The sequence below is a fragment of the Streptomyces sp. NPDC031554 genome (genome assembly GCF_055580685.1).
The window spans coordinates 164,987-219,851 of sequence record NZ_JBVIKX010000013.1 but is presented as its reverse complement, the minus strand read 5'-3'; the positions used below and the strand labels follow the sequence as shown (position 1 = coordinate 219,851).

Below are 54,865 nucleotides of genomic sequence, written 5' to 3'. Positions count from 1 at the left end.
TAGGTTTTCCTTATCGATCGCTAAGCAGCCGGAGGGAAGTGTCGCGGACTCGCGGCCGTACGATGTCGCCGATCGCCGCCCGTCCCGAGGAGAGCCGTTGAACACCGAGCCGAGCCAGGACACCACTCCCCCGGCGGCACACTGGCGCTCCTACGGGCCCCTCGACCTGCACCCGATCCTGGTGCACGCCATGGAGGCCTTCAACGAACACGGCTACCACGGCACTTCGGTCCGCGACATCGCCGGCCGGGTCGGCGTCACGGTGCCCGCGCTGTACTACCACTACGAGAACAAGCAGGCCCTGCTGGCCACGTTGCTGGAGACGTCCATCAAGGACGTCCTGGACCGCTGCCGGGCCGCGGCCGGGGAGGCGGGCGACGATCCGCTGGCGCGGTTCTGCGGCATGGTCGAGTCGATCGTGCTCTCCATGGCCCACCGTCGGCAACTGGCCTTCCTGGACACGGAGATCCGCAGCCTGGAGCCCCAGAACCGGGCACGCTACGTCGCCCTGCGCGACTATCTCGAGCACATGCTGCTGGACACGGTCGAGGCGGGCCGCGCCCAGGGGGTCTTCACCACGCCGATCCCGGCCGACGCGGTGCGTTCGGTGCTCGTCATGTGCCAGGGGGTCGCCAACTGGTTCCGCGCGGACGGCCCGCTCACCGCGGAGGAGGTCGCCGAACGCCATGTGCTGCTGAGCCTCGGCACCGTGGGCCACCCCGGCACGGTCACCGGCGGCTCCCCGCTCCCGTTCCCGCGGCTCGTCCCTTCCCGGACTCCGGGGGCCGGCAGCGGCCGGCAGCGGTCCGGGCCGCCGTCCCCGGCGCGACCCGGCCCCGGAACATCCTGACGTCTGACTTCCACGGTGCCACCACCGACGAGAGGACACCCCATGGACGTGCTCGAGGCCCGCACCCGGTTCCAGGAGCTCCGGGAGCGGGACGGCCTGGTCGACCCCGCCGAACTCGACGAGATCTGGACGGCGTTGGCCACCGTCCGCCCCGAGGAGATGCTCGGCGAGTGGAAGGGCGGCGAGTTCGCGACCGGGCACCCGCTCAACGGCATGCTGGCGAAGGCCGGCTGGTACGGCAAGACGTTCACCTCCGTGCACGACGTCAAGCCGCTGATGTGCCGGGACGAGAAGGGCGAGCTGTACTCCCACCGCGAGCTCGGCAAGGGCGAGGCCAGCCTGTGGACCGTGGAGTTCCGCGGCGAGACGACGGCCACCATGATCTACGACGGCCAGCCGGTCCTCGACCACTTCAAACGGGTGGACGGCACCACGCTCATGGGGATCATGAACGCCAAGGGGGTTCCCCCTCAGGGTCCCTTCTACTACTTCTTCCTCGAGCGTGTCCCCGGGCGCGTCCCCGAGGGCGCGTGAGGCGCGTCCGGGCCGCGGTCACCGAGGCGCCCGGCGCCCCGTTCACCCTGCGGGACGCGGACCTCGAGGACCCCCGGCCGCACGAGGTCCTGGTGAGGATGACCGCGGTCGGCGTCTGCCACACCGACCTGGCGATGCGGGACTCCTGGCCCCGGCGGCTCACCCCGATGGTCTTCGGCCACGAGGGCGCCGGCCGGGTCGAGGCGGTGGGCGCGGAGGTGACCGGCCTCGCGCCGGGGGACGCCGTCTGCCTCACCTTCGCCAGTTGCGGCACCTGCGAGCAGTGCGCGGCGGGCCACCCGGCGTACTGCCACACCGCGCCGGCCCGGAACCTCTCCGGCGGGCGCGACGACGGCACCACCGCGCTCTTCCTGGACGGCGCACCGCTGCACGCCGGCTTCTTCGGCCAGTCCAGTTTCGCCACGCACGCCGTGGTCCACGAACGGGGCGTGGTCAAGGTGCCCTCCGGACTTCCCGCCACGGTCGTCGCGCCGTTGGGCTGCAGCGGCCAGACGGGCGCGGGCACCGTCCTCAACCGGCTGCGCCCGGAGCCGGGTTCCTCGCTGGTCGTGCTGGGCGCGGGCGGGGTCGGCCTGAGCGCGCTGATGGCCGCGGTGGCCGCGGGCTGCGACCCGGTGGTGGCCGTCGACCCGGTCGCCTCCCGCCGCGCCCTGGCCGGCGAACTCGGCGCCAGGGCGACCCTGGCTCCGGGGGACGGTCTGGTGGCGGCGCTGCGCGACCTCACCGGCGGCGGCGCGCACCACGTCGTCGAGACCACCGGCCGTCCGGAGATGGCCCGCCGGGCCGTCGGCGCGCTGCGCCCGCGCGGCGCACTGGCCCTCCTCGGTCTCGGCGGCGAGGTGAGCTTCGACGTGATGGGCCTGCTCGCCAAGGGCGTCCGCGTGCACGGGGTGATCGAGGGGGACTCCGACCCCGGCCGCTTCCTCCCCGAACTGATCGATCTGCACGGCCGGGGTCTCTTCCCGGTCGACCGGCTGGTCACCGCGTTCCCGTTCGAGGACATCGGCGCGGCCGTGGCCGCCATGGCGGACGGCACCGTGGTCAAGCCGGTCCTCACCTTCGGGGGACCGTCCGGGGGATGACCACCGGGAAGCGATCCCGCGGTCGCCCGCCTCCCGGGCGGTCCGCGCGGAGGGGGGACGATCCGAGCGGACGGTTCGCACCGGGAGGGCGGTCCGCACCGAGGAGGGCCGCGACGGGAGAGCGGTCCGCACCGAGGAGGGCCGCGACAAGAGAGCGGGGCCTGCTGACGGCGTGTGATTGACTGAACCGCATGGCTCCCGCCTCCCCGTCCGCCCGTTCGGCCGCGACCGCCGGTCCGGCCTCGGGCACGCGGCCCCGCAACCGCAAGCAGCTCATCCTCGAAGCGGCCGGGCGGGTCTTCAGCGAGCGCGGCTACCACAAGGCCTCCATGGAGGAGGTCGCCGCCGGCGTGGGCATCACCGCGGCCGCCCTGTACCGGCACTTCCCGAACAAGTACGCGCTGTTCGCCGCGTGCGCCCACCTCATGGTGGACGGGCTGGTCGCCGCGCTCGACGAGGTGCCGTCCGGGGCGCCCCTGGCGGAGGTGCTGACCGCCGTCACCCGGGTCACCGTCGCCCATCGCGCGTCGGGCGGGGTGTACCGCTGGGAGGCCCGGTACCTCGACCACGAGGACCGCCGGCGTCTCGGGGTGACGTTCGGCCGCCTCGTCGGGCGGGTCGACGAGGCGGTGCAGCGCGAACGCCCCCTGCCCGACGACCGCCTGCGGGCCATGGCGGCCCTCGGTGCGATCGGGTCCATCACGATGCACCACACCTCCCTCGCCCCGCGCCGGGCCGAGGCCCTGCTCCTGGCGTCCGCGCTGCGCGTGGCCGCGACGGATCCGGCGGCGGGCCGAGGGGACGCGCGCCCCGTCGAACTGCCCGCCCGGCCGGTGCCGCGCACACGACGCGCGGAGATCCTCGCGGCCTCCGTCCCGCTGTTCGCCCGGGACGGGTTCGCCAACGTCACGAACGGACAGATCGCGGAGGCGGTGGGACTGACCCCGTCCGCGCTCTACCGCCATTACCCCGGCAAGGTCGACATCCTGGCGGCGGCGTGCCTCCAGGCGGCGGGGCTGCTGGCGCAGGGCGTGGAGCGGAGTCTGCACGAGGTGGCCGGCCCGCACGACGCCGTGGTCGCGCTGGCGGCGACGTACGTGGCCTACTGCTTCGAGCACACCGAGCTGAACAGCGTCGCCGAGGCCGAGCTGGCCGGTCTGCCGGCCGACCTGCGGCGGCCCCTGGTCGTCGCGCAGCGGGAACACATCGCCGTATGGGAGCAGCAGTTGCGGCTGGCCCGTCCCCAGTTGCACCCGCGCCAGGCCCGGGTGCTGGTGCACGCCGGGTTCGGCGTGGTGGTCGAGGCGGGACGCCGGCTGCGGTGGCGGGACGGCCCCGGCCACCGTGACGCCGTCACCGCTCTGGTCGTGAGCGCTCTGGGCCTGTGAACGGCCTGGTTCCGCGACGGTCTTCGGGGTCCGGCGGCGGCGGGGCGCGCCTCGTCGTGCGGTGCCTCGTCGTGCGAGACGCCCTGGTGCCCGCCCCGGCCCTTCCGCCGCGGGGCGGGCACGCCGGGGCCGGATCGCCGGCTCAGCCCGCCCGGTTCCCGGTGGGTATCGTGATGGGGGTGGTGGTCCCGGAGGAGCCCTTGTTGAGGAACAGCATGGCCAGGGCGCGCACGAACTGGTCGAACATGTAGAAGGTGCCCGGCATGACGGGCGACAGCCCCTCGCGGAACAGGATGAACGCCGGCCAGGCGGTGCGGACCAGGGCCGCCGACGCGTAGTCGCGTTTCAGCCCCAGCCAGTCGCCGACCTCGTCGCTGAGGACGTAGCGCACGAACTCGTTCAGGAACCCGCGCGTGACGCCGAGGTCGATCTGCGCGGTCAGGCCGAGCAGTTCCTCGGCCAGCTCGATGCCCTCGGTCGACGGCGTCAGGATCGGGGTGAGCACCCGCGCCGACTGGGCCTCGGCGGCCGCCCAGGTGCGGGGGATGTGCTCGTACGGCACACCCAGCAGGTGGACGGCCACCTGCCACGAGTGCAGGAACGCCTCCTGGTCCGCGGCCGGGTACGGGATCCTCCAGTCGAGCAGCTTCCGGTGCACGTAGGTGCCCAGGCTGTGGAAGGTGACCAGGATGTCGGCGGCGCTGATCGGGACGGTCTCGTCGGCGACCGCCCGCCAGTGCGGCGACTGCGGCAGCAGGTGGCGCACGGCGGCGTGCACCACGCGCGTCTTGTTGGCGGTGACGACGAACTGTCCGGTCGGGGTGAAGGCTCCCCGCTGGGACAGGTCGTAGCCGAACGTGAACGTCTTGGCCGCGCGGTCCTGCATGTCGGCGCCGCCCGCGGACCAGTAGACGCTCTTGGCCTCGCGCGGGATCACGGTGCTCATGATGCCGCTGCCGAGGCCGTACAGCATGAAGAGGTAGGTGTCCCGGCGCCGGTTGAAGTCGGCGGCGCGGGCCAGTTTGGCGGGGTCGGCCCAGGACGGAAGCCGGTTGACCTGCCCCAGGTACGTGCTGAACGCGGCCGGCAGGCCGCTGGGCAGCGGGTCGTTGTTGTTCACCCACGACGCCCATGCCGTGTTGATCGCCGGCACGTGTCCGTTCTGGAGCATCGAGGCCATCAGGGGGTCCGCCGCGTCGTCCCAGATCCACTCCGGACCGGTCCCCGCGGCGGCTCCGCTCGCCGAGCCCGTCGACGCCCACGCCCGGCCGGGGCCCGCCACGCCCACGAGGCCGAGTGCGACACCGAGCGACAGAGCCCTTCGCCTGCTGAGGTTCTCCATTGACTTACCTGCTTCCCTGATGGGCCAGATGGTTCCAGATGCCTTCGCAGACTTGCCAGTTGCGCGACCAATGCGTGCTCAGCGTTGTCGCACAGATGTGATTTTTGATTAACATAGCGAGGTGCGTTGCCGTCGGCAATGGTGGCGACCGAGGACCCGTCGCCGATATCGGCGGAACCGCGCGGAGCTCGCGGAACCGGCGGGTCCGCGCGATGCGGCGCCCCGTCGCCCGCCTCGCCCCGCTCCCACCGCTCGCGAAGAGGGCGTCGCGCCCGCCTCCGCCGCCTCGGCCCGCCTCCCCGGCCGGGGATCGGCGGCATGGGGCACCGGAGGACACACGCCGAGGACATCCGGACTTCCGGCATACCCCCTAGGGGTATAGAGTCGATCCTGTCGGGAGGGGCGGACCGAGCCCTTCCGGAAGCGACCCGCGCATCGACAGCCGAGGAAGAAGCCATGACCGACCCGAAGAACTCCGGCTCCTGCTGCTCCACCGACGGCTCGTGCCGCTCCGGTGCCGCGGACGGCGCCGTCACCACCGTCTACCAGGTGTCCGGCATGACCTGCGGGCACTGCGAGGGCGCGGTCTCGCGGGAGATCTCCGCGCTCGACGGCGTCACCGCGGTCACGGCGGTCGCCGGGACCGGCGAGGTCACCGTCACCTCCGCCGCCCCGCTCGACGAGGACGCCGTCCGCGCCGCCGTCGACGAGGCCGGTTACGAGCTCGCCGGCACGGCGTGAGCCCGCCCGGGGCCCGACGGCCCCGGAACACGCGCACCCCTCCCCGCCGGGGCGTGCCGCTCCGCTGATACGGACGCCGCACGTCCCGGCCCTCCCCAGGAGTACCCCATGACCAGCACGGCTCCCGAGAAGACGCTTCCCGGCCGGGCCCCCGCGCCCGTCTCCGAGGTCGAGCTCTCCATCGGCGGCATGACCTGCGCCTCCTGCGCGACCCGCATCGAGAAGAAGCTCAACCGGATGGACGGCGTCACGGCGACCGTCAACTACGCCACGGAGAAGGCGAGGATCTCGTACCCGGACGGGATCGAGGTCGCCGACCTCGTCACCACGGTCGAGAAGACCGGCTACACGGCCGCGGCCCCGCCCCCGCCCGCTCCCCCGGGCGGCGAGGACGCGGCCGAAGGCGCCGCGCCCGCCGCGGACCACGAACTGCTCGCCCTGCGGCAGCGTCTGTTCGTGTCGCTGGCCCTCTCGGTGCCCGTGGTCCTGATGGCGATGGTCCCGGCCCTGCAGTTCGAGAGCTGGCAGTGGCTGTCGCTGACCCTGGCCGCTCCGGTCGTGGCCTGGGGCGCGTTCCCCTTCCACCGGGCCGCCTGGACCAACGCCCGGCACGGCGCGGCGACCATGGACACCCTGGTGTCGATCGGCACGCTCGCCGCCCTCGGCTGGTCGCTGTGGGCCCTGTTCCTCGGCACCGCCGGCATGCCGGGCATGCGGCACGGCTTCGAGTTCACCGTCTCGCGTTCCGACGGGTCGTCCTCCATCTACCTGGAGGCCGCGGCCGGCGTGACGACGTTCATCCTGGCCGGGCGCTATCTGGAGGCGAGGTCCAAGCGCAAGGCCGGCGCGGCGCTGCGGGCGCTGCTGGAACTGGGCGCGAAGGACGTCTCCGTGCTGCGGGACGGCACCGAGGTGCGCGTCCCCGTCGACCGGCTGGCGGTGGGCGACCGCTTCGTGGTGCGTCCGGGCGAGAAGATCGCGACCGACGGGACGGTCGTCGAGGGGATCTCCGCGGTCGACGTCTCCATGCTGACCGGCGAATCCGTACCGGTGGACGTGGGCGTCGGCGCCGGCGTGACCGGGGCGACGGTGAACGCCGGCGGCCGGCTCGTCGTCGAGGCGACCCGGGTCGGCGCGGACACCCGGCTCGCCCGGATGGCGCGGCTCGTCGAGGACGCCCAGAACGGCAAGGCCGAGGTGCAGCGCCTCGCCGACCGGATCTCCGGCGTCTTCGTCCCCGCCGTCCTGCTGGTCGCGGCGGCCACCCTCGGCGCCTGGCTCGGGTTCACCGCGGACCCGACGGCCGCCTTCACCGCCGCCGTGGCCGTCCTGATCATCGCCTGCCCCTGCGCCCTCGGTCTCGCGACGCCGACCGCCCTCATGGTCGGCACCGGCCGCGGTGCCCAGCTCGGCATCCTGATCAAGGGCCCCGAGGTCCTGGAGTCCACCCGCCGGGTCGACACGGTCGTCCTCGACAAGACCGGCACCGTCACCACCGGCCGGATGCGGCTCCACGAGGTGTTCACCGCGCCGGGCGTGGCCGAGGACGAACTGCTGCGTCTCGCGGGCGCGCTGGAACACGCCTCCGAGCACCCGGTCGCCCGCGCGGTCGCCGCCGGCGCCGAGGACCGGGCGGGAAGCCTGCCGCCGCCCGAGGACTTCCGCAACGTCGCCGGTCTCGGCGTCCAGGGCGTCGTCGACGGACACGCCGTGCTCGTCGGCCGCGAGAAGCTCCTCGAGGAGTGGGCGATCGAGCTGCCCCGCGAACTGGCCGAGGCCAAGGCCGCCGCGGAGGCCGAGGGACGCACCGCGGTGGCCGTGGCCTGGGACGGCGAGGCGCGCGGTGTCCTGACCGTCGCGGACGCGGTCAAGGAGACCAGCGCCGCCGCGGTGGCCGAGCTGCGCCGGCTGGGACTGACGCCGATCCTGCTGACCGGGGACAACCGGCGTGTCGCCGAGTCGGTCGCCCGGGCCGTCGGCATCGACGAAGTGATCGCCGAGGTGCTCCCGCAGGACAAGGTCGACGTCGTCGAGCGGCTCCAGGCGCAGGGCCGTACGGTCGCCATGGTCGGCGACGGCGTCAACGACGCGGCCGCCCTCGCCACCGCCGACCTCGGTCTGGCGATGGGCACGGGCACGGACGCGGCGATCGAGGCGGGCGACCTGACCCTCGTACGGGGCGACCTGCGGGTGGCGGCGGACGCGATCCGCCTCTCCCGCAAGACCCTGTCCACCATCAAGGGCAACCTGTTCTGGGCCTTCGGGTACAACGTCGCGGCGCTGCCGCTCGCGGCCTTCGGGATGCTCAACCCGATGATCGCGGGTGCCGCGATGGCCTTCTCGTCGGTCTTCGTCGTCACCAACAGCCTGCGGCTGCGTTCCTTCCGGTAGCCGCCGACGCCGTGCCCGTCACCGCCGCCCGGCCGCCGTCCGTCACAGGACGGCGGCCGGGCGGCGGCAGCTGTGGTGGTGGGCGGCGACCGGGCGGCGGGCGGAGAAAGCCTCCGGAGTTCTTTTGCCGTATACCCCCTAGGGGTATAAAGTCGTGAAGGTGGTACTCAGGAAGACGGACCGCACTCGACGGGAACGGGGATGACGGCCATGGACCACACCGCTCACCACACTCCGACCGGGCACCACCACGCGCCGCACGGCGACCACCACGGCCGGGCGGGCCACGGGACGCCCGCGGGCCCGGGGGCGTCCTGGGGCACGGCCGTCAGGGCGACCCTGCACTGCCTCACCGGCTGCGCCGTCGGCGAGATCCTCGGCATGGTCGTCGGCACCGCCCTGATGTGGGGCAACGCGGCCACCATGGTGCTGGCGATCGCGCTGGCGTTCCTCTTCGGCTACTCGTTCACCCTGTTCGCCGTCGTCCGGGCCGGTCTCGGTCTCGGGAGCGCGGTCAAGGTGGCACTCGCCGCCGACACCGTGTCCATCGCCGTGATGGAACTCGTCGACAACGGCATCATCGCCCTCGTCCCCGGCGCGATGGACGCCCACCTCTCCGAGGGGCTGTTCTGGTCGTCCCTGCTCGGCGGCTTCGCGATCGCCTTCCTGATCACCACTCCGGTCAACAAGTGGATGATCGGCCGCGGCAAGGGGCACGCCGTCGTCCACGCCCACCACTGACGGGCGGAGCGGGACCCGGCCGTCCGGGGCGACGGAACGGTCCCGCTGCCGCGTCCGGGTGGTTCCGGCGGCGTACCGCAACCGGGAGCCGGGGCGCGGGAGTCACTCCTGGCAGCCTCCGCCACCCCGCACGACAGGAAACCGTCCACGGCCCGCCTCACCGCGACGCACAGCCGGCCCTCCCGGGCGGGCGAGGACTTCCTCCTCGCGCCGTCGGCCCCCGCCCGCCGTCCCGAACAGCCACTCGGCCCCCGGGACGTGCTCCTTCTGGAACTCCACGCGGCGCTCACCACCGCCGGGATCGCCCCGATGCCCGGCGACCGTGAGGCCATCGAGCAGACCGGCGCGCTCCCGCACGGCGTGCAGTCGACGCTGTACCGCCGGCCCGCCCACGCCCTGGCGTGAGCGCCCCGCGGCTCCGAGGCCGGCGGCCCTTCCCCGGGTACGACGTGTACGACGCGGGGAAGGAACGCCGGCCTCAGTCCGCGACCGGCGCGGCGGGCCGCTCACCGCCGCGCGCGTACGCGTGGGCCGACTGGCGGGGCAGGAGCGGTTTGCGGATCAGGATGAGCGCCGCGTCGTCGTGCAGGTGGCCGCCCACGTGGGCGAGCAGGTCGTCGTGGAGCGCGGTGAGGGTGCGGGCCGGCTCGTCGGTCAGCGTCCGCGCCAGCCCGTCGTGGAGGGGATAGAACGCGCGGTCGCGGTCGCGGGCCTCGGTGACACCGTCGGTGTAGAGCAGCAGCTGGTCGCCGTCGGTGAACGGCAGGACGTGCAGGTCGGGCGTCTCGTCCGTGAGGGCGCGCAGGCCGAGCGGCGGGGCCGACCGCGGCGGATCCACCGGGACCACGCCGCCGGACGCGCGGACCAGCAGCGGGGGCGCGTGTCCGCAGTTCACCACCTCCAGCTGCCCGGGACGCGGATGTCCGGCGACCACCGCGGTCACGAAGTCGTCGGAGCCGAGGTTGCGCGCCAGACTGCGCTCGATCCGGTCCACGACCGCGAGGAGGTCCGGTTCGTCGTGCGCGGCCTCCCGGAAGACACCGAGCACCAGCGCGGCCGTGCCCACGGCCGGCAGCCCCTTGCCCCGCACGTCGCCCACGATCAGGCGGACGCCGTACGGGGTGGGGACCAGGGCGTAGAGATCGCCGCCGATCCGGGCCTCGGCCGCGGCGGCGCTGTAGCGGACGGCGACCTGGAACGGGCCGACCGTGGGCGGCACCGGCACGAGCAGCGCGTGCTGGGCGGTCTCCGCGACCGAGCGCACGGCGGCGAGGACCCGTTCCCGGCGTCCGCGCAGCACGCTCGCCAGGCCGCTCGCCAGGGTCACGGCGGTCAGGGTGGAGAGCACGGCGGCCAGGTCGTGCCCCGGTACGCCGTACCGCAGGCCGTGGACGGCGCCGAACACCGCGGCGAGCAGGCCGACGCACAGGACACCGCGCGGGCCGTTGGTGGTGGCGGCCAGCGCGGGTCCGGCCGCCAGCAGCGGCAGCCAGACCACCCCGGCTCCGCCGGCGAGGTCCACGGCCAGGACGACGACGGCCACGAGCAGTACCGGCAGCACGACCGTCGCCACGGCCGCCCACGCGGCGGCCCGCCGGACCGCCGGCCCTTGGGGGACGCGTACGTGGGGAGTGAAGGACCGCACGGTCCGGTGGCCGTCACGACGGTCTCGGGCCTGGCTCATGAATGTCCGCAGTCCTCGTCTGTGCAGGGGGATCCGTGGTGCGGGGGGATCCGTGGTGCGGGGAGATCCGTGGCGCAGGAGGGATCGCCCCCGAAACGCCTGTTTCCTCCAGGAATACGGGTTCGAGGCGCGCGTCACAAGGAGAGGGTTTTCAGATAGTGAGCGACAGGCCCCTGGTCACCCGGCCCGCCGCCGGGATGAGCCGCTCCCTGATCTCCCGCAGCCGGGGCAGCCGGTCCGCCGGCAGGGACACCCCGAGCGAGCCGAGGGTGTCCCCGCTGTAGACGGGGACGGCGACACAGACCGTGCCGAGGATGTACTCCTCCAGGTCGGTGACGGCCGGCGCCATCGGCGCGGCGTCCAGGCGGCGCAGCAGCTCGGGCGGACTGGTGATCGTCCGCGGGGTGAGGTCGCGGAGGTGGTGGCGGGAGAGGTACTCGTGGCGGGCCTCGTCGTCGAGCTCGCGCAGGACGGACTTGCCGAGCGCGGTGGCGTGTCCGGCGTCCTCGAAGCCCACCCAGAGGTCGACGCGGGGCGTACGGGGGCCGTCGACGATCTCGGCGACCCGGATCTCGCCGTCCTCGTAGAAGGTGAGGTAGGCGGCGCTTGCCAGCTCGTCCCGCAGCGCGGCGAGGACGGGGCGGACCCGGTTGAGCAGCGCCTGCCCGCGGCCCGCCGAGTGCAGCGCCTGGAGCCTGTCGCCCAGGACGAAGCCGCCGTCCCCCAGCTTGCGCACGTATCCGTCGTGGACCAGCGTCCGCAGCAGGTGGTAGGCGGTCGCCAGGGGCAGGCCGGTCTCGCGGGCGAGCTGCTTCGCCGGGGCGCCGTTCTCGTGCGCGCCGACCGCCTCCAGCAGGCGGAAGGCCCGCTGGACGGACGTGATCAGCGTCGGCCCGCCCTGCGCACCCATGCGTCCAGCGTGCGCCCGGGGGCGAGGCGCGGGCAAGGCGGAGGGAGACCACGCCGTTCTCGGGGCACCCGGCCCGCACGGGCGACGCGAACGGTGTGAACGGCGCGGACGGCACCGGCGGAACGGGCCGCACGCGCGACGCGGACGTCGTGAGGAGGAACGTCGTGAAGAGCACGAAGGGCAGGAGCGGCATGAACCACCGGAACGGCACGAACAGCACCAAAAGCACCAACAGTGCGGACGGACCGGAGCGCACGGACGGAGCGGGCTCGCGGCGGGTCTCCCCGTCCGAGGAGCGCGACACCGTGGAGCGGCTGGTCCCGGCCTGGCTGGCGGAGACCGAGCGGCACGATCCGGCGGCGGCCCGCCGGGCCCGGACGGAGTGGGAACAGGGCTCCCTGTCGGCCCCCGCGGCCGAGGACCTCGCCACCTGGGTGACCGCCAGGGTCACCGACACCGCCTTCAACGAGGACGAGGGCCCGCGCGTCGACGGGCCGGCCCGCATCACCCCGGCCGACAAGGAGGCCGTGCACCGCTGGCTCGCGGCGCGTGGGCACGGCGTCTGAGGTCCGGCCCGGCGGGCGCCCGTGTCGGCGGGGTCACGCCGGGTACCCGGAGGTCTCGACGTCACGGCCGCGCGGCCCGGCCCGCCGGGCGGCGGACCGTCCACGGAAGGGGGCAGCGATGACGCAGCACGCCGACGACGACGCTCTGGACCAGCCCACGGGCGTCGCGGAACTGCGGCTGGCGACGGGAGAACCGGATCCCGCCCCACCCGACGACGTGCCCGCGCAGGAGCTGCCGCTCGACCGCAACCAGGCGATCCTCCAGGCCGCCAAACAGGTCGGTTCCCTCCTGAAGCGCAAGGGCCACCCGTTCGCCCTGGCGGGCAGCGTCGCCGTGTACGCCCACGGCGGCACCCAGAACCTCCAGCACGACGTCGACTTCGCCATCCGCCCCGAGGACGCGGAGGCCGTCGCCGAGACGCTGCGGGAGGCGGGGCTGACGGTGTACGAGCCGCCGGAGGACTGGCTGCTGAAGGCCGGCTGCCTCGGCCAGCAGGTCGACCTCATCTTCGAACTGGCCCACCGGCCGGTGAGCACGGAGCTGCTGGAGCGGGCCGAGCGGCTCTCCGTCGACTCGGTCCTCATGCCGGTGCTGTCGCCGACCGACCTGGTGCACAGCCGGGTGGCCGCCTTCTCCGAGCACCACTGCGACTTCGGCGCGGTCCTGCCGATCGCCCGTCTGCTCCGGGAGAAGGTCGACTGGGACCGGGTGCGTCGGGCCTGCGGCGACGATCCGATGCCCGACGCGTTCTTCTACTTCCTGGAACGGCTGGACGTCATCGCCCCGACGCCGAAGGAGGAACGGTGATGAGGCCTTTCGCCGAACCCACGGACGGCGGTGCCGGCAGCGCCGTCCCGCCCGCGGGAGACGCCGCCGGCACCGGCGACGCCGGGAACATCGAGTACCGCGTCGCCCATCTGCACGACCGGCTCGCCGCCGAGGAGCTCGCCGAACTGGGCGTGCGCGCCGAGGTGCGGGCCGGGTCGGTGGTGGTGACCGGCACGGTGCCCTCCGTGCAGTGCCGCGAGACGCTGCTGCGGACCGTCCACGAGGAACTGGCCGGACTCGCCGTGCACACCGACGTCGTGGTGGCCGGGACCGCCTCGCCCGACCGTGCGGAGGAGTTGCCGTGATCCGCGTCGCCGCCGTCGGGGACATCCACATGGGTCCCGAAAGCCAGGGCCTGCTGCGGCCCGCCTTCGACACCCTGGACCAGTGCGCCGACCTGCTGCTCCTGGCGGGCGACCTGACCCGGCACGGCACACCCGAGGAGGCACGGGTGGTGGCCCGGGAGGTGCGTGACCTGCCGGTGCCGGTGGTGGCCGTGCTCGGCAACCACGACCATCACGACGAGCGGCCCGAGGAGGTCACCGGGATCCTCCGGGAGGCGGGCGTGACGGTCCTGGAGGGCGAGGGGGCCGTCGTGGAGTGCGCCGGGGCGCGCGTCGGCGTCGCCGGCACCAAGGGCTTCGGCGGCGGGTTCGTGGGCCGCAGCGCCGGAGAGTTCGGCGAGCCGCTGATGAAGGAGTTCGTCCGCTACACCCGGCGCAGCGCGGACGCGCTGCACGGCGCGCTGGAGGATCTCGGCCGGGACGGCTGCGACGTCCGGATCGCGCTCACCCACTTCTCCCCCGTCGCCGACACCCTCGCCGGTGAGCCGCCGGAGATCTACCCGTTCCTCGGCAGCTACCTGCTGGCCGAGGCGATCGACACGGCCGGCGCCGACCTCTCCGTCCACGGCCACGCCCATCTGGGCACCGAGCACGGGATGACGGCGGGCGGGGTGCGCGTGCGGAACGTGGCCCAGCCGGTGATCCGGCGGGCGTTCAACGTGTACCGGCTGCACGCCGCCTGACCGGCCCCGCACCGGCCCCGCGCTCCTCGGCCCGTCCGCGCCCCGGCCGGACTCCGCCTCCCGGGAGGCCGCGCGGACCCGGCCCCGGTCACGGGTCCGCGCGGCCGCGCCCGGCGGGGCGCGGACCCCGGTGCCGGCGCGTGGCACCGCCCGATGCCGGCGCGTGGCACCGCCCGATGCCGGCGCGTGGCACCGCCCGGTGTCAGCTCGTGGCGCGGACCGCCGCGCGGATCAGGTCCGCGACCTCCTTCGGCCGGGAGACGGCGACGGCGTGCGAGGCGCCGTCGAGTTCGACGACCGTCGCGCCCGCCCGCTCGGCGCCGAAGCGCTCGACCTCGGGGTTGATGGCGTTGTCCGCGCCGGCGATCAGCGCCCAGGAGGGCTTGGTCCGCCAGGCGGCCGCGGCGGCGGTCTCCTCGAACGCGGCGGCGGCCAGCGGGCGCTGGGCGGCGGCGAGGACCGCGGTGACCTCGGCCGGCACGTCGGCGGCGAACACGGCCGGGAAGGCGTCCTCGGCGATCGTGACCTCGACGGCGGGCTCGCCGCCCGGCACCGGGTACGTCCACTGCCGGAGGCTGCCGGTCAGCGGGGACAGCGGGAAGCGGCCCTGCAGCTCGCCGAGGCTCTCGCCCTCCTGGGGGACGTAGGCGGCGACGTACACGAGGCCGACGACGTTCTCCGTGACGCCGGCGACGGTGATGAGGGCGCCGCCGTAGGAGTGGCCGACGAGGATCACGGGTCCGTCGATCTGGGCGGCGACGGAGGCGACGTACGCCGCGTCGGACGCCAGGCCGCGCAGCGGGTTCGGCGGGGCGATCACGGGGATGCCGTCGTGCTGGAGTTCGGCGACGACGCCGGACCAGCCGGCCGCGTCCGCGAACGCGCCGTGGACGAGGAGGACGGTGGGGGCGGTGCTCATGTCGGGTGTCTCCTCGGGTCAGGCGGTGTGCAGGGCGGTGCGCAGGACGGTGACGGCCTGGGTGATGGCGGCCTCGGCCGCCCGGGTCCCCCGCAGCGCGTTGAGCATCACGAAGTCGTGGACGATGCCCTGGTAGCGGACGGCGGTGACGGGGACGCCGGCCCGGCGCAGCTTGTCGGCGTAGGCCTCGCCCTCGTCGCGCAGGACGTCCGCCTCACCGGTGACGACCAGGGCCGGGGGCAGGCCGGTGAGCTGGTCGACGGTGGCGCGCAGCGGGGATGCGGTGATCTCGGCCCGCTGTGCGGGGTCGGTGGTGTACTGGTCCCAGAACCACTGCATGCCGTCGCGGCGCAGGAAGTAGCCCTCCGCGAACTGGTGGTAGGAGCCGGTGTCGAAGCTCGCGTCGGTCACCGGGTAGAAGAGGACCTGCTGCACCAGGGGGACGTCGCCGCGCTCCTTGGCCATGAGGGTGAGGGCGGCGGTCATGTTGCCGCCGACGGAGTCACCGGCGACGGCGACGCGGGTGGCGTCCAGGCCCTTGGTGGCGCCTTCGGCGACGATCCAGCGGGCGACCGTGTAGTTCTGCTCGATGGCGACGGGGTAGCGGACCTCGGGCGAGAGGTCGTACTCGGGGAAGACGACGGCCGCCCCCGCGCCGACGGCGAGTTCGCGCACCAGGCGGTCGTGGGTGTGGGCGTTGCCGAACACCCAGCCCGCGCCGTGGATGTAGAGGATGACGGGGAGGGTGCCCCGGCTGCCGGCGGGCTTGACGAGGCGGGCGCGGACGCTGCCCGTGGGGCCGCCGGGGACGGTGATCCACTCCTCGTCCACGGCGGGCTTGTCGATCTCGCCGGACTGCACCTCGTCGACGGCCTTGCGTCCCTCCGCCGGCGCCAGGTCGAACAGGTACGGCGGGTTCGCGGTCGCCTCCACGAACGCCTGGGCGGCGGGTTCCAGCACCGGCGCGGCCGGCTCGACGACGTCGGACATGAGTTCTCTCCTGCTGTTGACGGTGTGCGTGTGACCTGCCCGTTCACGCTAGGGGCGGTCCGGGGACGGGAGTTGCCCGCAGGTGCAACGGCACTGTGCTCAGAGCGCACAGCGCCCGCCGCCCGGCGGGCCGCGCCTCAGCCCCGGCCCGCGCGGTCCCGCCACTCGCGGGGGGACATGCCGTAGGCGGTGCGGAAGACGCGGCTGAAGTGGGTGGCGCTGGTGAAGCCCCAGCGGCCCGCCACGGCGGCGATGGTGCGGCTTCCGCGGCCGTGGCGCGCCAGGTCGCGGCGGCACTCCTCCAGGCGGCGGCGCAGGATCCAGCGGCCGACCGTGGTGCCCTCGTCCTGGAACAGCTTGTGCAGGTAGCGCACCGAGATGTGGTGGGCGCGGGCGAGGGTCTCCGGGGACAGTTCCGGTTCCGTCAGGTGCAGTTCGACGTACTCCATGATGCGGGCCGTCATGGGCGGTGCCTGGGAGCCAGGTCCCTGGGTGAGGGTGCCGAGCTGTTCGGCGGCGAGGGTCGCCAGGAGGTTCACGGCGTTCCCGGCGAGCATCTCGCCCACCGGCGGCCGGGCCTCGGCCGCGGTGCGGGCCAGGTCGGACAGGAGCGGGGAGAGCAGCGCGCCGAGCCGGGAGGTGCGGGCGACCGGGGAGCGCGTGATCCGTCCCGCGTCGGCGGGGGTGAGTCCCAGCAGGTCGGTCGGGACGAGGAAGACGGTGGCGCGGAACCGTTCGGGGAAGTCCAGGGCGGGCGGCCGGTGTGCGTCGTAGAAGCAGATGTCGCCGGGGGCGAGGCGCACGCCCACCGGGTCGGGGGCGGGCAGGGGGGTGGCGCCCCGGAGGCCCACGAAGAGGTACTCGCCGGCGTCCCCGGCGTACGGCCGGTGCTCCGGCCGGGGTCCCCGGCCGCCCGGCAGCCGGCCGGGGCCGGTCTCGGCGGTCGTGATCTCGACGCCCAGGGGCGTCCGGCAGACGGGTGTGGCGATCGTGCTGGTGGTGGACATCTTCCGGCGTTGCCTCCTGAGTGGGCGACTGTCTGACGCGTCGTTCGGACGGTAGGCCGGGAGATGTGCAAAAAGAGTGACAACGCAGTGACGGCGGTGTGCGCCCGGCGCATCCGCGGTGTCCACCGCGGATGCCTCGTCCACCGCGGATGCCTCGTCCACCGTGCCCGCCTCATCCACCGTGCCCGCCTCGTCCACCGTGCCCGCCGTGCCCGCCGGCCCGGCTTGTGCGACGCGCCCGGCCGGTCGGGCGCGTCGCACAAGCCGGCCCGTCAGGCGCCTTCGGCGCCTTCGGCGCGCTCGGTGGCGAAGGCGCGCAGCAGGTCGTGCAGGGTGTGGCGGCCGGGGGCGTGTTCGGTGATCAGGTGGGCCTCGGCGAGTTCACCGAGGAGCCGGCGGGTGCCGCGCACCGGCAGTCCGGTGAGCGGCGCCGCCGAGGCCGGGGTGATGTCGGTGCCGGGATGGCGGGGCAGGAGCCGGAACAGCCGGGCGGCCTCCAGGGTCAGCAGCCGGTAGGAGCCCAGGAAGGCGGCCCGGACGTCGGCCGTCCCCCCGGGGCCGGTGAAGGCCTCCAGGGTGCCGTGCGTCGCCCGCAGACGGGCGGCGAGGTCCGCGAGGGACGTCCGGCGGCCCCCCGCCCGTTCGGCGACGGCGGCCAGCGCCAGGGGCAGCCGGCTGCTCCGGGCGACGATCTCGTCGGCGGCTCGGTGCTCGGCTGCCGTCCGGGGCTCACCGGTCAGCCCGGCCAGCATCGCGCGGGCGTCCTCCGCCGGGGGCGGCTCCAGGCGCAGCGGGCGGGCGCCCGCGGCGACGAGGCCGGGCAGGGCGTGGCGGCTGGTGACCAGCGCCAGGCTGCCGGGTGCGGCGGGCAGCAGCGGACGCAGTTGTTCCGTGCCGGCCGCGTCGTCGAGGACCACGAGGACGCGGCGGCCGGCCAGCAGGGTCCGGTACAGGCCGGTCAGGGCGGCCGGCCCGGCCGGCCCGGCCGGCATCCGGGCCGCCGGGACGCCGAGGGCCGCGAGCACCGTCCGCAGCGCCTCCTCGGGCGGCGTCGCGGCTCCCTCCGGGTCGCCGCCGCGCAGCGCGACGTGGAGGTGGCCGTCGGGGAAGCGGCCGGCGACCCGGTGGGCCCAGTGCGCGGCGAGGGCGGTCTTGCCGACCCCGGCCATGCCCGCGACGAGTACGGCCGCCGGGGCCCCGACGGTCCCCCGGGCCGCGTCCCACGCCGCCGTCAGCCACTCCAGTTCGGCCGCGCGGCCCGTGAAGCGGGCGGGGCCGGGAGGGAGCGGGGTCCGCCCCGCGGACGCCGTCCGGTCCGGTACGACGGGGGCGGTGTCCGACGCGCCGTCGGCGTCCCGCGGGTCCGGTCCCCTCCGTGCGCCCGGGCCCACCGGTGCCACCGGGGTCTGCCCCACGACCGGGCCCACCCCTACGACCGGTGCCTCCCGGCCGAGGCGCACGCGCGGCCCCGCCGTCAGCCGGCCCACGTCCTGGCGCAGCACGCGCGCGTGGGCCGCCGCCAGCTCGGCACCGGGGGTGGTGCCGAGCTCCGTCGCCAGCCGGCGGCGGACCTCCTCGTACGCCGTGAGGGCCTCCGCCTGGAGGCCGCAGGCGGCCAGGGACACCACCAGCCGGGCGTGCAGCGGTTCGTCGAGCGGATCGAGCGCGGTGGCCCGGCGCAGGGCGGGCAGGACCTGCGCGGTCCGGCCGCAGAGCAGGGCGGCGTCGGCCGCCAGCCGGGCCGTCTCGAGGAGTTCGCGGCCGAGGGCGGTGAACTGGACGTGCTCGCGCGCGGCGGCGGGGATGCCCATCGCCACCGGTCCGCGCCACTCCCCCAGGGCCTCGGCGAGGCGCAGGGCCGCCGTCTCGGCCCGGCCGGTGGCGGCCGCCCGCTTGCCCTGCCGGGTGAGTTCGCGGAAGCGCAGCAGGTCGACCTCTTCGGGGGCGGCCTCCAGCAGGTAGCCGCCGGGGCGGCGCAGCAGGCGCCGGCCGGGGGCGCGGGGCGGCAGTTCCGGCTCCAGCAGGCGCCGTAACGCGCCGACGTAACGGCGCACCACGTTCGGGGCGCTGGCGGGCGGTCGTCCCGGCCACAGCAGGGCGAGCAGCTCGCCGGTGGGCACCGGGCGGCCCGCGCAGGCCAGGAGCAGCGCGAGCAGGGCGCGCTGCTGGGGGAATCCGAGGTCGAGTTCCGCGTCCTGGCGCCACACCCGCACCGGTCCCAGCACCTCGAACCGCGTCACGGCCGGGTCAGCAGGCACCGGCCCGTCCGTCCCCCGGGGTCAGCCGGGCCCGGACCCCCTCGGCGTCGGGGTGGTCCAGGCCCCTCAGGAGCGCGAGGGCCTCGGTCCAGGCGGCGCGGGCGCCCTCCTCGTCGCCCATGGCGCGGTGGGTGTCGCCGGCCCGGACGAGGATGTCGGCCTCGGCGTAGGGCGCGCCGAGGTCCCCGAGGAGGGCGAGGGCGTTGCGGTAGGCGAGGAGGGCCTGCGGGTGGCGGCCGAGGTGCTGGTGGGCGTATCCGATGCTGTCCCAGGTGGCCGCCTGGCCGTAGCGGTCGCCGAGGTCCTGGAGGGTGGTCAGGGCCTCGGAGCAGTGCGTGAGCGCCTGCCGGTGCTCCCCCAGCAGCGCGTGGTACCAGCCGACCGAGTTGAGGGCGCTGGCCTGCGCGGCCCGGTCGCCGACGGTCCGGAACAGGGCGAGGGCGAGCTGGTTGTGGCGCAGGGCGCCGGGCAGGTCACCGCGCTGCTCGCTCTCCCAGCCGAGGCTGCGGTGGGTGTTGGCACGGCCGGTGTCGTCGCCCAGGGCGGTGAAGAGTGCGAGGGCCTCCTCGAGGCGGGACCGGCACCGGTCGTACAGGCCGAGCCGGCCCTCGATGCGGGCCAGGCCGCGCAGCCCGCGGGCCTCCATGGCGGGTTCGGCGAGCCGGCGGGCGGCGTTGAGGGCGGTGCGCTGGACGGCGAGCGCGTCGTGCCAGTGGCCCCGGCGGTCGAAGAACGGTTCCAGGGCCCAGGCCAGATGGCAGGCGATACGTTCCTGCCCGGTGGTGGCGGCGTGGTCGACGACGGCGAGGAGCACCGCGTGTTCGGCGGTGAGCCAGGCCAGGGCCCGGTCGTCGTCGGCGAGCGGTTCGGGGTGGACGCCCTCGGGCGCGGGCGGTGGGGGCGGCGGGTCGGCGTTGGGGGCGAGCAACCGGTCGGCGGCGTGGGCGGTGTGCAGGTAGTGGTGGTGCAGCCGGTGCAGGGCCGCCCGCCGTTCGGCGTGGGTGTGCCGCTCCTCGACGAGTTCGCCGGCGTGGGCGCGCAGCAGGTCGTGGAAGGCGTACCGGCCCGGGCTGTGCTCGGTGACGAGGTGCAGGCCGGTCAGTTCGGCCAGCAGCGGCCGGGTGCGGCGGGGCGGCAGTCCGGCCAGGGCGGCGGCGGCCGGCAGGGTGAGGTCGGGGCCGGGGTGCAGGGCGAGCAGCCGGAACAGCCGGGCCGCCGCGTCGGAGATCCGGCGGGAGGACCAGGAGAAGACGGTGCCGACGTCCACGGAGGCGTCGGAGCGGGCGAACGCGTCGAGGCTGCCGTGGGCCTCGCGCAGTTCGGCGGCCACGGCCGACAGCGGGAAGTGCGGGTGCGCGGCGGCGCGCGCGGCGACGCAGGCGAGGGCCAGGGGCAGTCCCGCGCACAGGTCGGTGATCTCGTCGGCGGCGCGCGGTTCGGCCTCGACCCGTTCGGTGCCCAGGCGGCGGACGAGGAGGGCGCGTGCCTGCCCGGTGTCGAAGGGACGCAGCGTCAGGGAGCGGGCGCCGTGCGTGGCGACCAGTCCGGAGAGGGCGTCGCGGCTGGTGACGAGCGTGAGGCAGCCGGGCGAGCCGGGCAGCAGGGGCCGTACGTGGTCGCTGTCGCGGGCGTTGTCCAGGACGATGAGCATCCGGCGTCCGGCCAGCGCGCTGCGATAGAGGGCGGCCTGCGCGTCCACGCCGTGCGGTGTCCGGTCGGGCGGTACGCCGAGGGCGTCCAGGAAGCCGCGCACGGCCTCGCCGGCCTCCATGACCGCGCCGGAGGGGTCGTAGCCGCGCAGGTTGACGTAGAGCCGGCCGTCGGGGAAGCGGTGGGCGACGCGGTGCGCCCCGTGCACGGCGAGGGTGGTCTTGCCGACGCCGGCCATGCCGCCGATCACCACGGTGCCGGGCGCGGCCGCGTCGCCGGACGCGAGGGCGAGGATCTCGTCGAGTTCGCCGCCGCGGCCGGTGAACATCGGGATGTCGTGCGGGAGCTGGGCGGGGACCGGGAGGGCGGAGGGGCCGGCGAGGGCCCTCGCGGGGGCCGGGGCGGGAGGTTCGCCCGGCTTCGCGGGGGGAGCGCCGTCCGCGTCCGGCGGCGCGCCGGCCGGTCCGGGCGCCGCCGTCCCGCCCGCGCCGGGTCCCGGCCGCAGCACGGTCTCGCGGGCCCGGCGCAGTTCCGCGCCGGGATCGATCCCCAGCTCGTCGGCGAGCCGGGTGCGTACGGCGTCGTACACGGCGAGGGCCTCGGACCGGCGGCCCGCCGCCGCCAGGGTGAGGATCAGCGCGGCCCGCACGGGTTCGTCCAGGGGATGCGCGGCGGCGGCCCGGTGCAGGTGGGGCAGGACGGCCGCGGGACGTCCAGCGCGCAGGGCGGCGTCGGCCGCCTCGCGCACGGCGGCCAGGCGTTCGCGGTCCACCGCGTCGAAGGCCGGATGGGCGCGGGCCGCGGCGGGCAGACCGGCGGCGACCGGCCCCCGCCACAGGGCGAGCGCCTCGGTGAGCGCACCGAGCGCCCGCTCGGGCGACTCCCGCGCCGTCCGCTCCGCGGCCCGGCGCAGGGCGCGGAAGCGGGCCAGGTCCAGTGAGTCGGCGTCGGTCAGGAGCCGGTAGCCGCCGGCGTCCCGCACCAGCCAGCGGCCCTCCGCGCGGGCGGCGAGGCCGGGCTCCAGCAGGCGCCGCAGCGACCCCACGTGCCGGCGCACCACGTTGACCGCGCTGCGGGGCGGGGCGGTCCCCCACAACGTGTCGACGATCTCGTCCATGCCGACCGGCTGGCCCGCTCCGACCAGCAGCAGGGCCAGGAAGGCCCGCTCCTGCCGCCCGCCCAGCTCCAGCTCCCTCTCGCCCCGCCGCACGCGCACGGGCCCCAGGACGGCGAACCGCACGGGTTCCAGCGGCACGTCTTCCCCCTCCGGTGTCACTTCCCGGAGGCCGACCCTACGTCACCGCGGGGGTTACCGAGAGTTCGTCCGGGAGCCGGGAAACCGCAGGTCGCGGGGGTCGCGCCGGATCCGCGCTCACGTCGACCGCGCGCGGACCAGGGCGTCCGTCAGCGCCCGGTGGATCTCGTCGGGGAGCCAGCGGCAGTGGGCGCCCTGCACCACGTACTCGGCCACCTCGCGCAGCTTGGTGTTGGTGTGCTGGGAGACCTCCCGCAGCACCTCCCAGCCCTGCTCGGGGCGCAGCCGTCCCATGGCGACGACCACGCCGATCGCCTGGTCGACCACGGCGTGGGAGGCGACGGCCTGCCGCAGCTGGGCCACCTCCTCCCGCAGGGCGGCGACGCGCGCCTCGACTTCCTCCTCCGCAGCCATGCCGCATTCCACGTGTGTTTCCCCTCCTCCTCAGGAGCCCGCGAAGGCACGGGCGGCCGGCACGGCGTCACCGCGCCGCCCTGTCAAGCCTGCACAGCGCGGGCCGGTCCGGCAGCACCGAGGACGAACAACCGCGCCGGTGCCGGTCCGGAAAACGAATGCGTACCGGGATGCGGGGAAAGCGTGCCGACGGGGCGGACGCCGCCCGGCGCACCGCGTGCGGGGCAGCTCGAACCGTCGGACGAGGGATTCATGGACACGCTGTTCTTCGACAGTGACGATCTCGGCCTGACCGAGGACTTCCTCAGCCAGGCCTACGCCAGGATGCGCATCGGCAGCGGCGGGCCGGAGTCCGGCCGGGCACGGATCAGCCGTGCCGCGATGCCCTCGGTGACCGTCGACGAGCTCGACCTCGGCTTCGAGATGAGCTACTCCGTCACCCCGCTGGGCCGGATCTGTCTGTGTCTCGTGCACGAGGGCACCATCCGGGACCACGCCTTCGACGGGGTGGAGGACGCCTTCGGGCCGGGCGACGTGGTGTCCTTCGCCCCGCCGGAACTGCCGTACTCGGGGCGGATCTGCGCGGCCCGCTACAACATCACCATGCTGGACACCGATCTGCTCTCCCAGGTGGCCGCCACCGCCCCGGGCCGCAGACCGGGGCCGGTCCGGCTGACCGGGCACCGGCCGCACTCCCCGGCCGCGGCCCGGCGGCTGCGGCAGACGGTCGGCTACGTCCGCGACCACGTGCTGGCCGCGCCCGACGTCGCCGACCAGCCGCTGGTCGCCGCCACCGCCGCCCAGCACCTCGCGGCGGGCGTCCTGGCCGCGTTCCCCAACACGGCGCTCACCGAGCCGACCGCGACCGACCGCAACGACGCCCGGCCGACGACGCTGCGCCGCGCGCTGGCCTACATCGACGACCACGCCGCCGAGCCGGTCACGGTCGCCGACATCGCGGCGGCCGCGCACGTCACCGTGCGGGCCCTCCAGTACGTCTTCCGGCGGCACCTCGACACCACGCCGCTGGCGCACCTGCGGCGGGTCCGGCTCGCCCACGCGCACGACGAACTGCGGGCCGCGAACCCGCTCGACGGCACCACGGTCACCGACGTGGCGGCCCGCTGGGGCTTCTTCCATCCCGGCCGCTTCGCCACCCTGTACCGCTCCGAGTACGGCTTCCCGCCGCACCGCACGCTCGCCGGCTGAGGTCCGCCCGGCGGCCGGGGCGGCGGCGCTCCCGCGGGAGCACCGCACCCGGGTGTCCCTCACGGGGTGGTCCACGACGGTGCCGCACGGACGACCGGGCGGGGAACGCGCTGGGTCAGCGCGGCGGTGGTCAGACCGATCAGGGCGCCGACGGCCACGTCGGAGGGGTAGTGGGCGCCGGTGTGGACGCGTTCGACGGCCACCGCCGCCGCGGGCACCGCGCACAGGGCGCCGGCCGACGGCCAGACCCCGGCGACGGCGGCCGTGAAGCCCACGGCGGCCGCCGTGTGCCCGGAGGGGAACGAGGAGGAGTCGGGCCGGTCGTGGACCCCCTCGTGCGGGATCCACTCCTTCGGCGGCCGGCGCCGGTACCGGAGCTGCTTGAGCACGCCGTTGGCCACCAGCTGCGCCGCGGTCATGCCGGCCACGCCCGCCGCGGCGGCCCGGCGGCCCCGCCCGCCCCCGGCGGCGGCCATCACGAAGGCGGCGCCCCACCAGAGCCTGGTGTGCCGCGCCGCCTCCTCCACCGCCGAAAGCGCCTGCCGCGCGACGGGCGACCGCCACGACGCCACCCTCCGCGTCAGCCTGCGGTCGCCGTCCCTCAGATCCTGTCGAACATCCATGAGCTGCGGCTTCCCGTACCGGGCGGCCCGTAACGGGAGGGCGTGGGGTGCCCGTCGCCGTACGTGGCGCTACTCCATGCGGCGCTGGTCCTCCTCGCTCCAGGCCCGGGTGTCCCGGGGCGGCACGTACGGTTCCTCGTCCTCGGGCAGTCCACCGGCGACCGCCCGCTGGCGGGCCAGTTCCGCGTCGAACTCGAGGCCGAGCAGGATGGCGATGTTGCTGATCCACAGCCACACCAGGAACACGATGACGCCGGCGAGGGTGCCGTAGGTCTTGTTGTACGAGCCGAAGTTGGCCACGTAGAAGGCGAAGCCCGCCGAGGCGACGAGCCAGATCAGCAGGGCCAGCACGCTGCCCGGCGTGATCCACCGGAAACCGCGGCCCTTGACGTTGGGGGCCGCCCAGTACAGCAGTGCGATCATCATGGTGACCAGGACGACCAGGACCGGCCACTTGGCGATCGACCACACGGTCAGCGCGGTGTCGCCGACACCCAGCGCGTCGCCGGCCCGGCGCGCGATGCCCCCGGTGAACACCACGATCAGGGAGCTGATCACGGCCAGTACCAGCAGCACCACCGTCACGCCGACCCGGACCGGCAGCACCTTCCACACCGGCCGGCCCTCCGGGATGTCGTACACGGCGTTCGCGCTGCGGATGAAGGCGGCGACGTAGCCGGAGGCCGACCACACCGCCAGCACGATGCCGACGAGCGCCATGACGGAACCCACCCCGCCCCGTCCCTGGAGCTGGGTGACCGCGTCGCTGATGATGTCCCGGACCGATCCCGGGGCGAGTTTCCGGAGGTTCTCCAGCACCTGGTCGGTCGCCGACTTGCCCGCGACCCCCAGCAGCGACACCAGCACCAGCAGGGCGGGGAACAGCGCCAGCACCCCGTAGTAGGTCAGGGCGGCGGCCCGGTCGGTGAGCTCGTCGTCCTTGAACTCCTTCACCGTGCCCTTCAGCACCGCCGACCAGGACCGCTTGGGCAGCCCGCTCGGATCGTCCGGTGCCCGGCGCTCCACCTGCTCGTCCGGTCCCGGGCGCGCCGCCCGCTCGTCGGGTCGGGTTCTCGATGTCCGTGCCATGAGGAACGGAGTAACCCGCGCGGGCCGGTCCATGCCCTCCGCCGAGATCCCCGCCACAGCCCGGACAGGTTCGCGGCGGCTCGGGGTAACCGTGCTCATGTGTGTGTTGTGTGCAGGTCCCGGGTGGGACCGTTCCCCGTGCACCGGTTCCGGGCGGCGCCGGAGCGGCCGCGGCCCGCCGGTCAGGCCGTACGGCTGCCGGAGTCCGGGACCCCTTCGTGCGCCCGGGCGGCCGCCGCGTCGCAGAACGCCTCGAGCCCCTCCAGCAGCGCGCCCCGCTTCCCCGCGGGCATCCCCGCCAGCACCGCGCGCAGTTCCCGCTCCCGGCGCTCCCGGAGGTCGGCCAGGAAGGTCCGCCCCCGTGCGCTGAGGCGCAGCCGCAGCTCACGCCGGTCGGAAGGGCTCACCACCCGCTCCACCAGCCCGGCGGCCTGGAGCCGGTCGCACAGGCGGCTCGTGGACGGCGGGGTGGAGGCCAGCGAGTCGGCGAGGGTGCGCAGGTTGATGCCCTCCTGGTGCTCCAGGACGAACAGCACGCGGAGCTGGGACGCGGACGCGGGCGCCGTGGAGGCCCGTCCCCACAGCACTTCCAGCAGCTCCGCGGCCGTCGCGGTCACCCGTGCGACCTGGTCGGGTTCCGGGCGGTGGCGGAAGGCAGTCACGGTCACACTCTCGCAGACACCGGGACGGCCGCCGGCGTACTGGCGGCTCCCCCGCCCCTCGGAACCCCTCGAACCCGCCGCGCCGCTCCGGCGCGCGGGACGCCTCCGGCCGGCGGACCGGCCACAGAGCGAAGGATCGGTGTTACTCCCGTCGTGGTACCCCCCGTCACGAACAGATTCGTCACCGCCGAACGCGCCCTGCGCACGGCGGCACCCCAGGAACTGGTCGAGGCCGTCCGCGGTGCGCTGGTCGAGCAGTACGCGGCGCTCCGCGTCGAGCTGCTCATGGCCGACTACGGCCTGACCGTGCTGCAGCCGGTGGCCGGCCCCCGGGACCGGGAGCCCCTGCCGGTGCACGCCGGCGCCGCGGGCCGCGCGTTCGGCGCGCAGGAGCCGTGCGTCGAGCCGGCCGGGAGCGGGCGGGTGCGGGCGCACCTGCCGGTCTCGGTGCGCGGCGACCGGCTCGGGGTGCTGTCGGTGACGCTGCCCGAGGACGGCGGGGCGCCGGACGTGCTGGGCGAGCTGGCGGAGGTCGCGCAGGTGCTCGGGCACGAGGTGGTCGTGGCCGAGCGGGCCACCGACCTGTACCTGCGGGCCCGGCGCAGGGAACGGCTCACCCTGGCCGCGGAGATGCAGTGGCAGCTCCTCCCGGCCCGCTCCGGCACCGGCCCCGGATACGCGCTCGGCGCCCAGGTGGAGCCCGCCTACGCCGTCCACGGCGACCACTTCGACTGGTCCGCGACGGACGACCGCCTCACCCTGTACGTCAACAACGGCACGGGGGAGGGCACGGAGGCGTCGCTGCTGACGAACCTGGCGGTCAGCGCGCTGCGCAACGCGCGGCGGGCCGGTCTGCCGATCGCCGATCAGGCGGCGCTGGCCGACCAGGCGGTGCACGCCCACCACCGGGGCCGCCGCCACCTGTCGGTGCTGATGCTGGAGGTCGAACTCGCCACGGGACGGGCCCAGGTGGTGGACGCCGGCTCGCCGCGGCTGCTGCGGCTGCGGGCGGGCACCGTCGAACGCGTGCACCTGGAAGCCCAGTTGCCGCTGGGCATGTTCGAGGAGACCGACTACGTGGCACAGCCGCTCCAGGTGGAGCCCGGTGACCGGCTGGTGTTCGTCAGCGACGGCGTCCACGCGGTCGCCCCGTCCGGCGGAAGGACGTACGGGGACACCGCCCTGGCCCGCGCGATCGCCGCCACCCGGCTGCTGCCGGCGGCCGAGGTCCCGTGCGCCGTGCTGCGTGAACTGACGGGGCGCCGCGGCGGGTCCGCGGCGCAGGACGACGCGCTCGTGGTGTGCCTGGACTGGCACGGCCGCTGACCCCGCGGGCCCCGGTCCCGCGCGGCCCCCGGCCGGCCGGTGTGGCGAAACCGACACGGCCGCCGACCGGGGTCCCCACAGCCCCGGCGAGGCCGGTGTGCGCCGGGACGACACCCCGCGTCCGCCGTCCGTGCGCCCCCGTTCCCGCTTGTCACCGCCCCTGTCCTCGCACTACTGTCACCACGCCTTGGTGAACGGGAAATCCGGTGTGATGCCGGTGCGGCCCTCGCCACTGTGATCGGGAAGTCCGGCTCCGGCCCTCACGGGCAGCCACTGGGTCCTCATGGACCCGGGAAGGCGGAGCACGGGCGGTGGTACCCGTCAGCCAGGAGACCGGCCAAGGCGCGTCAACCATCCACGAGGTGCTGGAGAGGGTCTGCTGAGCCATGCACATAGCCGAGGGTTTTCTGCCTCCGGCGCACGCGGTCGCCTGGAGCGTCGCGTCGGCGCCGTTCGTCGTCCACGGAGCCCGGTCGCTCACCCGTGAAGTCAGGGAACATCCCGAGAGCACCCTGCTGCTCGGCGCCTCCGGCGCCTTCACGTTCGTCCTGTCCGCTCTCAAACTCCCTTCGGTGACCGGGAGTTGTTCACATCCCACCGGTACCGGGCTGGGCGCCGTGCTGTTCCGGCCGCCGATCATGGCCGTGCTGGGCACGATCACCCTGCTCTTCCAGGCCCTGCTGCTCGCACACGGCGGCCTGACCACGCTCGGCGCCAACGTGTTCTCCATGGCGATCGTCGGGCCGTGGGCCGGATACGGCGTGTACCGCCTGCTGCGGCACCGCCGCGTGCCGCTGATGGTCGCGGTGTTCGCCGGCGCGTTCGTCGCCGACCTGTCCACCTACTGCGTGACCAGTGTGCAGCTGGCGCTGGCGTTCCCCGACCCGAGCAGCGGGTTCCTCGGCGCGCTCGGCAAGTTCGGGTCCATCTTCGCCGTCACGCAGATCCCGCTGGCGGTGAGCGAGGGGCTCCTGACCGTCCTGGTGATGCGGCTGCTCGTGCAGTCCAGCAAGGGCGAACTGGCCCGGCTGGGCGTGCTGCCGGCCGGGGACCGCACGTCGGACACGACCGGGGCGGTGACCCGGTGAAGCGGAACACGAGGATCAACCTCCTGCTGCTGCTCGCCGTGCTCGCGCTCGCGGTGCTGCCGCTGGCCCTGGGCCTCGGCGACCACAAGGAGCAGCCGTTCGCCGGGGCCGACGGCGAGGCGGAGACGGCGATCACCGAGCTGCGGCCGGACTACGAGCCGTGGTTCTCGCCCCTGTACGAGCCGCCGTCCGGGGAGATCGAGTCGGCGCTGTTCGCCCTCCAGGCGGCCCTGGGCGCGGGCGTCCTCGCCTACTACTTCGGGGTGCGCCGCGGCCGCCGCCAGGGCGAACTGCGGACGCTGGCAAGGCTGGAGCGGGAGCAGGACGGGGCCGACGTCCCGGACGGCACCGACGCCCGGAGCGGTGGCGACGCCCTGAGCGGCACCGAACCGCGGGACGGCGCCGACGCCCGGGCCGGTGCCGAAGCGCGCAGCGGGGCCGCGGGGCCCGACGGCGTGGGCGCGCCCGATCCGGGGAAGTCCTCGCGGGGACGGGTCTGACCGGGCGTGCTGCCGATCGACGCGGCGGCGCACAGCAGCCGCTGGCGCCACCGCCATCCCGTGGACAAGGCCGTGCTGGGGCTCGGCCTCACCCTGCTCGCGGTCTCCCTGCCGCCCTGGCCCGGCGCGGCCCTGGTCCTGCTGACGGCGCTCGCCCTGCTGCTGGGGCCGGCGGGGGTGCCGCCCCGCCGGCTGTGGCGCGCCTACCGGGTCCCGCTGGGCTTCTGCGCGTCGGGCGCGCTCACCCTGCTCGTGCAGGTGGGCGGGCCCGACGGGTTCGTGACGCCGGCCGACGGCGGCCCGGTGCGGGCCGGGGAGCTGATGCTGCGCACCTCGGCCGCCTCGCTCGGCGTGCTGCTGTTCGCGTTCACCACGCCCATGTCGGACCTGCTGCCCCGCCTGGTGAGGGCCGGCGTGCCCGCGCCGGTCGTCGACGTCGCCCTGGTGACGTACCGCATGAGTTTCCTGCTGCTGGACTCGATGCGCCGGATCCGGGAGGCGCAGGCGGCCCGGCTCGGGCACACCGGCCGGGCCGCCGAGTGGCGTTCGCTCGCCGGGCTCGGCGCCACCGCCTTCGTGCGGGCCTTCGACCGGGCGGCGCGGCTACAGGCCGGGCTCGCCGGACGCGGTTACGACGGCACCCTGCGGGTCCTGGTGCCCGAGGCCCGCGTCTCGGCGCGCTTCACGGCGGCCGCGGCCGCCCTCCTGGTGGCTCTGGCCGTCATCGCCCTCGTCCTGGAAAGGCCCCTGTCATGAGCGAGCTGGTCGCCCTGCGGGGTGTCTCCTTCGGGTACGAGGACGGCCCGGCCGTGCTCGAGGACCTCGACTTCACGGTGCGCGAGGGGCGCGCCCTCGCCCTGCTCGGCCGCAACGGCAGCGGGAAGACGACCCTGATGCGGCTGCTCAGCGGCGGACTGCGCCCGCGGACCGGCACGCTGACGGTCGAGGGACGGCCGGTCGGGTACGACCGCAAGGGGCTGACCCGGCTGCGGACGACCGTGCAGCTGGTGGTGCAGGACCCCGACGACCAGCTGTTCGCCGCGTCCGTCGCCCAGGACGTGTCGTTCGGGCCGCTGAACCTGGGGCTGCCCGACGCCGAGGCGCGGGCCCGGGTGGACGAGGCGCTCGCCGCGCTGGACATCACCGCCCTGGCCGACCGCCCCACCCACCTGCTGTCCTACGGGCAGCGCAAGCGGACCGCGATCGCGGGCGCCGTCGCGATGCGGCCGCGCGTGCTGATCCTCGACGAGCCGACCGCCGGGCTCGACCCGGACGGCCAGGAACGGCTGCTCGCCACCCTGGACGGGCTGCGCGCGTCCGGTACGACGGTGGTGATGGCCACCCACGACGTCGATCTCGCCCTGCGCTGGGCCGACGACGCGGCCCTGCTCACCCCGTCCGGCGCGCACACCGGTCCGGCGGCCACCGCGCTGGCCCGCACGGACCTGCTCCGTGCGGCGGGGCTGCGCCTGCCCTGGGGCGTCGCGGTCGCCCCGCTGCTCGCCGGACAGGGCCTGTTGTCCGACGGGGGGACCGGACCGCGCAGCCCGGAGGAACTGGCGGCGCTGCTGGCCGGGGGCTGAGCCCGCGCCGGTCCCGGCGCCCGGCCCGGCGGTGCCGGGCGCCGGGACCGGCGCGGGGCGCGGGCGGCGCGGGGCGCGGGCGGCGCGGGGCGCGGGCGGCGCGGGTGCGGGAAGCTGCACCGGCCGGCGCGCGAGGTGTCTCAGCCCTCGATGCCGGTGGCGCCGTGCGCCGCGCCGACCGGCTTGGACTCCGGCCCGGCGAGCGGTGCGCGGCCGCCCCGCCCCGGCGGCCGGTCCGCGGGGAGGGCCCGGCGGTGCGGCCCCGTCACGGACGTGTTCCCTCCCCCGGACGGGCCGCGGCCCGCGTCGGCGAGGCGGTGGGCGGATGCCGGGGAGCCGCCGGCACCCGCTGCGCCGGGCCCTGTTCGACCAGTTCACCGGCCTCCAGCACGGCGACGCGGTGGGCGAGGCGCGCGGTGTGCGGGTCGTGCGTGATGAGGACCAGGGCGAGGCCGTCGCCGTCGCGCACGAGGCCGTCCAGGAGGTCGAGGATGCCGCGCCGGGTCACCGGGTCGAGGCCGGAGGTGACCTCGTCGCAGACGAGGACCCGGGGCCGGGCGAGCAGGGCGCGGGCGAGGGCGGCCCGCTGGAGTTCGCCGCCGGAGAGGGCGCCGGGCGGGCGGTGGACGAGGTCCTCCGGCAGGCCCAGGCGGGCCAGCGTCGCCGTCGCCTCGCCGACGGCGGTGCGTTCGTCGGTGCCGCGCAGCCGGACCGCCGTGCGGGCGACCTGCGCGAGGACGGGCCGGAACTCGTCGAACGCGGCGCGGGCGTCCTGGAACACGTACTGCACGGCGGCGAGCTGGTCCCGGTCGCGGCGTCGCAGGCTGTGCGCGAGCCGCGTCCCGTCGAGCAGGATCTCTCCGGTGTGGTCGCGGTGCAGCCCGGCCAGGCAGCGGGCGAGCGTGGTCTTGCCGCTGCCCGACCGGCCGACGACGGCCAGGCACTCACCGGCGCCCAGCGCGAGCCGTGGGACGCGCAGCACCGTGGCGGTGCCGTGGACGGCGGTCAGGCCGCGGACCGTCAGGACGGGCCGGGCGGCCTCGACGGGGGTGTCCCGCGGCGGCCGCGCCCGGTTCCCGTCGAGGAGGCGGCGGGTCCACTCGTGCCGGGGCGCGCGCCACAGCCGTTCGGCCGGGCCGGACTCGACGACCCGGCCCGCCCGCATCACCAGGACCTCGCCGGCGAGGGCGCGCACCACGTCCAGGTCGTGACTGAGCAGCACCACCGCGATGCCCCGGGCCGTGACCGACGCCAACTGCGCGACGATCCGTTCCTTGGTCGACGCGTCCTGGCCGGTGGTGGGTTCGTCGGCGACGACGACGCGGGCGCCGAGCAGGAGGGCCTGGGCGAGCACGACCCGTTGCTGCTGGCCGCCGGAGAGCTGGTGCGGGTGACGCCGCACCAGCGTCCCGCCGTCCGGGAGCTGGGCGTCCTCCAGAGCGCCCAGCACCAGCTCGTGCGCTGCCGCGCGGCGTTCGGCGCGCGGCAGGTGGCGGACCCGGGAGCGGGCGATGTCGTGCAGGAGGGCGCCGACGCGACGGGCCGGGTTGAGGACGGCCGCGGGGTGCTGGGGGACGTACCCGACGGGTCCGTCGGTGGGGCGGAGCACCTCGCCGGTGACGCGGGCGCCGGGCGGGTACTCCCCCAGCAGCGCGAGGCCGGTCGTGGTCTTGCCGCTGCCGGAGGCGCCGACCAGCGCGGTCACCCGGCCGGGCGGCACCCGCAGGTTCACGCCGTCGACGAGGGTCCGTCCGTCGATCTCGACGCGCAGACCGCGGATCTCCGCCGCGGCGGGGGTGTCGTGGCTCACGGGCGTCGTCCCTTTCGTCGCGGGGTCTTCTCCAGGGCGGCGTCGAAGAGCAGGTTGGTGCCCGTCGTCAGCGCCACGATCAGCAGGGCGGGCACCACGACCGCCCAGGGCTGCACGAACAGCCCGGTGCGGTTGCGGTCGACCATCACCGCCCAGTCGGCGGCGTCCGGGGCGACGCCCACACCGAGGAAGGCGGCCGTGGACACCAGGTACAGCACACCGGTCAGCCGGATCCCGGCGTCGGCGACGAGGGTGCGCAGGGTGGCCCGGCCGACGTAGCCGACGGCGACGCGCCACCGGGTCTCGCCCTGCATGCGCAGCGCCTCGACCGCCGGCCGGGCGGCGGCCCCGGCCGCCGCCGCCCGCACGATCCGGGCGGCGTCGGGCACGTTCACCAGCGCGACGAGCAGCGCGAGCCCGGCCGCGCCCGGCGGGAACACGGACGCCACGAGCAGGATCAGCAGCAGGGACGGCACGGCGAGCAGCACGTCCAGCGGCCGCATCAGCAGTTCCTCCAGGCGCCGCGCGTGGGTGAGCGCGGCGGTCAGGCCGACGGGCAGGGCGACCAGGTAGGCCAGGACGGTCGCGGCGAGCGCGCTGAGGACGACCGTACGGCCGCCGTGCAGGACCTGCCGCCACACGTCGCGGCCGACGAAGTCGGTGCCGAGCGGGTGGCCGTCGCCCAGGGCGAAGGACACGGAGCGGGGGCCCGGTTCGCCGGCGAGGGCGGGGCCCAGGAGGGCGAGGCCGAGCGGGACGGCGACGACGGCGCCCCCCACGATGAAGCGGGTGAAGCGGGCGAAGCGGGTGCGGGTCACGCCGCCGCCTCCCCGCGGGGCGTCAGCAGGTGGGCCACCAGGTCCGCGCCCAGGTTGATCAGGACGGTCAGCACGCCGAAGACCACGGCCAGGCCCTGGACCACCGGTACGTCCCGTTCGGCGACGGCGTCGAGCAGGACCGTGCCGAGGCCGGGGACGACGAACAGCGCCTCGACGACGACGACCCCGCACAGCAGCCAGTCGGCGGTACGGGCCAGTTGCTGCACGGCCGGGGCGAGGGCGTTGGGCAGCGCGTGGCCGTAGCGGACCCGGACGCCGGGGACGCCGCAGCGGCGGGCGTGGGCGGCGTAGGGCGAGGCGAGGGCGTCGACCATGCCGGCGCGGACCAGGCGGGACAGGGAGCAGACCGGCCGGGCGAGCAGGACGAGCACCGGCAGGACCAGGGCGGCCGGGTGGGCGAGCAGGTCGGTGCCGTAGCCGACGGCGGTCGGCGGCAGCCAGGCCAGTTTCAGCGCGACGACCGTCACCAGCAGGATCCCGAGGGCGAACTCGGGGACCGCGTAGACGGCGAGCGTGACGGAGCTGACCAGGCGGTCCGCGAACCGGCCCTCGTACCGGGCCGCGAGCACGCCCAGGCCGAGGCCGAGCGGGACGAGCAGGGCCAGGGTGAGGCCGGCCAGCAGCAGGGTCGGACCGAAGCCGTCGGCGAGGTAGCCGGACACCGGGCGGCCGGAGGTCAGGGAGGTGCCGAGGTCGCCGTGCGGCAGGCCGGCCGCCCAGTCCGCGAGACGCGCGTACGCCGGCCGGTCGAGGTCCATGGCCTCGCGGATCACGGCGACGCGCGCGGGGTCGGGCTGGTCTCCGGCCAGGGCCACGGCCGCGTCGCCCGGCAGTGCCTCGGTGAGCGCGAAGACCAGCAGCACGACGGCCGCCGTCTGCGCGACGCCGAGGAGCAGCCGCCGGGCGACGAACGCGCGCGGGCCGCTCGCCCTCGGGTGCCCCGTCACGTCAGCCAGACCTTGTCGAAGCGTGCCCAGTCGAGCGTGTTGGCGGGTGCCGCGGTCTCGACGCCCCGCACCTTGCGGGCGGTCGCGATGATCCAGTCGGCGAACCCCCAGACGAGGAAGCCGCCCTCGGCGTACAGGCGGCGCTGCATGCGCTCGTAGACGGCGGCCCGTTCGTTCTTGTCGCGAGTGGACTGCGCCTGCTGGTACAGGGCGTCGAAGTCCTGGTGCCGCCACTTGGTGGCATTGGTGGTGGAGCCGGTGAGCAGGCGCTGCGAGATGTGGGTCTCGATGGGCATGGCGCCGGAGCGGTAGCAGCACAGGGTGCCCTTGTCGAGGATGTCGCTCCAGTAGGAGTCCTTGCTGCCCGTCCGTACGTCGACGGTGACTCCGGCCCGGGCCGCCTGGTCGCGGAAGATGCCGGCGGCCTCGGTGAATCCGGCGGCCACGGCCGAGGTGTCCAGGGTGACCCTCAGTCCGTCGGCGCCCGCCCGCTTCAGCAGGGCGCGGGCCCGGTCGAGGTCCTGGGTGCGCTGCGGGAGGCCGTCGGCGTAGTACTCGTAGCCCTTGCCGAACAGGTCGTTGCCGACGACGCCCGCGCCGGACAGGGCGCCGTCGACGAGTTCCTGGCGGTCGGCGATGAGGAAGAACGCCTCGCGCACCCGCTTGTCGTCGAAGGGGGCGCGGTCGGTCTTCATGCAGAAGGCCTGCATCGCGCTGCCCCGCAGCCGCACGATGTCGATCCGTCCCCCGCCCTCGTGGGCGCGGGCGGTGGTGGGGCTGAGTTCGTGGGCGTACTCGACCTGGCCGCCGAGCAGGGCGTTGACGCGGGCCGACTCCTCGTTGGCGACGAGGATCTCCAGCTCGTCGAGGTGCGGGGCACCGTCCCAGTAGGCGTCGTTGCGGCGGAAGACGGCCGAGCGGCCCGGTGTGAAGGAGACGAACCGGAAGGGCCCGGAGCCGACCGGTTCCGTGTCGAAGCCGGTGGCGTCCGCGGGGACGACGTAGGCGCCGAACGCGGCGAGCACGTTGGGGAATTCGGCCGTCGGCCGCTTGAGGACGAACTCGATGCCGCGGGCGCCGGTGGCACGGCTCGCGTCGAGGTCGACGGGTTCCAGGGACGCCTTCGCCCGGTACGCCCGCTTGGGGTCGGCGATACGGCGGTAGCTGTACAGGACGTCCTCGGCGGTGACCGGTCTGCCGTCGTGGAAGGTGGCCTCGCGCAGGGTGACCCGCCAGCGGGCGAGTGTCCTGTCGGGTTCCCAGGACGCGGCGAGGCGGGGCCGCGCGGAGAGGTCGGGGCCGTGGTCGGCGAGCTTGTCGTAGAGGGCCTTGGCACGGGCGACGTCGGCGAAGAGGTTGGCCAGGTGCGGGTCGAGGGTCTCGCTCGCGCCGCCGCCGGCGAACGCGGCGCGCAACCGGCCGCCCTTGCGGGGCTTGCCGTCGCCGCTGTCGGTCCGGTCGTCGCCGGTGCCGCCGCAGCCGACGAGGGCGAGGGCGGCGGCCCCCGTGCCGGCGGCGAGGAAGCCGCGTCGGCGCAGGCCGGGGAGACGTTCGTCATGCATGGCTGTTCCTTGGGGTGAGGTGGTGGGGTGGGGTGAGGCCGGGGGGGATCGAGCGGGGTCGGGCGGGGTGAAGGGGCGTCGAGCGGGACGCGGGCGGCTCAGGGGGCGGTGTTCAGGCGGGCCACGAGGTGCAGGCGGTCCCCGTCGGCCGTGGTGCCGGGCGTCTCCCCCTCCCGCCACGGGGGTTCGGTGCGCGGCCCCGGCCCGTCGTGGAGTTCGAGGACCTCGAAGGCGTGCGCGGCGAGGAAGTGCCGCAGTTCCTGCGGGAACAGGAGCCGCCAGGCGGAGTGCTGTTCGACGGGCGGTGTGCCGTCGTCGGCGCTCCACACGCGTGTCCGGCGCAGGAGTTGGGCCCGGCGGTCGACCGACAGGGTGGTGAGGGAGCGGTGGGTGACGCCTCGCCAGGTGAAGGCGTCGGCCCGGGGGGTGTCGAGGAGGTCCGTACGGCCCAGGAGGTGCGCGCCGTTGCGCATCTCCGCGACCAGCAGCCCACCGGGCCCGAGGGCGTGGCGACAGGAGGCGAGGAACCCGTCGAGCTGGTCGTTGGTGTGGCAGTACAGCAGGGAGCTGTCCAGGCAGATCACCGCGTCGAAGGCGGCCCGGCCGAGGTCGAAGCCGTGCAGGTCGGCCCGGAGGTAGACCGGACCGGGGTGGTGGGCGCGGGCGTGGCCGAGCATCGCCTCCGAGAGGTCGGCACCGGTCACGGTGCGGCCGGCCCGGTGCAGGAGGGCGGCGTCGCGGCCGGTGCCGCAGCCGATGTCGAGGACCCGCGGACCGGCACGGTGGTGGCGCAGCCGGTCCTCCGCCCAGCGCCCGGCCAGCCGGTCGGGGTCGGGGAAACGGGCCTCGTAGAGCGCGGGGTGGTCGGTGAGGAGGTTCGTGCCCGTGGGGACCGTCACGCGCTGCTCCTCTCCTCGGCCGGGGCCGCGGGAACGGCCGCGGGAACGGCCGCGGTCACGGCCGCGGTCGCAGTCGTGGGAGCGGCCGGAGCGACCGGCGCCGCAGGGACCGCCGAAGCCACGGGAGCGACGGGCGCCGCGGGGGACTTCGGGGTCGCGGGAGCCGCCGGGGCCGTAGGAGCAGCCGGCGCCGCCGGGGCGACCGGTGCCGCGGGAATCGCGCCCCCGGCTCCAGGGCCCCCGGGCAGCGCGCCCCGCCGGTGCAGCCACGCCACCCCGGCCGCCGACGCCGGTCCGAGGAGGGCGCAGCACACCCACGGCAGCCACCCGGCGCCGGTCCGCTCGCCCGTGTCCATGGTCCAGCCGACGAGCGTGTTGCCGAGGGCGGCGGCGATCCCCGAGACGGCGTAGAAGATCCCGAAGCAGGTGCCGGTCAGCTCGGGGCGGCCGAAGGCGGGTATCAGCTCCATGACGAACGGTGAGGCGATCATGATGCCCAGATGGAGCAGGAGGGCGCCGAGCAGGACGGGCACGGCGGCGGGCCACCCGGGCGACGACGCGCCGGACACCGCCGCCGGGGGCAGGAACGCCAGACCCATCAGGGTCAGCCCGACGGCGATCCAGCGGCCGCCGTGGCCACGTGCCGCGAGCGCCCGGGTGACGCGCAGCTGGAGCGTCAGCGTGGTGAGCGTGCCGATGAGGAGGACGAGGCCCGCGGCACCGTCCCAGCCGGTGGCCCGCCGGGCGCCGTCGGGCAGCAGCAGGTAGAGCTGGTTCTCCAGGGTGAACATGCCGACCATGGCGAGGGCGAAGCCGAGGAAGGCGCGGTTGCCGGCCGCCTCCCGCCAGTCCGCGAGGACACCGCCCCGGGCGGCCGGCACCTCGCGCGCGGGCAGCGCGAGTGCCTGCGCCAGGGTGAGGACGGCGAAGACGGCGGCGGCGGTCAGCGCGCAGGTGCGGAAGTCGACGAGGAGCAGCGCGCCGCCCAGCAGCGGGCCGATCAGGGCGCCGGTGGTGGCGAACACGTTGAACAGGGCGAACGCCTCCGCCTTGCGTTCCCCCGCCTCCTGCGCGAGGTAGGTGCGCACGGCCGGGTTGAACAGGGCGCCGGCGAGTCCGCTGAGCACCGACGCGGCGAGCAGCACCGGCAGCCCGTCGCCCAGCGCGAACAGCGCGAACCCGACCGTGCGCAGGGCGCACCCGGCGATGATGACGCCCCGCGCGCCGAGCCGGTCGGCCGCGGAGCCGCCGATGAGGAACAGGCCCTGCTGGCTGAGGTTTCGCACGCCCAGGACGACGCCGACGACGGCCGCCGACAGGCCCAGGTCCTCGCCGAGGTGGACGGCGAGGTAGGGGACGAGGAGGTAGAAGCCGGTGTTCACGCCGAGCTGGTTGACCAGCAGGAGCCGGACGGCGAAGGGCAGGCGGCGTATCTCATGCCAGGTCCGCACGGGTCACCCCCAGTCCCGGCCGGTCGCTCGCGCGGACGACGCCGTCCGCGCCGCCGATGCCGCTCCACGGGTCGCGGGCGAGCAGCAGGTGTCCGTCGAGGTCGGCCCAGCGGGCCCGGTCGGCGAGGTGGACGGCGGGCGCGAGCCCGAGGCTGCTGGCGGTGAGGCAGCCCAGCATCAGCGCGGTGCCGCTGCCCTCGACGGCCTCGGCGACGCGCAGGGCCGCCCGGACGCCGCCGCACTTGGCGAGCTTGACGTTGACGCCGTGGACGCGCCCGGCGAGACGGCGGGCGTCCTCCAGGCCGACGGCGTCCTCGTCGGCGATGACGGGCAGGGGTGAGCGTTCGGCGAGGACGGCCAGCGTCTCGGGGTCGCCGGGGGCGAGCGGCTGTTCGACGGCCTCGACGCCGAGGTCGGCGAAGCGGGGCAGGAGCGCCCGCGCCCGGCGGAACGTCCAGGCGCCGTTGGCGTCGAGGAGCAGCCGCACGCCGGGCGCCGCGTCACGGACGACGCGGACGCGTTCGACGTCCTCCTCGGGGTCGGGGGCGCCGGCCTTGACCTTGATGATCCCGAAACCGCTCGCGGCGAGCCGCCGGGCCTCGGCCGCCGCGTGCGGGAGGGAGGTGATGCCGAGGGTGCGGGCGGTGGCGGCCACGGGTGGTGCGGACGCCCCCAGGAGCCGGTAGACGGGGGTGCCCGCGCGCTTGCCCACGAGGTCGAGGAGCGCGGCCTCGACGGCGGCGGTCACCGCCGGCGGCGCGGCGGGCACGGCGTCGGGCAGGGCTTCCAGGGCGCTCTCCGGGTCGGCGAAGCGGTCCAGACGGACGGCGGCCAGCAGGCGCAGCAGGGTGCCGGTGTCGAGGCCGTGGTAGACGCTGGTGACGGCCTCGCCGTGGCCGCGCAGTCCGTCGTGCTCCACGGTCAGCCACACGGCGTCGCGGGCGGCCATGGTGGAGCGGGAGATCCGCAGCGGCTCGGCGAGCACGAGGCGTGCGGTCCGCAGGTCGGTCCTCACCGGCTCCCCTCCCGGACGGGGAGGGCACCGGGGCCCGTCCGGCGGGACGGGTCGGAGGAGACCGGCGGCGCCGTGGAGCCCGGGTGGGCGGGGTCCGGTGCGTCCGGCCGCGGGGCGGAGGAGAGTGCCGACGCGAGGGTGCTCCCCCCGCGCGGGCGCGGCCGGACGTGCGGGAGCCGGCAACCGACGGCGCCGCCTTGGGGGGTGCCCCCTCCGAGGGAGGGCGGGCCGGCCCCCGCGTCCGCGGCGGAATCCGCCGAAGGGGCCCCGAGGGGGTCGGCGACCCGTGTGCAGCGCGCCCAGCCGGTGGCCTCGGCGGTGTGCGGATGCGGTATCTCCACGGGCCGGGTGGCGGCGGTGGCGGGGTCGAGGCCGTGCGCGGCGGTGAAGCCGTCGTCGTAGACGGTGTCGAGGTAGCGGTGCGGTCCGTCGGGGAAGACGGTCGCGACGACCGCGCCGGGGTGCACGCGGGCCGCCCAGGCGGCGACGCGGGCGACCGCGCCGGTGCTCCAGCCGCCGGTGACGAAGCTGCCGCGGGCGAGTCTGCGGCAGCTGTCGACGGCTTCGGCGGGGCCGATCCAGTGGACCTCGTCGAAGGCGTCGTAGGCGACGTTGCGCGGGTGGATGCTGCTGCCGAGGCCGCGCATCAGGCGAGGGCGGGCGGGCTGGCCGAAGATGGTGGAGCCGGTGGCGTCGACGCCGATCAGCCGCAGTGCGGGCCAGTGGCGGCGCAACGGCGCGACGACTCCCGCGCTGTGGCCGCCGGTGCCGACGCTGCACACCAGGATGTCCAGATGGTCGAGCTGGGTGGCGAGTTCGGCGGCGAGGGAGGCGTAACCGGCGGTGTTGTCGGGGTTGTTGTACTGGTCCGGCCAGTAGGCGCCGGGCAGTTCGGTGAGGATCTCGCGCAGCCGGGCCAGCCGGGCGGCCTGCCAGCCGCCCCGGGGTGCGGGCCGGTCGGCGATCTCCAGGCGGACCCCGTGAGCGCGCAGCAACTGCCTCATGGACGGTTCCAGTTCACGGTCGCCGACCAGGACGACGGGGTGGCCGAGGGCCTGTCCGGCGAAGGCGAGGCCGATGCCGAGCGTGCCGGAGGTGGACTCCACCACCGGGGCCCCGGGGCGCAGTTCGCCGCGTTCGCGGGCGCCCAGGAGCATGGACACCGCGGCGCGCGCCTTCATCCCGCCGGCCGAGAGCGCCTCCAGCTTGGCCCAGAAGCCGGGGTGGGCACCGGGCAGGTCGGCGGTGACGCGCACCACGGGCGTACGGCCGAGCAGCGCCAGGAGTTCCCGGCGCGCGTCGGGCAGGACGGCGGTCGTCGTCATCGCACGCCTTTCGGGCAGCTGTAGCGGTGGACGGTGCCCGGCCCGCCGTCGAGCCAGAAGAAGGGGTAGGGCTCGGCGCACACCGCGCTCACCCCGTGGCCGAGGAAGCGGGGCAGGACGGCGCTGCCGGTCTGGGCGAACGCCACCAGTTGCTTGCCGTGCGCCAGCGCGTGGCGGCGCAGGGGGTCGAGGGTGCCGTTGCCGAGGGTCATGCCGGAGACGAGCAGGGCGTCGCAGCGGCCGGCCGCGGCGAGCGCGTCGGCGAGGACCGGCTCGCCCCATTCGGTGGTGCCGCCCTTGAGGTCGCTCGGCAGGTACCTCAGCCCGCGGGAACGGAGCGCTTCGAGGAGGGAGTTGACGACGCCGACGACGAGGACCGTCGCCCCGGCGGGCAGGTCGAGCAGGTCGACGACGGCGCGGGCGCGGGCGCGGGACTTCTCCAGGGAGGATCCGGCGGGCAGCGCGACCGGCCGGGCGCCGTGCTCGGGGGTGTGCGGGGTGACCCGCATGAGGTAGGCGTCGAGGGCGGCGACCCGCACCGGCGGCAGGGGGTGCCGCAGGAGCCGGGCCACGTCGGCGCCGGCGCAGTCGTCGAGGACGCCGTCCGGCAGTTCTCCCGGTTCGACGGCGCAGGAGCCGACGGCCGCGCCGAGGCGGAGGCTGAGCACCTCGTTGCGGTAACCGGTGCCGCGCCCGTCGTGGCGCACCGCCTGCCGGGTGGTGAAGGCGACGGCGACCCGCAGGCCGGCCGGGTCGGGGCCGAGGGCGCCGTCGCGGGCGCGGTCGAGGAGGTCCTCGCAGGTGGGGAAGGCCGCGGTGGTCATCGGAGCACCAGTCCCGCGCGCAGCCCGGTCAGCAGGTCCTCGACGCGGGCGCGGGCGCCGGGGCCGCGGGTGTCGGCGGCCATGACGTGCCCCAGGTACTCGTTGTTGCTGCCCGCCGCCCGCACCGCCCTGCCGGGCGCGGCGAGTTCCACCTCGAGGACGCCGTCCGCGTCCCGGACGCCGGCCCCGTCGAGTGCCTCCAGCGTGCCGGCCCGGTCCGGCACCAGGAAGCCGACGGCGGCGCTGCGCACTCCGGTGTCGGCCGGCCGCAGGTCGGGGGCGCGGCCGAGGGCGACGTCCACGAAGGCGGCGGCGAGGTCGACGCCGGTGACGTGGCGGACGAGTTCGGTGATGCGGTTGCCGGCCGGGCGGGGGTTGACCTCGACGACGCGGGGTCCGCCGGAGGTCAGCTTGATCTCGGTGTGCGCCACGACCCCGTCGGTCAGGCCGAGGGCCTCGATCGCGCCCAGGGCGGTCCGTTCGGCGGCCTCGGTGTCGGCGGGCGTCAGGTCGGCGGGGAACATGTGGCCGGTCTCGATGAAGGCGGGAGCCCCGCCGACGCTCTTGTCGGTGACGCCGACCACGTGGACCGTGCCCGCGTGCGACACCGTCTCGACGCTCACCTCGGGTCCGTCCAGCAGTTCCTCCAGCAGGACGGCGGGCGACCGCCGCTGTCCGCGGGCGTTCACCGGGAATCCGGCCAGGGCCCTGACGGCGTCGGCCAGTTCGCGTTCGTCGTCCACCCGGCGCACGTACATGCCGGCGCACAGGTCGACCGGCTTGACGACCAACGGGTAACCGATCTCTTTTGCGGACCGGGCGAGTTCGTCCCACTCCTCGTGCAGGGCGAAGCGCGGGCCGGGCACCGCGGCCCCGGCGAGGACGCGGCGGGTGGCGTCCTTGCGGCAGGCGTTGCCGACCGCTTCGGCTCCGGGGCCCGGCAGGCCGAGGCGGTCGGCGATGCGGGCCGCGGCCGGCAGGTAGTAGTCGCAGGAGGTGAGGACACCGTCGAAGCGCAGGGCGGCGTGGAGCCGTTCGACCTCGGGGAGCAGGGCCTCGACGTCGTTGGTGTCCGCCGTGACGACGTCGCGGGCGCCGAGCAGCGGGTGCGCCGTGCCCTCGGGGGCCGCGCGCAGGTAGTGGTGCAGGTCGCGGGTGAGGAAGGTGAAGGTGTGTCCGCCCTCCCCGATCGCGCGGGGCAACAGCCTGCTCATCGATCCGACCCAGCTCTCGACCATCAGCAGATGAGCCACAATTCCCCTTTTCCAGCAGTGAGTTCGGGCATCGGGGCAGCCCGGAGAACCCTCACCGCAGGAGAGGGCACCGGGCCGCGCACCCCCACACGCTATCGATAATCATTTTCAGTTACCAGTCCCCCGGCACCCGGACCGTCCGCGCCGAGCCGGACGCCGCCCGAACCCCCTCCCCCTTCCACCGCATCGCCCTCTCCCCCGGAGAGGGCACCCGTCACCCCTGTCAGCGGTGCACCGGCACCCGTAGACTGACAACTCATAGAAGTTCGGGCGCTGTTGATGGGGGAGGACAGCCATGTCCGAAGATCGGTACGGCATGCACGACCACGGTTTCCACGTGCCGCCCATGCCGCCGGCGCCACCGCCGGCACCGCCCGCGCCGGCGGACGGTGTGCGGGCCGTCGCGGTCGCGGTGCTCAACCTCAGCGGCCTGGGGCTCGGGTACGCGCTGCTGCGCCGCTGGGTGCTGACCCTGCTGTGCTGGACCGCCACCGCCGTGCTGCTGCTGGTGGCCCTCCCGGCCGACCCGGACGGCGTCCCGGCGGCGGCCCTCCTGCTGTACGCCGTCTTCCTCGCCGGGGCCGCGGTGCACGGCGCGCTCACCGGCCTGCGCTCGCGCACGGCGATCGTGCGGCGGGCGCCGCTCGCCCTGCTGCTGGGCCTGGTCCTGCTCGCCGTACCGGCCGCGGGCACCGTGCTGTACGACGACGCGCGGGAGGAGGCGACGGAGCGGATGCTCCTCGACCGGCTCGACGAGGCCGACAGACTGGTCACGGCGTCCGGGAAGCAGGACTTCGGCAGTGGCCGGGCCGGCTACCAGAGGGCGCTGAAGGCCTACGAGGACCTCAGGTCCGACCATCCCGACTCGCGCGCCGCCCAGCGGGTGCCCACCCGGATGAAGACCTTCTACACCACGGTCGCCGCCCCGTACGAGGACGCCGACTACTGCGCCGCGGTAGCGCCGCTCACCTACCTGCGCACGGTTCCCGGGTCCCTGCCCTCCACCGACCTCGGCACCCTGGAGAAGTGGCCCGACGACCGGCTGGCCACCTCCCTGTACGAATGCGCCTCGCGGGGGCTGGCCTCCGACCAGTCCACCTGGACGTCCCAGTTCGACGAGCTGCTGACCACCTTCCCCGACTCCGAGCAGGCCGCCAAGGTCGGGCCGGCGGTGAGCGCCGCCGTCACCCGGGAGGTCAAGGGCCTCTCCGGGACCGAACCCTGCACGGCGGTCGAGCGGCTGCGCGACCTCGGCTCCGACATCGCGGACCTGAAGGGCGACGAGGCGGGCATCGGGGCCGCCCTCACCAAGGACGCCGGACGTGCCACGAGCAGCGCCGACTCGGGTACGTACACCTGCGGTGTGGACCAGTACCGGGACGGTGACTTCGAAGCCGCGCAGACGACGATGAACGAGTACGTCTCGGCTCACCGGAGCGCCAAGAACGCGGCCCGGGCGAAGAAGATAGCGATCGCCGCGGAGATCGCCCGGACCCTGCCGGCGGCGGGCAGGACGCTGCCCACGACACGGTCCGGCGGCAGCATCTCGGTCACGGTGAAGAACGACAGTCCCGACGAGGTCACCGTCCTCTACACCGGCCCGGTGACGGGCAGCCTCACGCTCAAGGCCTGCGGCGGCTGCAAGGCGTACTCCCTGGGCAGCACCCTCTCCCCCGGCTTCGAGCCGTGCAGCGGCGGCAAGAACTACCCGCAGCGCACGATCAGCCTGCCCCCCGGCACCACCTACTTCGTGCACAAGTCGTCGTCGAGCAGCTCGTCCACCTCCTCCACGCCCGCCACGGACACCGCGAAGCTGGAGTCCGGCTACATCTACACGGAGTGCGCCTACACGACGAACTCCCTCGGCTCGGGCATCTGAGCGACCCGGCGGTCTCCGCGGGCCGTCGCGAACGGCCCGCCCGGACCCGCGAGGGCCGTCGCCGCCGAACCGGTCCTTCCGGCGTGCGCGACGGCCCTCGCGCACGCCGGGGCTCCGGCCGCCGTGATCACGCGCCGTCAGGCGGGTGAAGCCTGAGCCGCGGTTCGCCGGGCGGGGCATGCATGAGAGTCCCGGCCGTCCGGCCGCAAACGGCCGTGTCGGCGGACACGACGTGCTGGAGACACATCATGAACCACAGAACCGACCAACCGGGCGGTCCGGTCCACCGGGTCCCCGTCCTGATCGTCGGCGGCTCTCTCGTGGGCCTGTCGACCTCACTCTTCCTGGGCCGGCTGGGGGTGCGCCACACCCTGGTGGAGCGCCATTCCGGCACCTCCCGCCACCCCCGCGGACGCGGCAACAACGTCCGCACGATGGAGCTGTTCCGGGTGGCCGGCGTCGAGCCGGCGATCCACCGGGCCGCCGCCACCCTGGCCGACAACCACGGCATCCTCCAGGCGCGCGACCTGGTCGACGACGCGGGCGAATGGCTGGTCAAGGACATCGACCCGGGCGGCGGTCTGGCCCGCTTCAGCCCGAGCTCCTGGTGCCTGTGCAGCCAGAACGACCTGGAACCGGTCCTGCTCGACCACGCCACGACGCTCGGCGGCGACCTGCGGTACTCCACCGAACTGCTGTCGTTCGACGCCGACTCCGACGGTGTCACCGCGCTGGTCAAGAGCCGGGAGACCGGTGAGCACACCAGGATCCGCGCCGACTACCTGGTCGCCGCCGACGGCCCCCGCAGCCCCGTCCGCGAGCAGCTCGGCATCGGCCAGAGCGGCCCCGGCGAGCTGTTCAGCAACGTCAGCGTCACCTTCCGGTCCCGCCTCCTGGCCGACGTGGTGGGCGAGCGCCGGTTCATCGTCTGCTACCTCACCAGCCCGGACGGCGACGGCGCGCTGCTGCCGGTGGACAACCGGGAGAACTGGGTCTTCCACGCCCCCTGGCACCCCGAACGCGGGGAAACGCTCGAGGACTTCACCGACGAGCGCTGCGCCGAGCACATCCGGCGCGCGGTCGGCCGGGCGGACCTGGACATCGAGGTCACCGGGCGGGCTCCCTGGCACGCCGCCCAGCGCGTGGCCCGCGGCTACCGCTCGGGCCGTGTCCTGCTGGCGGGCGACTCGGCCCACGAGATGTCCCCCACCGGGGCCTTCGGCTCCAACACCGGTATCCAGGACGCGCACAACCTGGCCTGGAAGCTGGCGGCGGTGCTCGGCGGCTGGGCGGGTCACCGCCTGCTGGACTCCTACGACCTGGAGCGCCGCCCGGTGGCGGAGGCGACCAGTGCCCGCGCCGCGGTCCGGTCGGCCGAACACAGCCACCCCGGTTTCGCCCCGCCGGCCGGCACGGGCGGGGGCGGGCCGCAGCGCGGCATCCTCAACGTGGCCCTCGGCTACCGCTACCCGCAGGGTGCGGTCGTGGGCACCGACCCCACCTCGCCGGTGGTCCCGGAGAAGCTCGCCCTCGACGGCGCCCCCGGCACCCGGGCCCCCCACCTGTGGGTCCGGCACGAGGGCGGGCGGGTGTCCACGCTGGACCTGTACGAACGCTCCCTGGTCCTGCTGAGCGACGGCGACGCGGGGGCCGACGGGTCGCGCGGCTGGCACGAGGCCGCCGTCCGGCTGGCCGCCGAACTGTCCGTCCCCCTCGTGTCGTACCGCGTGGGAGCGGGACCCGACGCCGCGCTGGTGCCCGAGGACGGCGCGGACTGGCGGGAGCGCCACGGCACGGCGGACGGAGGTGCCGTCCTGGTGCGGCCGGACGGGTTCGTCGCCTGGCGGTCGCCCGGCCCGGTGCCGGAGCCCGAAGCGGTACTGCGGCGCGTCCTGACCACGGTGCTCGCCCTTTCCTGACCGGTCGTCGGATGCCCTGACGGCGTCCGCGGGGCCTGTGCCGGCTCTCCCCCGGGAGACCGGCACAGGCCCTTCGCCGTTCCCCCGGGTGCCACCCGGCCTCACCCGGCTGAGCGTCCCGAGTGGTGGAAGCCGGCGCGGTGGCTGACGGTGGATCACGTCGGGGCCGGGTTGTCTCAGCTGACGAACCGCCAGCTGCCCGGCCGACGGAAGGACCCTCATATGCGCTCAGCACGCATGATCCTGGCCACCGCGGCGGCCTCGGCCGCCCTCGCCCTCACCGCGCCCGGCGCGTACGCGGCGGGTGGTGACTGGGAGCACGACGACTCCTCCTACAGCAAGGAGAAGGAGCAGGACCACGGCAGCAAGGACGACGGGCCGCGCGGCGGCGTGCACACGGGCGGCGGCGCGCTGACCGCGGTCGGGGCGGACGACTGGGGCACCGCACGCGACCCGAAGCAGGACTCCGAGACGTCCAAGAAGGACGACGAGCACGGCAAGGACTCCTCCTCGGCCAAGGACAGCGAGGAGAAGGACTCCTCCTGGAGCAAGGACGACGAGGAGAAGGACTCCTCCTGGTCCAAGGACGACGAGGAGAAGGGCTCCTCGTGGAGCAAGGGTGACGAGGAGAAGCCGCACGGCGGCGTGCACACCGGCGGCGGCGCGCTGAACACGGTCAAGGCCGACGACTGGGGCACCGCACGCGACCCGAAGAAGGACGACGAGCACGGCAAGGACTCCTCCTGGAGCAAGGACAGCGAGGAGAAGGACTCCTCCTGGAGCAAGGACGACGAGGAGAAGGGCTCCTCGTGGAGCAAGGGTGACGAGGAGAAGCCGCACGGCGGCGTGCACACCGGCGGCGGCGCGCTCGCCGCGCCCGCCACGACCGCGGGCGGCGTGGCCGCCCTGGCCGTCGCCGCGGCCGGTCTGTACGCCGCGCGCCGCAGGAAGTCGGCCCCCGGTCTGGTCTGACCCGTGCCGGGCGACATAGCAGCCGTGGCCGCCACCTGAGCTGGACGTGGCGGCCCGGCTCGTGTCCGCCCCCTGCTTCGTCCCACCGCCGTGAACCAGCTAGTGAGGTCAGCTCAGATGGCCGTCCACTCCTCCGCCTCCTCCTCCGACGGGTCGGCATCGGCCCGGCAGCCCCGCCGGGGCCTGACCCTGCTGTGCGCCGGGGGCCTGCTGCTGCTGGCGGTGCGCCTGCTCGGCGACGGCACCCCGCAGACGGACGCGCCCGGTCCGCCCTCCGACGCACGCTCCGCCCCACGGGCCGCCGCACCGGCCTCGCCCGGCACCCGGCCGGCGGAAGAGCACCTGCCGCGGTCCCGCCCGGTGCGGCTGCTCGTCCCGAAGATCTCCGTCGACGCCCCCTTCACCGGCCTCGACATCGGCTCCGACGGGAAGCTCCAGGCCCCGCCCCCGCACGACACCAACCTGGTCGGGTGGTACGTCAGGGGCGCCTCGCCCGGTGAGACGGGCACCGCGATCATCGCCGGGCACGTCGACACCGCCACCTCCGCCGCCGTCTTCGCCCGGCTGAACGAACTGCGCAAGGGCGACGTCTTCCGCGTGCGGCGGGCCGACGGGCGCGCGCCCGTCTTCGTGGTCGACAGCGTGGAGACGTTCGCCAAGGACCGCTTCCCCGACCGGCGGGTCTACGCGGACACCGCCGACGCCCAGGTACGGCTCATCACCTGTGCGGGCGACTACGACCGCACGGTCAAGGACTACACGGAGAACCTCGTCGTCTTCGCGCACCTCAGGTGACGGAACCTCACACGGACGAGCGGAGCCGGTCACCCGCGTAGTCCCTCCCGGTCGCGCACCGGTCCGGACCGCCACAGGATCAAGACACGCTCACGTCGCCCCACCGCGGCCGAGGTTCCGCCTCGCCCCCTGAAGGAGATCCCCACGATGACGACCACGTCCGCACCCGCTTCCGAACAGCTGACGCGCCAGGTGTCGCAGCGCGTCTCCCAGTCCGTCTTCGACGGCTCCCACCTCCGGGTCGTCCTGCTGGTGGACGTCTACGACGGGGCCCAGCAGCAGTTCCTGGAGGCGTACGAGCAGCTCTGCAACCAGATCGCGGCGGTCCCCGGCCACGTCAGCGACCAGTTGTGCCAGTCGATCGAGAACCCCTCCCAGTGGCTCATCACCAGTGAGTGGGAGAGCGCCCCGCCGTTCCTGACCTGGGTCAACAGCGAGGAGCACGTCCGGATGGTGGAGCCGCTGCACAGCTGCGTGCGGGACACCAGGTCGCTGCGGTTCCACGTCGTCCGCGAGACGGGCGGCCCGGCCGCGCTGGCCGGACCCGGCGAGCGCCGGCTCCAGACGTCGCCCCGGATCGGCGACGGCGTGATCCGTCACGCGCTCACCTTCACGGTGAGGCCGGGCAGCGAGGAGACCGTCGCGAAGATCCTCAGTGACTACGCCTCGCCGGAACCGCGGGTCGACGACACCACCCGCCTGATCCGCACCTCCCTCTTCATGCACGGCAACCGGGTGGTGCGGGCCATCGAGGTGCGGGGCGACCTGCTCGCCGCGCTGCGCCATGTCGCCCGCCAGCCCGAGGTGCGGGCCGTCGAGGAGGCCATCAACCCCTACCTGGAGCAGGACCGGGACCTCGACGACCCCGAGTCGGCCCGGGTCTTCTTCACCCGTGCGGCGCTGCCGGCCGTCCACCACGTGTCGGCGGGCGAGGAGGGACGGGACACCGTACGGCACGCGCTGTACTACCCGGCGCGGGAAGGCCGCGGTCTGCGGCTGGCCGAACTCCTCGCCCAGCAGGACGAGAAGGCGGCGGACGAGCCGGGCGGCCCGGTCCTGCGCAGCACCATCTTCCAGCGCGACGACGTCGTGGTGCGCCTGGTCGACGTACGCGGCAAGGACGCCGACGCCGGCCGGGTGCTCGGTTTGACGGACCGGGCCCGGACGGTGGAGCTGACGGCCCTGCTGGACGCCGACGCGCTCGGTGTGGACGCCTCCGCACTGCGGGACGGGGCCGCCGACCGTCTCCTCAGCCTCGCCCGCATGGAACTCGTCACCGACCGCCGCTCGCCGGACGCCTGAGCCGGCCGGCGGGGCGCCGGTCGCCCACGCCGACACAGCACACGAAACGGAGCCACGTAGTGATCACATCCCGTCCCAGAATCGTGGACCTCAGCGAGGTCGAGCCCAACACCCGGCGCGGCGGTGACCTGCGCGCCATGCTCACTCCCACCACCTCCGGCGCCACCAGCGGTTTCATGGGCGTGGCCATCGTCCAGCCGGGCGACCGCATCGGCGAGCACTACCACCCGTACTCCGAGGAGTTCGTGTACGTCGTGTGCGGGCAGCTGGAGGTCGACCTCGACGGCGAACCGCACCCGCTCCAGCCCGAGCAGGGGCTGATGATCCCGATGCACATGCGGCACCGCTTCCGCAACGTGGGCAAGGTCGAGGCGCGCCTGGTCTTCCACCTGGGACCGCTGGCGCCGAGTCCGCCGCTCGGTCACGTCGACACGGAGGAGACCGAGCCCGTCGCCGTGGCGGCGGAGGCCGTCCACGGCGGTGCGGTCCGCACGGCCGAGCGACGGCAGGTCGGTTCATGAACCGGCGGGTGGCGGTCACCGGCATAGGCGTCGTCGCCCCGGGCGGCACAGGGGTGCCGGCGTTCTGGGACCTGCTGTCCCACGGACGCACCGCGACGCGGGGCATCACCTTCTTCGACCCGACGGGCCTGCGGTCGCGCATCGCGGCCGAGTGCGACTTCGACCCCGCGGCACACGGGCTGGACGCGGAGCAGGTCGCCCGGTGCGACCGGTACATCCAGTTCGCCCTGGTCGCCGGGGAGGAGGCGGTACGGGACTCCGGTCTCGACCTGGGCCGGGAGAACCCCTGGCGGGTGGGTGTCTCGCTGGGCACCGCGGTCGGCGGCACCACCCGCCTGGAGAACGACTACGTGCTGGTCAGTCATGGCGGACAGCGCTGGGACGTGGACCACGGACGGGCCCGGCCGCACCTGCACCGCGCGTTCTCGCCCAGCACGCTGGCCTCCACGGTGGCGGAGCGGTTCGAGGCGCGCGGGCCGGTGCAGACGGTGTCGACGGGCTGCACCTCCGGGCTCGACGCGGTCGGTTACGCCTTCCACACGATCGAGGAGGGCCGGGCCGACATCTGCATCGCCGGGGCCTCGGACTCGCCGATCTCCCCGATCACCATGGCCTGCTTCGACGCCATCAAGGCCACGTCGTGCAACAACGACGACCCGGCGCACGCCTCGCGCCCCTTCGACGCCCACCGTGACGGCTTCGTCATGGGCGAGGGCGGCGCGGTGCTCGTCCTGGAGGAACTGGAGCACGCCAGGGCCCGCGGTGCGCGGGTCTACTGCGAGCTGGGCGGCTACGCGACCTTCGGCAACGCGTACCACATGACCGGTCTGACCAGCGAGGGCCTGGAGATGGCGCGGGCCATCGAGGACGCCCTCGACCACGCCCGGATCGACCCCACCGAGGTCGACTACGTCAACGCGCACGGCTCGGGGACCAAGCAGAACGACCGGCACGAGACCGCCGCCGTGAAGCGGACCCTGGGCGAGCACGCCTATGCCACGCCCATGAGTTCCATCAAGTCGATGGTGGGGCACTCCCTGGGCGCGATCGGCGCGATCGAGGTCGTCGCCTGTGTGCTGGCCCTGACCCACCAGGTGGTGCCGCCCACCGCGAACTACGAGACCCCGGACCCCGAGTGCGATCTGGACTACGTGCCGCGCGACGCGCGTGAGCGGAAGCTGAACAGCGTGCTCTCCGTGGGCAGCGGGTTCGGCGGTTTCCAGTCGGCGGTGGTCCTCAACCGGCCGAGGGAGAGGGAACGATGACCGAACCCCGTCCGCGGCGTGCCGCCGTCACCGGTATCGGTGTGGTCGCGCCCAACGGAGCCAGCACCGAGTCCTTCTGGAAATCCACCCAGGAGGGCATCAGCGCCCTCGGCCGGGTCACCCGCGAGGGCTGCGGGCACCTCCCGCTGCGGGTGGCGGGCGAGGTGCGGGAGTTCGAGCCGACGGCCGCGGTCGAGGAGCGCTACCTCGTCCAGACCGACCGGTTCACGCACTTCGCGCTGGCCGCGGCCGACCTCGCGCTGGAGGACGCCCGCCTCGGCCAGGCCGACACCGGTGACGCGCCGTACTCGGTGGGCGTGGTCACCGCGGCCGGTTCCGGCGGCGGTGAGTTCGGCCAGCGCGAGCTCCAGCAACTGTGGGGCAAGGGCAGCCGCTTCGTCGGGCCGTACCAGTCGATCGCCTGGTTCTACGCCGCCAGCACCGGTCAGGTCTCCATCCGGCGCGGTTTCAAGGGACCGTGCTCGGTCGTCGCCTCCGACGAGGCCGGCGGACTGGACGCCCTGGCGCACGCGGCACGGGCGGTGCGACGCGGCACCGGGGTGATCGTGGCCGGCGCCACCGAGGCGCCGCTCGCCCCGTACTCGGTGGTGTGCCAGCTCGGTTACGAGGAGCTGAGCACCGCCGACGACCCCGAGCGGGCCTACCGTCCGTTCACGGAGGGGGCCTGCGGGTTCGTGCCGGCCGAGGGCGGCGCCATGTTCGTCGTCGAGGAGGAGGCCGCGGCCCGGGAACGCGGGGCGCGGGTGCGGGCCACCCTCGCGGGGCACGCGGCGACGTTCACCGGTGCCTCCCGGTGGGCGCGGTCCCGGGAGGGACTCGCGGAAGCCGTCCGCGCGGCCCTGGCGGACGCGCGGTGCGCGCCGGAGGAGATCGACGTGGTCTTCGCCGACGCCCTCGGCGTGCCGGAGGCGGACCGTGCCGAGGCGCTGGCCATCGCCGACGTCCTCGGCGCGCACGGCAGACGGGTGCCGGTCACCGCGCCCAAGACCGGTACCGGCCGCGGCTACTGCGCGGCGCCGGTGCTGGACACCGCGGCGGCCGTGCTCGCCATGGAGCACGGCCTGATCCCGCCCACCCCGCACGTCTTCGACGTCTGCCACGACTTCGACCTGGTGACCGGCCGGGCGCGCCCCGCCGAACTCCGCACGGCGCTGGTCCTGAGCCGGGGCCTGATGGGGTCGAACTCGGCGCTGGTGCTGCGGCACGGCGCCACCGACGCCTCGTGACGAGACACGGAGCGGCAAGCACGGAGCAGCAAGTACAGAGCAGAAGGAGAGGAACCGCATGAGTGACCGCATCACCGTCGAGGAACTGGCCGAACTGATCAAGAAGTCCGCCGGCGTCACCGTCGCCCCGGACGACCTCCAGCGGCAGTACGACGTCGGCTTCGACGCCCTCGGCATCGACTCGCTCGGGCTGCTCGGCATCGTGGGCGAGCTGGAGAACCGCTACGGCACGCCGATGCCCCAGGACGCGGAGCGCAGCAAGACGCCCCGGCAGTTCCTCGACCAGGTCAACAGCGCTCTTCTGGCAGGGGCGTGAGATGGCCGGACACACCGAGAACGAGATCGTCATCGCCGCCCCCCTGGACCTGGTCTGGGACATGACCAACGACGTGGCGAACTGGCCGCAGCTGTTCAGCGAGTACGCCTCGGCCGAGATCCTGCGGCAGGAGGGCGAGAAGACCACCTTCCGGCTCACCATGCACCCCGACGAGAACGGCAAGGTGTGGAGCTGGGTCTCCGAGCGTGAGGCGGACCGCTCCACGCTCACCGTGCGGGCCCGCCGTGTCGAGACCGGACCGTTCGCCTACATGAACATCCGGTGGCGGTACGAGGAGGTGCCGCGGGGCACCCTGATGGTGTGGACCCAGGACTTCGAGATGAAGCCCGAGGCCCCCGTCGACGACGCCTGGATGACGGACAACATCAACCGGAACTCCAAGGTGCAGATGGCGCTGATCCGGGACCGCATCGAGCAGGCGGCCACGGAGCACCGGCCCGTGCCGAGCCTGGCCGACTGAGCCGGACGGAGGACAGGATGACGCACCAGGCCCTGATCGTCGCCCGGATGGCCCCGGGGTCCGCCCCGGACATCGCCAAGCTGTTCGCGGAGTCGGACCGCGGGGAGCTGCCGCACCTCGTGGGCGTCTCGCGGCGCAGCCTCTTCCAGTTCGACGACGTGTACCTGCACCTCATGGAGTCCGAACAGGATCCGGGACCCGCCATCGCCAAGGTGGCCGGTCACCCCGAGTTCCGGGGCATCAGCGAGCGGCTGAGCGCGTACGTCAGCGCCTACGACCCCGCGACCTGGCGCTCGCCGAAGGACGCGATGGCGCACTGCTTCTACCGCTGGGAGCGTGACGGAACGGCGTGAGACGCCGATGACCGACGGTGGCCGGCCCCGCGTGGTACGCGGGGCCGGCCACCGTCGGTCCGAAGGGGGTGTCACGCGGGCACGGTGCAGTCGAACGCGTGCAGGTAGGGGTTGACCGGCCGGATGCCGTCGATGACCAGGCCCGCTCCGGTCAGCCGGCTCACCATGCTCTCGGTGGTGTGCTTCGCGCCGCCCACGTTGAGGAGCAGCAGCAGGTCCATGGCGGTGCTGAAGCGCATCGAGGGCGAGTCGTCGACGAGGTTCTCGATGACGACGACCCGGGCGCCGGGCCCGCCCGCCGCCATGACGTTGCGCAGCGTCCTGGCGGTGCTGTCGTCGTCCCATTCCAGGATGTTCTTGATGATGTACACGTCGGCCTGGACGGGGACGGCCTCGCGGCAGTCGCCGGGCACGATGCGCATCCGGTCCGCGAGCGCGCCGCCGGGACGCAGCCGCGGGTCGGCGTTCTCCACCACGCGGGGCAGGTCCAGGAGCGTCCCGCGCAGTGCCGGGTACTTCTCCAGCAGGCTCGCCACCACGTGCCCCTGGCCGCCTCCGATGTCGGCGACCGAGGCGCTCCCCGACAGGTCGAGGAGGTGGGCGACGTCCTGGGCGGACTGCGCGCTGGAGGTCGTCATGGCCCGGTTGAAGACGAGGGCGGATTCGGGGGCGTCCTCGTTGAGGTAGGTGAAGAACTCCTTTCCGTACAGGTCCTCGACGACGTTGTGGCCGGTGCGCACGGCCTCGTCGAGCCGGGGCCAGCTGTCCCAGGTCCACGGCTCGGTGCACCACAGGGTGATGTAGCGCAGGCTGTGCGGGTCGTCCTCGCGCAGCAGCCGGGACATCTCGGTGTGCGCGAAGGTGCCGTCGCCCCGCTCGGCGAAGACGCCGTAGCAGGAGACGGCCCGCAACAGCCTTCGCAGGGGCTTGGGTTCGGCCTTCACCGCGGCCGCGAGGTCCTCCACGGCCATGGGGTCGTCGCCGAGGGCGTCGGCGACGCCCAGGCGGGCCGTCGCGCGCAGGGCGGCGGCACAGGCCGCCCCGAACACCAGCTCCCGCAGCCGCATGGACGGCGCGGGGGCAGTTTCTGCGGTCGTCATGTGCCGCCTTTCCTCTTCGTCGTGTTCACGGGTGGTCACGGCATCGCGGTCAGCACAGGCCCGCGGGCCGGGAGACCTTGCAGGAGTTGGCCTCGAAGGTGTTGGCCTTGG

Annotated in this window: 53 protein-coding genes, 1 pseudogene and 1 riboswitch (1 of these 55 only partly in view); of the genes and pseudogenes, 29 read left to right on the top strand and 25 right to left on the bottom strand. The window is 74.8% G+C overall.

Annotated features, from left to right (window positions below):
* Positions 1–97 precede the first annotated feature (97 nt).
* The 4 genes from ACZ5FU_RS29385 to ACZ5FU_RS29370 all read left to right on the top strand — a co-directional run bounded on the left by ACZ5FU_RS29385 (position 98) and on the right by ACZ5FU_RS29370 (position 3,875).
* Positions 98–850: a TetR/AcrR family transcriptional regulator gene (locus tag ACZ5FU_RS29385; protein WP_451779393.1), complete on the top strand. Its 753-nt coding sequence runs from the start codon at positions 98–100 to the stop codon at positions 848–850.
* A gap of 42 nt (positions 851–892) precedes the next feature.
* Positions 893–1,384: a DUF4334 domain-containing protein gene (locus ACZ5FU_RS29380; RefSeq protein ID WP_451528653.1), complete on the top strand. Its 492-nt coding sequence runs from the start codon at positions 893–895 to the stop codon at positions 1,382–1,384.
* On the top strand, positions 1,381–2,487 hold the full coding sequence (locus ACZ5FU_RS29375) for an NAD(P)-dependent alcohol dehydrogenase (RefSeq protein WP_451528654.1): 1,107 nt from the start codon (positions 1,381–1,383) through the stop codon (positions 2,485–2,487). Before ACZ5FU_RS29380 ends, ACZ5FU_RS29375 begins: the two co-directional genes overlap by 4 nt.
* 191 nt (positions 2,488–2,678) lie before the next feature.
* On the top strand, positions 2,679–3,875 hold the full coding sequence (locus ACZ5FU_RS29370) for a TetR/AcrR family transcriptional regulator (RefSeq protein WP_451528655.1): 1,197 nt from the start codon (positions 2,679–2,681) through the stop codon (positions 3,873–3,875).
* 142 nt (positions 3,876–4,017) lie between these two features.
* Here ACZ5FU_RS29370 and ACZ5FU_RS29365 read toward each other — a convergent pair whose 3' ends face one another.
* Positions 4,018–5,217: an oxygenase MpaB family protein gene (locus ACZ5FU_RS29365; protein WP_451528656.1), complete on the bottom strand. Its 1,200-nt coding sequence runs from the start codon at positions 5,215–5,217 to the stop codon at positions 4,018–4,020.
* 456 nt (positions 5,218–5,673) lie between these two features.
* On the opposite strand from ACZ5FU_RS29365, the gene ACZ5FU_RS29360 reads away from it, so the two are divergent.
* From ACZ5FU_RS29360 to ACZ5FU_RS29345, 4 genes are all read left to right on the top strand, one after another.
* A complete protein-coding gene (locus ACZ5FU_RS29360) occupies positions 5,674–5,958 on the top strand; it encodes a heavy-metal-associated domain-containing protein (protein ID WP_451528657.1) in 285 nt (94 codons plus the stop codon).
* A gap of 108 nt (positions 5,959–6,066) precedes the next feature.
* Positions 6,067–8,349 carry a heavy metal translocating P-type ATPase gene (locus ACZ5FU_RS29355; RefSeq protein WP_468643472.1) on the top strand — a complete coding sequence of 761 codons (2,283 nt, stop codon included), beginning with the start codon at positions 6,067–6,069 and terminating at the stop codon, positions 8,347–8,349.
* Between the two features lie 210 nt (positions 8,350–8,559).
* Positions 8,560–9,090 (top strand): DUF4396 domain-containing protein, encoded by a 531-nt coding sequence (locus ACZ5FU_RS29350; protein WP_451528659.1) that lies wholly within the window; start codon positions 8,560–8,562, stop codon positions 9,088–9,090.
* Between the two features lie 258 nt (positions 9,091–9,348).
* A complete protein-coding gene (locus ACZ5FU_RS29345) occupies positions 9,349–9,495 on the top strand; it encodes a hypothetical protein (protein ID WP_468643470.1) in 147 nt (48 codons plus the stop codon).
* A 73-nt stretch (positions 9,496–9,568) separates the two neighbouring features.
* Here the strand turns inward: ACZ5FU_RS29345 and ACZ5FU_RS29340 are convergent, their stop codons facing one another.
* Positions 9,569–10,774, bottom strand: a complete 1,206-nt coding sequence (locus ACZ5FU_RS29340; protein ID WP_468643468.1) for a PP2C family protein-serine/threonine phosphatase — start codon at positions 10,772–10,774, stop codon at positions 9,569–9,571.
* Positions 10,775–10,925: 151 nt separating this feature from the next.
* Positions 10,926–11,684 (bottom strand): IclR family transcriptional regulator, encoded by a 759-nt coding sequence (locus tag ACZ5FU_RS29335; RefSeq protein ID WP_451528662.1) that lies wholly within the window; start codon positions 11,682–11,684, stop codon positions 10,926–10,928.
* Between the two features lie 305 nt (positions 11,685–11,989).
* Between ACZ5FU_RS29335 and ACZ5FU_RS29330 the strand changes: the two genes are divergently transcribed.
* The 4 genes from ACZ5FU_RS29330 to ACZ5FU_RS29315 all read left to right on the top strand — a co-directional run bounded on the left by ACZ5FU_RS29330 (position 11,990) and on the right by ACZ5FU_RS29315 (position 14,106).
* Entirely contained in the window at positions 11,990–12,250 is a 261-nt protein-coding gene (locus ACZ5FU_RS29330) for a hypothetical protein (RefSeq protein WP_451528748.1), read from the top strand.
* A gap of 118 nt (positions 12,251–12,368) precedes the next feature.
* Complete coding sequence (locus tag ACZ5FU_RS29325; RefSeq protein ID WP_451528663.1) at positions 12,369–13,058, top strand: nucleotidyltransferase family protein; 690 nt, start codon at positions 12,369–12,371, stop codon at positions 13,056–13,058.
* On the top strand, positions 13,058–13,384 hold the full coding sequence (locus tag ACZ5FU_RS29320) for a hypothetical protein (protein ID WP_451528664.1): 327 nt from the start codon (positions 13,058–13,060) through the stop codon (positions 13,382–13,384). Before ACZ5FU_RS29325 ends, ACZ5FU_RS29320 begins: the two co-directional genes overlap by 1 nt.
* Positions 13,381–14,106, top strand: coding sequence for a metallophosphoesterase family protein (locus ACZ5FU_RS29315; protein WP_451528665.1), 726 nt, complete (start codon positions 13,381–13,383; stop codon positions 14,104–14,106). Before ACZ5FU_RS29320 ends, ACZ5FU_RS29315 begins: the two co-directional genes overlap by 4 nt.
* Positions 14,107–14,308: 202 nt before the next feature.
* Here the strand turns inward: ACZ5FU_RS29315 and ACZ5FU_RS29310 are convergent, their stop codons facing one another.
* The 6 genes from ACZ5FU_RS29310 to ACZ5FU_RS29285 form a co-directional block, all read right to left on the bottom strand.
* Positions 14,309–15,025 (bottom strand): alpha/beta fold hydrolase, encoded by a 717-nt coding sequence (locus ACZ5FU_RS29310; protein WP_451528666.1) that lies wholly within the window; start codon positions 15,023–15,025, stop codon positions 14,309–14,311.
* Between the two features lie 18 nt (positions 15,026–15,043).
* Positions 15,044–16,015: an alpha/beta hydrolase gene (locus ACZ5FU_RS29305; protein ID WP_451779414.1), complete on the bottom strand. Its 972-nt coding sequence runs from the start codon at positions 16,013–16,015 to the stop codon at positions 15,044–15,046.
* Positions 16,016–16,152: 137 nt separating this feature from the next.
* The gene (locus ACZ5FU_RS29300; protein ID WP_451779417.1) at positions 16,153–17,022 is read right to left on the bottom strand and encodes a helix-turn-helix domain-containing protein; all 870 of its coding nucleotides are present in this window, start codon (positions 17,020–17,022) and stop codon (positions 16,153–16,155) included.
* Positions 17,023–17,294: 272 nt separating this feature from the next.
* Positions 17,295–19,280 carry an AfsR/SARP family transcriptional regulator gene (locus ACZ5FU_RS29295; protein WP_469047406.1) on the bottom strand — a complete coding sequence of 662 codons (1,986 nt, stop codon included), beginning with the start codon at positions 19,278–19,280 and terminating at the stop codon, positions 17,295–17,297.
* Entirely contained in the window at positions 19,270–22,185 is a 2,916-nt protein-coding gene (locus tag ACZ5FU_RS29290; RefSeq protein WP_451528670.1) for an AfsR/SARP family transcriptional regulator, read from the bottom strand. The genes ACZ5FU_RS29295 and ACZ5FU_RS29290 overlap by 11 nt, the downstream gene beginning before the upstream one ends.
* Positions 22,186–22,302: 117 nt before the next feature.
* Positions 22,303–22,599, bottom strand: a complete 297-nt coding sequence (locus tag ACZ5FU_RS29285) for an ANTAR domain-containing protein (RefSeq protein ID WP_451528671.1) — start codon at positions 22,597–22,599, stop codon at positions 22,303–22,305.
* Positions 22,600–22,851: 252 nt separating this feature from the next.
* On the opposite strand from ACZ5FU_RS29285, the gene ACZ5FU_RS29280 reads away from it, so the two are divergent.
* Positions 22,852–23,808, top strand: a complete 957-nt coding sequence (locus tag ACZ5FU_RS29280) for a helix-turn-helix transcriptional regulator (RefSeq protein ID WP_451528672.1) — start codon at positions 22,852–22,854, stop codon at positions 23,806–23,808.
* A gap of 59 nt (positions 23,809–23,867) precedes the next feature.
* On the opposite strand, the gene ACZ5FU_RS29275 is transcribed toward ACZ5FU_RS29280, so the two are convergent.
* From ACZ5FU_RS29275 to ACZ5FU_RS29265, 3 genes are all read right to left on the bottom strand, one after another.
* Positions 23,868–24,431, bottom strand: a complete 564-nt coding sequence (locus tag ACZ5FU_RS29275; RefSeq protein WP_469047404.1) for a phosphatase PAP2 family protein — start codon at positions 24,429–24,431, stop codon at positions 23,868–23,870.
* Between the two features lie 69 nt (positions 24,432–24,500).
* On the bottom strand, positions 24,501–25,520 hold the full coding sequence (locus ACZ5FU_RS29270) for a YihY/virulence factor BrkB family protein (RefSeq protein ID WP_451779423.1): 1,020 nt from the start codon (positions 25,518–25,520) through the stop codon (positions 24,501–24,503).
* 182 nt (positions 25,521–25,702) lie between these two features.
* Positions 25,703–26,188 carry a MarR family winged helix-turn-helix transcriptional regulator gene (locus ACZ5FU_RS29265; protein ID WP_451528675.1) on the bottom strand — a complete coding sequence of 162 codons (486 nt, stop codon included), beginning with the start codon at positions 26,186–26,188 and terminating at the stop codon, positions 25,703–25,705.
* Positions 26,189–26,335: 147 nt separating this feature from the next.
* On the opposite strand from ACZ5FU_RS29265, the gene ACZ5FU_RS29260 reads away from it, so the two are divergent.
* The 5 genes from ACZ5FU_RS29260 to ACZ5FU_RS29240 all read left to right on the top strand — a co-directional run bounded on the left by ACZ5FU_RS29260 (position 26,336) and on the right by ACZ5FU_RS29240 (position 30,679).
* Positions 26,336–27,508, top strand: coding sequence for a PP2C family protein-serine/threonine phosphatase (locus tag ACZ5FU_RS29260; RefSeq protein ID WP_451528676.1), 1,173 nt, complete (start codon positions 26,336–26,338; stop codon positions 27,506–27,508).
* 171 nt (positions 27,509–27,679) lie between these two features.
* Positions 27,680–27,864: riboswitch (cobalamin riboswitch) on the top strand.
* A gap of 30 nt (positions 27,865–27,894) precedes the next feature.
* Positions 27,895–28,596 carry an energy-coupling factor ABC transporter permease gene (locus ACZ5FU_RS29255; protein WP_451528677.1) on the top strand — a complete coding sequence of 234 codons (702 nt, stop codon included), beginning with the start codon at positions 27,895–27,897 and terminating at the stop codon, positions 28,594–28,596.
* Positions 28,593–29,096: an energy-coupling factor ABC transporter substrate-binding protein gene (locus ACZ5FU_RS29250; RefSeq protein WP_468643453.1), complete on the top strand. Its 504-nt coding sequence runs from the start codon at positions 28,593–28,595 to the stop codon at positions 29,094–29,096. Before ACZ5FU_RS29255 ends, ACZ5FU_RS29250 begins: the two co-directional genes overlap by 4 nt.
* 6 nt (positions 29,097–29,102) lie before the next feature.
* Positions 29,103–29,852: a cobalt ECF transporter T component CbiQ gene (gene cbiQ / locus ACZ5FU_RS29245; protein ID WP_451528679.1), complete on the top strand. Its 750-nt coding sequence runs from the start codon at positions 29,103–29,105 to the stop codon at positions 29,850–29,852.
* The gene (locus ACZ5FU_RS29240) at positions 29,849–30,679 is read left to right on the top strand and encodes an energy-coupling factor ABC transporter ATP-binding protein (RefSeq protein WP_451528680.1); all 831 of its coding nucleotides are present in this window, start codon (positions 29,849–29,851) and stop codon (positions 30,677–30,679) included. Before cbiQ ends, ACZ5FU_RS29240 begins: the two co-directional genes overlap by 4 nt.
* Before the next feature lie 140 nt (positions 30,680–30,819).
* Here ACZ5FU_RS29240 and ACZ5FU_RS29235 read toward each other — a convergent pair whose 3' ends face one another.
* From ACZ5FU_RS29235 to ACZ5FU_RS29185, 11 genes and pseudogenes are all read right to left on the bottom strand, one after another.
* Positions 30,820–30,948, bottom strand: coding sequence for a hypothetical protein (locus tag ACZ5FU_RS29235; protein ID WP_468643450.1), 129 nt, complete (start codon positions 30,946–30,948; stop codon positions 30,820–30,822).
* Positions 30,945–32,489 carry an ABC transporter ATP-binding protein gene (locus tag ACZ5FU_RS29230; RefSeq protein ID WP_469047401.1) on the bottom strand — a complete coding sequence of 515 codons (1,545 nt, stop codon included), beginning with the start codon at positions 32,487–32,489 and terminating at the stop codon, positions 30,945–30,947. The genes ACZ5FU_RS29235 and ACZ5FU_RS29230 overlap by 4 nt, the downstream gene beginning before the upstream one ends.
* A complete protein-coding gene (locus tag ACZ5FU_RS29225; RefSeq protein WP_468643446.1) occupies positions 32,486–33,307 on the bottom strand; it encodes an ABC transporter permease in 822 nt (273 codons plus the stop codon). Before ACZ5FU_RS29225 ends, ACZ5FU_RS29230 begins: the two co-directional genes overlap by 4 nt.
* On the bottom strand, positions 33,304–34,275 hold the full coding sequence (locus ACZ5FU_RS29220; protein WP_469047399.1) for an ABC transporter permease: 972 nt from the start codon (positions 34,273–34,275) through the stop codon (positions 33,304–33,306). Before ACZ5FU_RS29220 ends, ACZ5FU_RS29225 begins: the two co-directional genes overlap by 4 nt.
* Positions 34,272–35,837, bottom strand: a complete 1,566-nt coding sequence (locus ACZ5FU_RS29215; RefSeq protein WP_451528685.1) for an ABC transporter substrate-binding protein — start codon at positions 35,835–35,837, stop codon at positions 34,272–34,274. Before ACZ5FU_RS29215 ends, ACZ5FU_RS29220 begins: the two co-directional genes overlap by 4 nt.
* Positions 35,838–35,935: 98 nt before the next feature.
* Positions 35,936–36,736 carry a class I SAM-dependent methyltransferase gene (locus tag ACZ5FU_RS29210; protein ID WP_451528686.1) on the bottom strand — a complete coding sequence of 267 codons (801 nt, stop codon included), beginning with the start codon at positions 36,734–36,736 and terminating at the stop codon, positions 35,936–35,938.
* The gene (locus ACZ5FU_RS29205) at positions 36,733–38,187 is read right to left on the bottom strand and encodes an MFS transporter (RefSeq protein WP_469047397.1); all 1,455 of its coding nucleotides are present in this window, start codon (positions 38,185–38,187) and stop codon (positions 36,733–36,735) included. The genes ACZ5FU_RS29210 and ACZ5FU_RS29205 overlap by 4 nt, the downstream gene beginning before the upstream one ends.
* Positions 38,171–39,202 (bottom strand): enolase C-terminal domain-like protein, encoded by a 1,032-nt coding sequence (locus tag ACZ5FU_RS29200; RefSeq protein WP_469047396.1) that lies wholly within the window; start codon positions 39,200–39,202, stop codon positions 38,171–38,173. The genes ACZ5FU_RS29205 and ACZ5FU_RS29200 overlap by 17 nt, the downstream gene beginning before the upstream one ends.
* Positions 39,203–39,462: 260 nt before the next feature.
* Positions 39,463–40,527 (bottom strand): annotated as a pseudogene (locus ACZ5FU_RS29195) (PLP-dependent cysteine synthase family protein); the annotation flags it as partial.
* Positions 40,524–41,351 (bottom strand): Rossmann-like domain-containing protein, encoded by an 828-nt coding sequence (locus ACZ5FU_RS29190; RefSeq protein WP_469047395.1) that lies wholly within the window; start codon positions 41,349–41,351, stop codon positions 40,524–40,526. The pseudogene ACZ5FU_RS29195 and the gene ACZ5FU_RS29190, both read right to left, overlap by 4 nt.
* A complete protein-coding gene (locus ACZ5FU_RS29185) occupies positions 41,348–42,604 on the bottom strand; it encodes an ATP-grasp domain-containing protein (protein WP_469047394.1) in 1,257 nt (418 codons plus the stop codon). Before ACZ5FU_RS29185 ends, ACZ5FU_RS29190 begins: the two co-directional genes overlap by 4 nt.
* A 295-nt stretch (positions 42,605–42,899) precedes the next feature.
* Here ACZ5FU_RS29185 and ACZ5FU_RS29180 point away from each other — a divergent pair, with 295 nt between their 5' ends.
* From ACZ5FU_RS29180 to ACZ5FU_RS29130, 11 genes are all read left to right on the top strand, one after another.
* Entirely contained in the window at positions 42,900–44,483 is a 1,584-nt protein-coding gene (locus ACZ5FU_RS29180) for an outer membrane protein assembly factor BamD (RefSeq protein WP_468837308.1), read from the top strand.
* A gap of 248 nt (positions 44,484–44,731) precedes the next feature.
* Positions 44,732–46,402, top strand: coding sequence for an FAD-dependent oxidoreductase (locus tag ACZ5FU_RS29175; protein ID WP_451528691.1), 1,671 nt, complete (start codon positions 44,732–44,734; stop codon positions 46,400–46,402).
* A gap of 222 nt (positions 46,403–46,624) precedes the next feature.
* Complete coding sequence (locus tag ACZ5FU_RS29170) at positions 46,625–47,374, top strand: hypothetical protein (RefSeq protein ID WP_468837305.1); 750 nt, start codon at positions 46,625–46,627, stop codon at positions 47,372–47,374.
* Between the two features lie 117 nt (positions 47,375–47,491).
* The gene (locus ACZ5FU_RS29165; RefSeq protein WP_451528693.1) at positions 47,492–48,169 is read left to right on the top strand and encodes a class F sortase; all 678 of its coding nucleotides are present in this window, start codon (positions 47,492–47,494) and stop codon (positions 48,167–48,169) included.
* 147 nt (positions 48,170–48,316) lie between these two features.
* On the top strand, positions 48,317–49,471 hold the full coding sequence (locus tag ACZ5FU_RS29160) for a SchA/CurD-like domain-containing protein (protein ID WP_468837303.1): 1,155 nt from the start codon (positions 48,317–48,319) through the stop codon (positions 49,469–49,471).
* A gap of 59 nt (positions 49,472–49,530) precedes the next feature.
* Positions 49,531–49,992, top strand: coding sequence for a cupin domain-containing protein (locus tag ACZ5FU_RS29155; RefSeq protein WP_451528695.1), 462 nt, complete (start codon positions 49,531–49,533; stop codon positions 49,990–49,992).
* On the top strand, positions 49,989–51,257 hold the full coding sequence (locus ACZ5FU_RS29150) for a beta-ketoacyl-[acyl-carrier-protein] synthase family protein (RefSeq protein ID WP_451528696.1): 1,269 nt from the start codon (positions 49,989–49,991) through the stop codon (positions 51,255–51,257). Before ACZ5FU_RS29155 ends, ACZ5FU_RS29150 begins: the two co-directional genes overlap by 4 nt.
* Positions 51,254–52,504: a ketosynthase chain-length factor gene (locus ACZ5FU_RS29145; protein WP_469047392.1), complete on the top strand. Its 1,251-nt coding sequence runs from the start codon at positions 51,254–51,256 to the stop codon at positions 52,502–52,504. Before ACZ5FU_RS29150 ends, ACZ5FU_RS29145 begins: the two co-directional genes overlap by 4 nt.
* A 58-nt stretch (positions 52,505–52,562) precedes the next feature.
* Entirely contained in the window at positions 52,563–52,820 is a 258-nt protein-coding gene (locus tag ACZ5FU_RS29140; protein WP_451528698.1) for an acyl carrier protein, read from the top strand.
* A 1-nt stretch (position 52,821) separates the two neighbouring features.
* On the top strand, positions 52,822–53,301 hold the full coding sequence (locus ACZ5FU_RS29135) for an SRPBCC family protein (protein ID WP_451528699.1): 480 nt from the start codon (positions 52,822–52,824) through the stop codon (positions 53,299–53,301).
* A 17-nt stretch (positions 53,302–53,318) separates the two neighbouring features.
* Entirely contained in the window at positions 53,319–53,654 is a 336-nt protein-coding gene (locus ACZ5FU_RS29130; protein WP_451528700.1) for a TcmI family type II polyketide cyclase, read from the top strand.
* A 71-nt stretch (positions 53,655–53,725) separates the two neighbouring features.
* On the opposite strand, the gene ACZ5FU_RS29125 is transcribed toward ACZ5FU_RS29130, so the two are convergent.
* Positions 53,726–54,754, bottom strand: a complete 1,029-nt coding sequence (locus ACZ5FU_RS29125; protein WP_451528701.1) for a methyltransferase — start codon at positions 54,752–54,754, stop codon at positions 53,726–53,728.
* A 49-nt stretch (positions 54,755–54,803) separates the two neighbouring features.
* Positions 54,804–54,865, bottom strand: the end of a protein-coding gene (locus tag ACZ5FU_RS29120; RefSeq protein ID WP_469047391.1) for a right-handed parallel beta-helix repeat-containing protein. 1,177 nt of this gene lie beyond the right edge of the window; the window shows 62 of its 1,239 coding nt (coding positions 1,178–1,239); its start codon lies off the right edge, out of view; it ends in the stop codon at positions 54,804–54,806.

Bases quoted from the DNA above. Each gene is read 5' to 3' on its own strand.
- ACZ5FU_RS29325 (WP_451528663.1), top strand. From the start codon at position 12,369: ATGACGCAGCACGCCGACGACGACGCTCTGGACCAGCCCACGGGCGTC.
- ACZ5FU_RS29175 (WP_451528691.1), top strand. From the start codon at position 44,732: ATGAACCACAGAACCGACCAACCGGGCGGTCCGGTCCACCGGGTCCCC.
- ACZ5FU_RS29255 (WP_451528677.1), top strand. From the start codon at position 27,895: ATGCACATAGCCGAGGGTTTTCTGCCTCCGGCGCACGCGGTCGCCTGG.
- ACZ5FU_RS29285 (WP_451528671.1), bottom strand. From the start codon at position 22,599: ATGGCTGCGGAGGAGGAAGTCGAGGCGCGCGTCGCCGCCCTGCGGGAG.
- ACZ5FU_RS29340 (WP_468643468.1), bottom strand. From the start codon at position 10,774: ATGAGCCAGGCCCGAGACCGTCGTGACGGCCACCGGACCGTGCGGTCC.
- ACZ5FU_RS29170 (WP_468837305.1), top strand. From the start codon at position 46,625: ATGCGCTCAGCACGCATGATCCTGGCCACCGCGGCGGCCTCGGCCGCC.
- ACZ5FU_RS29360 (WP_451528657.1), top strand. From the start codon at position 5,674: ATGACCGACCCGAAGAACTCCGGCTCCTGCTGCTCCACCGACGGCTCG.
- ACZ5FU_RS29270 (WP_451779423.1), bottom strand. From the start codon at position 25,520: ATGGCACGGACATCGAGAACCCGACCCGACGAGCGGGCGGCGCGCCCG.
- ACZ5FU_RS29135 (WP_451528699.1), top strand. From the start codon at position 52,822: ATGGCCGGACACACCGAGAACGAGATCGTCATCGCCGCCCCCCTGGAC.
- ACZ5FU_RS29350 (WP_451528659.1), top strand. From the start codon at position 8,560: ATGGACCACACCGCTCACCACACTCCGACCGGGCACCACCACGCGCCG.
- ACZ5FU_RS29335 (WP_451528662.1), bottom strand. From the start codon at position 11,684: ATGGGTGCGCAGGGCGGGCCGACGCTGATCACGTCCGTCCAGCGGGCC.
- ACZ5FU_RS29215 (WP_451528685.1), bottom strand. From the start codon at position 35,837: ATGCATGACGAACGTCTCCCCGGCCTGCGCCGACGCGGCTTCCTCGCC.
- ACZ5FU_RS29300 (WP_451779417.1), bottom strand. From the start codon at position 17,022: ATGTCCACCACCAGCACGATCGCCACACCCGTCTGCCGGACGCCCCTG.
- ACZ5FU_RS29130 (WP_451528700.1), top strand. From the start codon at position 53,319: ATGACGCACCAGGCCCTGATCGTCGCCCGGATGGCCCCGGGGTCCGCC.
- ACZ5FU_RS29125 (WP_451528701.1), bottom strand. From the start codon at position 54,754: ATGACGACCGCAGAAACTGCCCCCGCGCCGTCCATGCGGCTGCGGGAG.
- ACZ5FU_RS29190 (WP_469047395.1), bottom strand. From the start codon at position 41,351: ATGACCACCGCGGCCTTCCCCACCTGCGAGGACCTCCTCGACCGCGCC.
- ACZ5FU_RS29240 (WP_451528680.1), top strand. From the start codon at position 29,849: ATGAGCGAGCTGGTCGCCCTGCGGGGTGTCTCCTTCGGGTACGAGGAC.
- ACZ5FU_RS29160 (WP_468837303.1), top strand. From the start codon at position 48,317: ATGACGACCACGTCCGCACCCGCTTCCGAACAGCTGACGCGCCAGGTG.
- ACZ5FU_RS29150 (WP_451528696.1), top strand. From the start codon at position 49,989: ATGAACCGGCGGGTGGCGGTCACCGGCATAGGCGTCGTCGCCCCGGGC.
- ACZ5FU_RS29305 (WP_451779414.1), bottom strand. From the start codon at position 16,015: ATGTCCGACGTCGTCGAGCCGGCCGCGCCGGTGCTGGAACCCGCCGCC.
- ACZ5FU_RS29165 (WP_451528693.1), top strand. From the start codon at position 47,492: ATGGCCGTCCACTCCTCCGCCTCCTCCTCCGACGGGTCGGCATCGGCC.
- ACZ5FU_RS29310 (WP_451528666.1), bottom strand. From the start codon at position 15,025: ATGAGCACCGCCCCCACCGTCCTCCTCGTCCACGGCGCGTTCGCGGAC.
- ACZ5FU_RS29275 (WP_469047404.1), bottom strand. From the start codon at position 24,431: ATGGATGTTCGACAGGATCTGAGGGACGGCGACCGCAGGCTGACGCGG.
- ACZ5FU_RS29380 (WP_451528653.1), top strand. From the start codon at position 893: ATGGACGTGCTCGAGGCCCGCACCCGGTTCCAGGAGCTCCGGGAGCGG.
- ACZ5FU_RS29180 (WP_468837308.1), top strand. From the start codon at position 42,900: ATGTCCGAAGATCGGTACGGCATGCACGACCACGGTTTCCACGTGCCG.
- ACZ5FU_RS29280 (WP_451528672.1), top strand. From the start codon at position 22,852: ATGGACACGCTGTTCTTCGACAGTGACGATCTCGGCCTGACCGAGGAC.
- ACZ5FU_RS29320 (WP_451528664.1), top strand. From the start codon at position 13,058: ATGAGGCCTTTCGCCGAACCCACGGACGGCGGTGCCGGCAGCGCCGTC.
- ACZ5FU_RS29145 (WP_469047392.1), top strand. From the start codon at position 51,254: ATGACCGAACCCCGTCCGCGGCGTGCCGCCGTCACCGGTATCGGTGTG.
- ACZ5FU_RS29370 (WP_451528655.1), top strand. From the start codon at position 2,679: ATGGCTCCCGCCTCCCCGTCCGCCCGTTCGGCCGCGACCGCCGGTCCG.
- ACZ5FU_RS29365 (WP_451528656.1), bottom strand. From the start codon at position 5,217: ATGGAGAACCTCAGCAGGCGAAGGGCTCTGTCGCTCGGTGTCGCACTC.
- ACZ5FU_RS29355 (WP_468643472.1), top strand. From the start codon at position 6,067: ATGACCAGCACGGCTCCCGAGAAGACGCTTCCCGGCCGGGCCCCCGCG.
- ACZ5FU_RS29140 (WP_451528698.1), top strand. From the start codon at position 52,563: ATGAGTGACCGCATCACCGTCGAGGAACTGGCCGAACTGATCAAGAAG.